This window comes from Nostoc sp. DedQUE08 (assembly GCF_034530895.1).
In the GTDB taxonomy this organism is placed as follows: domain Bacteria; phylum Cyanobacteriota; class Cyanobacteriia; order Cyanobacteriales; family Nostocaceae; genus Nostoc.
In genome coordinates, this window is sequence record NZ_JAVRCD010000066.1 from 1 (window position 1) to 43,727 (window position 43,727).

Genomic DNA, 43,727 nt, shown 5'->3' on the forward strand with positions numbered 1-43,727 from the left:
GGTGGCCAAAAACCAGATCGGCTTAATTATAAGTAATCATCCGAACTTGATATAACCTATCTCAAACTAGCAAACTGCAAACTAGGTCTTCTCCTTAACTTTAACGTCCTCCACCTCAAAGAAGGTATTAAACGCGTAGCCAACAACCTCTAACTCTCCCTCTGACTCTATCTCATCCTCTGCGAACCTCTGCGCTTCCCTCCGCGTTCCTTTGCGTTGAAAAAAAATATCCCCTACCTCCGATTCCAAAAGCAGGGGTTTTATTAAAACTACTTAACAGAAACAGCATCAACATCAATAGTGCTTCCACTAGAGGTAGAACCCTCAGTAGTATTAGGTACTTCAGCACCCACCTCACCCTTACGAGCTTTCCAGCCCTCAATAACTAGTCCAGACACTTCACTAACTAGCAGAGTCAAAAGGAAAACATCATCAATCTGTCCCGCAACTGGTATAAAATCTGGGAGAACATCAAATGGGCTGACCAAATAAACCAACGTTCCTAAAATTACCCACCAACGATATTTGGGGTTACGAAGTACGCTGCGATACCAGGTATAAAGTGATTGGATTGAAAATTTCATATTTTGAACCTCCAGTTATCATTTATTTTGACAAATTATTCTAAAAATTCACGGTGCGAATAACCGTCCTAGTTAGTTGGGAAGATGCTACTAGTAATCTGTCAACAAAGACAAATACAGTATTTGGTGCTGATATCTGCTGCTCTAGCCATAAGAGATATGCCTATATACTGATTTTACTTTATTAAAGATTTTATAAATTGCTCGGTATAGTCTTAAACTTCTGTGCAGATCCCAAGGAATAATCTTCTAATTTAAAATCAGCAAAAGGCTTCTTTTCTAACCTATTCCGTAGAGCCTCGTCAAGAATGACACCTGATGATTCTCTTTTAACACCAATAATTATCACACTTGTTTGATATGTCGTTAAATCCCGATTTGCCTGACAATCACTTCGTTGGAATTGACCCAAATTCAATAAGCGATAAATTTTAACACTTGGTGTATTAATAAATAATTTTTTTACCAAAAGTTGTATTTGTTTAGAACGTTCTAAAGCCACACGTTCTTGAATTAATCTATCACCTTTACAAGAAGCCGTGCCGACAGAGATAATTTCATTGGGAGCTTCCATTATATTCTCTATACCTTCTTGTTCTAAATTCAACTTTAAAAGGTCAACGCTAATAATTTCATCATTGGATTTAAGTTGAAAGTTGCTACCTAAAAGCCATTTATATTTTAGTGATAAAACCGCTATATTAAATTCCGCTATCCTTCCCTGACTATCCTTCCCTTCTTGATAAGAAAAGTAATCGATATTACCTTTTTTTTCTGGATATTGTCTGTAATAAGATGTATCAGGTAAATTTGATTTGCGTGTGGCTAAAGTTACTATACTGAGTAATCCTAATATTACTAATAAAACTGCAAAAAATGTCAATAGCGGCACTTTTTGCGACTGCTGAGTTTGAGGTAATGAATTGCTATTAATATCTACAGTTAAATGCTCAAGTTTAGAAGATTCTAAGATATTACTATTTGTCGGAGTCGTGTCTGTTAATTGAGTTTCTATTTCTTCTAAGGAATGCAAAATTTCTTGAGTACTGGCAGGACGTTTTTCTATATCTGATGCTGTTAGCCAATCAATTAAATTCAATAGTAAGGATGAAATATGGGTCGCATGATTTTGCCAGTGCAACAAATTTTGCTGGACATCATACATCTCCAAAGGATGATATCCTGTCAGCAAAAATACAAAAGTGCGTCCCAAAGCAAAGAAATCTGACTGCGGTACTGCTTGACCATTCATTTGTTCTGGGGCGCTGTAGCCAGATGACATAAGTGCTGTCATCTTGTCGCCATTGCTTAGTTGGTCTTGGTAGGTTTTATTAATTTCATTGGCGGTACCAAAATCAATCAGTACTAGATTCCCCCAACCCTCCTCAAGGGGGGATCTAATCATAATGTTAGATGGCTTAATATCTCGATGTAGGTACTGTTTGCTATGTACTACATCTAAAATTTCTATCAACTGTCTTAACCAGTCTGTGGCTTGTTCTTGCGATATGGGGCTATTTTGCTGTAGCCACTGTTCTAAGTTGTAGCCATCGATTTTTTCCATTGCAATGCAATGCAACACTAAACCATTTCGGGTTTGATACTGGAAGTAACTATCTTCTTTGGGAATTCCAGGATGCTTGAATTGCCCCAACACCGTTATTTCTTGCTGAAATAGTTCTACTGCTTTGGCGTTGCCTGATAAATCCTCTTTGAGTATTTTGATAATTTTGGGGGTATCTTGCTCGTATGCCTCATAAACTTTACTAAAACCTGTTTTGTCATTTAACAAGCACGTCACCCGATAACGCCCTAGCAATTCTAGATGGGAACCACAACTTTGACAAAAACGGTTTTGCTGATTATTCGGGTGATTTGGTTTAGGGCAAACAGGATTGATACAAAGGCTCATGACAGGAGAGTGGGGAGTGGAGGAGCAGGGGAGCAGGGGAGCAGGGGAGCAGGGGGGCAGGGGAGTGGGGAGCAGGGGAGAAATTGCAGTAAGTTTTTTCGCCCCTTTGCACCTCTGCCTCTTATGCCCAATGCCCAATTCCCCATGCCCAATCCTCCTAAACATCGCTCCTATTAATTCTTCTGTTGCTGTATGACTAATCCCGTCTAATAATCATGAGATTTTTTATTTGTGTTCAGCCAAGAAAGCTGCCACAGTTTGGTTAAATGCTTCTGGTTGTGTCAAAAACGGCCAATGATTGCCGGGAACTTGGCAGATACGTAAGTTTTGAAGATAAGTTTTGTAAGGTTGAATTTGCCAATTTTGGCGGTTCAGTCCTTGTTGTGGCTGGACGAATAAAGCAGGAATGTTAAGGGGAATTGTAAAACCAGGCACTTGCATGACTGCCTCAAAAATTCCGTCGCGGGCGGCTATGGTAAATTTGCTGCCCCAACTCCCATCGGGTTTTTGTTCTATTCCTGCTTGGAAGACTTGCTGTTGTAAGGAACTCCATCCTTGATATTGCTTTAATTGCCGTGCTTGTTGTTCGGCTTCTTCGTGGCTGGGAAAAGGCCCCATACTTTTAAGAAAAGGCAAGAAGCGATATAACATTGGGAAAGTTACCCTGAAAAAACTGGGCATTTTCCAGATAAAAATCGGATCGACGAGAATTATACTCCGTACACGCTTTGGGTTTTGTCTTGCCCAGATGACGGCTAATTTACCTGTCCACGAGTGACTTACAATATGGGCAAAAGTCCATCCAAGACTATCCATGAGTGCTTCAAGGTCTGCGATCGCACTCTCAAAGCTATAATCTATCTCTGGTTTACTACTTTGGCCATGTCCGCGCATATCTGGCGCAACTATGTGGTAATCCGCCGCCAAGTAATCTCCTAAACTAGACCACACTAGAGCATGATCGCCTAAGCCATGTAACAGCAGTAAAGGTTCTTGACCTTGATTCCATTCTAAATAAGAAAGTTGGATATCAGGCTTTGATAAAGTTTGACGTACAGCCATCATTGCACATCCAGGCTTAGATAGTTTTGCGTTTATATGGTACTGCGAAAGATGGGGAGCAGCACTTCGGCTACGCTCAGTGACCGAGGAGCAGGGGAGCAGAGGAGGCAGGGGCGCAGGGGAGGATAATTAATGACCAATGACAAATGCCCAATGCCCAATGCCCAATGCCCAATGCCCAATTCAATTGTTATCATTTACCACTTTATGACTCTGAGGATTGTACCAATTGACACGAAATAATGAGGCTAATGAATGCCAAGATCAATAAAAGGATGCCCCAAGGATATTAAAAGTACTATGCCAGAATTACACCAATCAATTGCCCAGCATTATCACGAACGAACTAAATACAACCCTGATACTCTCGCCTCTAAAAACCAGCGATTAGACTGGACTAAACAGCCAGTACCCTTTAAAGAGTACAAAATTGGCTCTACTTTTGATCTCAAACCCTATATCCAAGAAAAAACAGAGGCATTTGCTAATAACCCAGATACTCAGTGGTGGCAAAGACTTTCACGGCTATTGTTTCGTAGTTATGGATTGACAGCAAGAATGCCTTCTATGGGTAGTGCAGTGTATTTACGCGCTGCTCCGAGTGCAGGCGGACTATACCCTGCCGAGGTGTATGTGGTTTCGCGTGGTACATCGTTATTGCCGCCTGGTCTATATAACTACCAGTGTCGAACTCATTCTCTCATGCATTATTGGGAAAGTGATGTTTGGCAAACTTTGCAAGCAGCTTGTTTCTGGCATCCTTCTTTAGAAAATACCCAATTGGCAATTATTGTGACCGCGGTATTCTATCGTTCTGCGTGGCGCTATGAGGATCGGGCTTACCGTCGGATTTTTCTGGATACGGGACATCTGTTGGGTAATATCGAGTTAGCTGGTGCGGTTACTGATTATCGCCCCCATTTAATCGGCGGCTTTGTCGATGAATCGGTTAACGATCTGCTTTATATCGATCCGCAACAAGAAGGTGCGATCGCTGTCTTACCTCTGGCAGACTTATTAGATATTAATCAAAATTTACCATTGGGATGTACTGCTTTACCTTCGGCTACTGAAACCAGTTATCCTCAAATCCCTGATGGCGAACTACTAACATATTTCCATCAACATACCCAGATCCAATCAGGTGTAACTGGTAATCTTAATCTACCAACTATTAAACAAGAAAAATCTTTAGAGGATAAATACAATTTTCCTTTCTGTTTAAAAATTCCCACCACCACTGCACCTATAAACTGGGGACAAAAACTATCAGAACTAGAAACCACTATGTATAAGCGACGCTCTACCCGCGCTTACAATGGTGATGATTTAAGCTTCGATGAATTGAAAAGTTTACTCGATTTCACTTACCAACCGCAAAATTACATCGACCAAAGTTTAGATATTTCTCCAGACTACTTCGATCTAAATTTAATCGAAACATTCATTGCTGTTTGCGGAGTCAAAGGACTGGAGGCGGGTTGTTACTATTACGCGCCCAAAGCCCAAGAATTACGCCAAATCCGGTTTAAAAACTTTCGGCGAGAATTACATTTTCTCTGTTTGGGGCAAGAATTAGGACGGGATGCGGCAGCGGTATTATTTCACACAGCCGATTTGAAAGCTGCGATCGCACAGTATGGCGATCGCGTTTACCGTTACTTACACATGGATGCCGGTCATTTGGGACAACGCCTGAATTTAGCAGCAATGCACCTGAATGTCGGCGTCAGTGGTATCGGTGGATTTTTTGACGACCAAGTAAATGAAGTTTTAGGCATTCCTGCTGATGAAGCTGTTCTATATATCACTACATTGGGACGCCCAAGATAACAATAATCCCAGAGACGATGAGAATCTAGAAAGTTTCTTTTCTGTCCTTTACGTCTCTGTGGAAGCTTACGGGGCTACAACTTGGGCTAGGATGCAAGATAAAAGAAGCCTCATCGCCCTTTGTCCTTGTTGGTAGTACTAGTGATTTTTAGTACTTAGTATAAATAATTCGGCAACTAATTCGTAGGAATCTTTTATATCCATCCATATAATCCAATATAAAAACTGCTATGACGGCGAATAGCCCGTCCAGATTCTTTAATTCCACCAATATATTTTTGGAGACCTATACATTTAATTTAATGTGAGTTCGACGGCTCTAAAAACCCCACTTCCATTCCTCTCCCCCACAGGGAGAGAGGCTTTGAAACCCTAATTTTTTCGTTGTCAACTAAAAATATTTCTGCCCCTCTGTGCCTCGGAGAGGGGTTGGGGAGAGGTTCATCGAACTCACGTTAATTTATGGTTGAGGTCTAAATACCCATCCATGACGTAATTCAGAATTGCGTTAGCGAGTCTGCGTACTCTGTAAGAGTTGCAAGCTACGCTTTTAGCGTCTCGTAGAGAGCGTCATTGCGAATGGGATTTTGGTAAATCCGGGTAATTTAGATTTTAGTCAGTTTTTCCTGAATGAATGTCCTGTTTTGCCTCTCGACTAGCTGTAGATGTGATCAGAAACGGATTATTAGGGAGAATTCTTTGAGCATCGAAAACGACGGTCGCGGCAGTGGCAGGTAATGTTATGGCTTTTGTATTAGTTATAGATAGCGTCGGCGCAGCCCAACCTAGTCATCGCTATAGACTGGTGAAGCTCCGATATTAAGCTGGTGTTATGTTGAATGGGGCAAGAGTGATAAAAAAGGGTTAATGTCTCTTACCTGCTCCCAGATATAGCTCACCCACTTTCGGGTCATTCAACAATTCTTCACCAGGGCCGGAGATCGCATCACGTCCCGATTCTAATACATATCCACGATTAGCCATCTCTAAAGCTTTACGGGCATTTTGTTCAACTAATACGATCCCAGTACCTGCCTGATTAATTTGTTTAATCTGCTCGAACACTTGTGTCACTAAAATCGGCGACAAAGCAGCAGATGGCTCATCTAAAATCAGCAAACCAGGTGACAACATCAAAGCTTTGCCCATCGCTAGCATCTGGCGTTCTCCTCCAGAGAGAGTACCAGCGCGTTGACGACGGCGATCGCTTAATCTCGGAAACATAGTAAATATTTTATCTTTAATTGGTTTCAGGGGAGTGTTAAGCACAAAAGCACCCATCTCCAAATTCTCTTCAACACTTAGAGAAGGGAAAACATTGGCGATTTGCGGTACGTAGCACATTCCTCGTTGGACAATTTGATTGGACTTTAGCCCCACGATATTTTCACCTTTGAAAGTAATTGTGCCTGTGTGGGGGATCAAAAGCCCAAAAATTGCTTTTGCCAAAGTAGATTTACCTGCACCGTTGGGGCCAATCACTGTCACCAATTCTCCTGGTGCAACCTGAAAATTCACACCTTGCAGGATATCTACATCTTTGATGTATCCGGCGCGAACATTTTGAACTTCTAATAAATAGTCATTAGTCATTGGTCATTTGTCATTGGTCATTGGTCAACAGTCAAGTCAAACATAACTATTGACTATTGACTGTTGACTATGGACTATTGTGGGGTTTTTTGCAACTCTGGTCGTTCTTCTGGAAGAATCGCCCCTTCTACAGGGCAAACTTGGAGACAGATGCCACAGTCGATGCAAGTGGCAAAGTCAATCCAGTACCAATCAGTTCCCTTGGTGTTTTTGCCTGGGCCATCATGAATACAAGCTACTGGACAAGCATCTACGCAGTCAGCTACGCCTTCACAGACTTCTGTAACAATTGTATGCGGCATGTTCTCGATTCCCTCTTTTCTGTATCGGCTATTTCTAGCCTAGCAGGGGAGGGGAGGGCAGGGGGGCAGGGGGGCAGGGGAGACAAGGAGACAAGGAGACAAGGGGATAAACAAAACTCCTAACTCCTAACTCCTAACTCTTAACTCTTTAACTCCTAACTCCTAACTCCTAACTCAGCACTCAGCACTCAGCACTCAGCACTCAGCACTCCTAATGCCCCATGCCCAATCCCCCACTCACTTAATGCAATGGTTCTATTTTTGGTGAACCATCAGCTTTGATCCAGGCAATTTGGGCAATGCGGCGATCGCTTGCATATTGGCGAATTGCCTCTGCATCTCTTCCCCCTAAGTCAATTTCTACTCGCACCAAATCAGTAGAATCTCTAAGTTTTTGTGCGTAGACAAAGGCGGCAGCGTTAGCACTAGCTGTCTCTGGTGCTACCAACCAGTCAGTCGCTGGAGTTTCTTGCGGTAATTGCTGGGTAGACAACAGAACTTGGTATAAATCTTCGATACTTAGTCCAAAACCAATTCCGGGAATGTTTTCTCCTTGAGGATGATATAGCCCCAAAAGCTGGTCATAGCGACCACCACGCCCTAAAACTCTGGTTTGGGATTCAGTATCGTTGACAACTTCAAAGACGATACCAGTATAGTAATCTATGGTTTGGATCAGGCTGAGGTCGAGGATTAAGGGAAATTTTTTCTCTGATTCTAGTAATTCTACTAGGGATTTGAGGTTATTCACTGCCTCTCGCTGTTCTTCATCTAAATCCAGACTACTAACTTTTTGCAACACGTCTGCACTTGATCCACGCAAATCCATGATGATTTGGGCGCGATCGCGCAGTTTGTCACTTAGGGGTAAATTATCTATGGTGATGCGGTCAAGATGAGCGATCGCACTGCGAACTCGATCCTGTAAATTAGCAGGAAAGGCACTCAGGAGCGATCGGGTAATTCCCGCTTCACCCAAAATTAAATGCCATCCCTGCAAACCCAGTGCTGCCAAACAATCTGCGACTAACAGCAGCACTTCCGCATTCGCCAACAATCCACCAGCACCTAACAACTCCACCCCAGCTTGATAAAACTCTTGCTGGCGATTATGCCTACTTTCCCAAGTGCGGCGAAACACATTGGCGTTGTAATACAACCGTTGTGGATAAGTCACACCAGCCATTCGAGTCACAACAGTACGAGCAATAGATGCTGTTAATTCTGGGCGTAGCCCCAATTCATCATCTTCGCCGTTTTGTTGTAGTTGAATCACCATTTGACGCTGGATTGCTTCTCCCGCCATCAGGGTATCCATCCGCTCCAAAGTCGAGGTGATAATCCTGTGATATCCCCAGCGATGAAACACCTGCTGTAACCGATCTTCAATCCAGCGTTTTTTCTCCACATCCAAGGGCAATAAATCCCTGGCTCCCGCTGCTGGTTGATACACCATTATTTTTTCTTCCCACCAAACAAACCACCGAACAAACCACTACCAGATTTATCTGGTTGCTTATCTCCATTATTGGGGGATGAAGTCACCTTCTGATCGCTAGGTTGTTGTCCTAAAGCCTTATCTATTTTAGGTTTCCATTGCAGAGCCGTTTCGTCACTGGGATCTAATTTTAGAGCGTTGTCAAAGTGGATTTTTGCCATTTTTAGCTGATTTTGCTTCAAATACACCATTGCAATTAAGCTATGACAGCGACTATTCTTTGGTTCTAGCTTCAGGGCCTCTTGCAACTCTACTTTGGCTGGGGCAAATTGGTTTTTGTCAATCAAAGATTGAGCGCGACGAATATACTGTTCTACAATCAAGTCTTCTTTTGGTGGCGCTGGTGCTGCTGCTGGTGTATTTTTTGGTGTGTTTGGCTGAGGTGTACTTGATTGGACTTTGGGTTGAGCAGGTAGCGGCGCGGCGGATGCTTTACCCGCACTCCGCATTAAATACACTAAATTCAACTCACTAGCTTGGGCAATGACTTGCAGTGCTTGTTCTAAAGAATCATATTGAGTTTGGGCTAGTTTTGCGATCGCAGTTTTATAAAAATGATCGATATTAGCTGCCTCAACTAACTGTTTAGCCAAGTCAGTATTTAGAGTTACCGAAGTCGATTCTTGTACCAGACGCTTGCCAATTTGCGACAAAATTAGAATATATTCAGTGCGAGTGCGATCGCTAGCAAGTTTTTCGTAAGCCGGGTTAACCAGCTTTGATAACAATTCGTTACCGAGATGTTTTTGAGCAGCAGTTTCAGTAAGACTACTGTCTGGATGCAAACGGCGGGCAACTTGGAGATAGCGTTTGCGAATCTCTTTAACATCGGCATCAACTGGAACGCACAGCACTGCGTGATGATCTATGAAATCATATTTAAATAGTCCACGATCTATTTTGAAAGACATATAGAGTTTTTGCACCAAAGGAGCAGTTAGATTGCTTTTAGTGTACCCAAAGTCGTAGGGAAAGCCCCCATCTGCTACACCCAAGCTGACAGTGGCGGAACCCGTAAAAGTTCGCTACTGAGGGAGTCGTGAATATAACTATTTGTGGCAAGAATTCTACCTGACTCAATTTTGACAGTAGTGCCATCGTAGGCGGTGATTTTGCCTCCGGCTTCTTGTACCAAAATTATCCCAGCAGCAATATCCCAAGGAGAAAGTCCCCGTTCCCAGTAACCATCGACACGTCCACAGGCAACATACGCCAAATCTAGCGATGCCGAACCGCTACGTCTAACTCCTTGGGTAAGATGGGTAAGATGAGTAAATTCTGCGTAGTTGTTATCAGAGGTTTCGCGGCGATCGTAGGCAAATCCTGTTACTAGTAAGCTTTTACTCAGTTCAGATGTTACTGAAACCTCGATCGGCTGACGGTTACGCGTTGCTCCTAAGCCAGCAGCAGCACGGAATAGCTCGTTGTGAAATGGGTCATAAATTACACCAACTTGGGGAACGCCATTAATTAACAGCCCGATGGAAACGGCGAAGAATGGGTATTGATGAGCGTAGTTGGTTGTGCCATCAAGAGGATCTATTGCCCAGAGGTACTCATTCTGTTGATTACCTAATTTTCCTGATTCTTCAGCGAGGATCGAGTGCTGGGGAAAGTGGCCACGCAAAATTTCTAAAATCAACTCTTCTGAAGCTTTATCAGCAGCCGTGACTAAATCACCAGGGCGTCCTTTTTCAATAATTGCATCTTCTAACTTACCCAAGTAACCTTGCAAAATAGCACCAGCAGCCAAGGCCGCTTCTGTAGCAATATCTAGAAAAATTTGTAAATTTGTCATTTGTCATTTGTCATTTGTCATTTGTCATTGGGCATGAAGAACAGACAAGGTAGACAAGGAAGAGGGGGGATTGGGAGAGATTTGTTCAATAATTCTCCTTGTCCCCTTGTCCCCTTGTCCCCCACTCTCCCCCTCAGCACTCAGCACTCAGCACTCAGCACTAATTAAAGATTTTGGCGGCGAAACTCGGCGGGAGTGAGGCGCATGGGTTTTTCTGGGTTCCAGATTCCTTGCCCCATGAGTCTAGCCCATTGTTGGGCACGTTCTAAACGCAGGTCATATTTGTGGTTAGGCGATCGCCCTACAAACATTGCATTCCCTTGTTTGACTAATTCTTCATTCAATAACACCTTATTTTTCCACACATAAGCTAGAGTTCGCCCGATTTTGTCTTTTGCTTCTAAATCAAACTCCAGCGTTACCGATTCTTCTACACCACCAATTAGATTCTCTAACTGTTCTTTTGCTGCTTCCCCCCAAGGGCGCTGTCGCAAATCTGGTGCATCAACTCCTACTAACCGCACTTGGGAAATCAAATTTGGTTGTTCAGCCATGCCCAAAACTTCCAAACTTTGCCCACTAACTACCCGCGCTACTTTCACTTGGGCTTCATTGTTTGGCAGCTGGTTCTTGCCTTGGCAACTCACCAAGAGCAATAAACAAGCCAAAATAGCTATTTTTTGCACCCACTCACCAAGACGCACAACCATCAAAAATTCTCCTATGGTCGCTGCATATACCGAGCAGAACCTCTTTCCCCCTGCCCCCTGCCTCCTGCCCCCTGCCTTATTCAATTGTTTATTCCTCATCTAAGGGTAAACCCGCTTTAATTCTTCCCCTAGCAAAATAGCGTCCAAACTGGAGTTCGTAGACTTCATCTTCGTCTTGCGTCTCCACTTCCAAGTCAGAACGGGGGTAACTCACACACAACAAGGCATAACCTTGCTTACGTAAATCTGGTGACAAGCCGATCGCTTCTGGTTGGTAAATTTCTCCTGATAACACTCTCACAGCACAAGCTGTGCAAGCCCCGTTGCGACAGGAAAACGGTAGTTCTACCCCTTGTTTTTCGCCAGTGTGCAGGATGTAGCGGTCTTCTGGCACTTGTAGGGTGTGTGTTTTGCCAGTGGCGCGATCGCGAACTTTTATTGTGTATGTACGGGACATCTGGATTTGCGTTTTGGGATTAGGACTATCAGATTCAATCTAAAATATCTTTCTTATCTTTGCATTTTCTGGGATTTTATAGTAAGATCGTAACCTGTGACACCTGGAGAGGTGGCCGAGTGGTTTAAGGCGCAGACCTGGAAAGTCTGTTTAGGGAAACTTAACGGGGGTTCGAATCCCCCCCTCTCCGTTTTCAAAGCTTAGTCTAAATATATAGTTTGTAATATAGCCAAATATATTTAAAACTAAAAAAATTAAATATGATTTGCAAAAATCTTTACAACATCAATGAATTATCTGTAGAGGCATACAGATGTACGCCCCTAATAGGTATTTCGTGAAATGGTATAACACCAAAAATATTAAATGTTAAGGCACCTCAATGGGAATCAAAGCATTTTCTGGCAAATAGTTGGAAAAACGCCCTTCATCTGCAAGCACCAAAATCAGACGCAGAGGATAATCTGGTGGAACTTGCAAATCTGCCCACGGTACTGCCAACTCTAAACAACTATTTATTGCTACTTGAGCGCGACTGAAACGGGGATGCCATTGATGATTGTCTCCCGCTTCCCGAAACTGAATCGATTGCGTCAGCAAGTTAACTTCTAAAAGATGGTGGAAATGGTAATTAAGTGGGGCTGCATCTGGTACATCTGCCAACGGAATTGGGCTGTTAACCATTGTTTTTTCTGGATAGAACCACAACAAATTCAATTCTGTTGGCAAATCCCGTCCTGGTGCAGCGCCACTTTTAAAGTCTAGCCGCAAATAGAAATTTAAGTGATCTACCCCATACCAAAGTCGCTGGATAACACTGCTGTTATGCATCGTCCCCCGCGCCCCGCCGATTTCTATGCGTCCAGCTTTGTCCCAATCTTGTTCGTCACCCTTACCATCAATGACGGGGTGAATAAACCCTTGTGGGGTGTGGTTTGCTTCTTGTGCTGCATGGATTTCCACTGGTTGCTTGAGATAGGGCGGTATAGGTTCATTTAATGCCTTGTAAATGCCAAACAGATGTTCTCGAAACAACCGATCAAAAATGGCATCCTGATTTGAGGAGTGTCCTGCACCAAACCACCAAAACCAGTCGGAACCCTCTGCGGCATACAATGCTTCCCATGCTTCGGGATTGTTTTCTTCCGTCGCTTCGGGATGACTTGCAAGCATTTTCCTTGCTTCTGTCAAGTAATCCCAAGCACGATTTTTGGCGGGATCGCCGATCCAGGTGGTGAAACTGCCATCTACCCAAGAACCGCTATGTAATTGCCCTCCGGGGATGGTGGCTGTGGCTGGAAATTCTTCTAGAAATTCGGAGACAGTGACGAGTTTGAGGTGGGGTTCATCGCTCAAACTTTGATATAAAGCTTCTAAGAAGGGTTTGCCATCTTGGGAATAAAATTCCCAGCAATTTTCTCCATCTAAGGCGATGGTAACTAGCCAAGGTTGTTCGCTATGACTATCTCTTTGCTTTTTAGCGATCGCTTGCAAATGTCCTACTAAATCGGCTGCTGCCTTTTTTGCAGGCATTGCACCATAAGTAAAACCAATCAAGTCTGATAATCTGTGGTCGCGAAACACAATTGACAAGTCACCCTCGGCGGTTTGCAGGCGATAGGGTCGATACAACAATTCTGGTTGCTCCACATTCCCCGCCCCATCCCGATGAAAAAGGTGTTTCAGCGTCCACCCTAAGATGGCTTCATCTGAGCATATCCACTTATATCCTTGGTTAATAATATCTGGAAGTATTGCTGGACTTACTGATTGTTCTGAAGGCCATAAACCACGAGGTATCTGCCCAAAGCGGTCTTTATATAAGTCCCAAGCTTTCCGCAAGTGGCGGGGGATATCTTCTGCCCATTGAAAGCGTTGCTTCGGTAGTGTCATATTGGGCACAGCTACCCGACCGGAGTTAGTATCAGCTAGTAAGGGTAAAATCGGGTGAGTATAAGGCGTAGTGGTAACTTCTAGCTGCCCCGCTTCCTGCATTTTCCGATGTTGGGGGATAATCCGGCTCAAGATTTCTCGCTGTTTGGAATAAATGCGCTGGCGATCACTTAAAGTAAAATTCCGTCCCTGTTTTAACCAAGCAGCAATTTCCGGGTCATCCCAAAACAGCGGGTCGATCCAAGCCAAATTGTGCCAAGCTAGCAAATCGCCATAATCTGGCAATTCCCAATTTGCTAAACACCAAGCTTGCCCCTTATCCTGCCTTTGCTGGTACAACTCGGCATAGCGGGGATGCGGATCGATCAGGGTATGGTGATTAGCATCAAAAAAGTGTTGGATAATAAATTCGCGCTGTTGCTGGGTAAGTTGCTCATCCGGTGTCAAACTGGCTGTGAGATAAGGGTCAAAAGCAGTACCAGCAATATAATCTTCGAGTTGCAATATCAGCGATGGAACTAAATTTACCGTTTGGTGTAACTTAGGATACCGCTCTAAAAGCAATACTAAATCCAGATAATCTTTAGTTCCATGCAAACGTACCCAGGGAAGACGGTACTGCTGACTCGAAGATAGCGAAACGCCGCTGCCAGGAGATTTGTACAGCGGCTGATGTTGATGCCAGATAAAAGCGATGTAGAGAGGATGGGACATAGAAATAGTTAGGAGTTAAGAATAAGGAGTTAGGAGTTGATTCAAACTCATAACTCCTAACTTCTAACTCCTAACTTTTACACCACTTGCTCAATTTCTGCAATTTCCGGAATCATTTCCTTGAGGCGGCGCTCAATACCCATTCTCAGGGTCATTGCAGAACTGGGGCAAGAACCACACGCACCTTGCAGGCGCAGTTTTACAACAGGCCCATCGAGTTCTACTAGTTCCACATTGCCGCCATCAGACATGAGATAAGGGCGCATTTCATCTAAGACTGTTTCAACGTTGTCAATTGTGAGTTCCATAGTTTAGACCTGCTAAGTTAATGATGGACATTGGGGATGGGGGATTGGGCATGGGGCATGGGGCATTAATGATCTCTGTGCCAGATGCGCGGTTACTCATTAACCATTATCCAAAATTTTATTTTTCAGCTTTGTTAAATCGATCCTAAATCTAATTGCCGCTAGATTGTCAGGTGTCAGTTTTTAATAACTTTTGACTAAACCACTGCTGATTTTAGCAACTTGATATTAGATTAGCTGAACAATTTATCGTGCAAGCCCTCCTACTCTACTTTAGCGGTTAAAGTCCTGAAGAGAACGCCAGGAGGTGACGGATAAGGAAGGTTTTTTCCCAATCCCCATGCCCAATATGGTTATTAAATAATAATTACTAAAAAACTTTCAAGTTTAAAACTCAAAACCCAGTACTGGTAATCTTCCAAATGACTAATGACCAATGACTAACATTCAGCACTACTTGTTGAGTCGCTATCATTAGACGAAACCATGACTGGTTGTTGATATAGTGGCACGGTGAATGTGACTGTTGAGCCAAGTCCTTCGCCCAAACTATAAAAATGTACCTCGCCACCCATAGCCTCCACTAGCTTTTGGGATATTGCCAGTCCCAAACCTGTGCCGCCGTACTGGCGAGTCCGGGAGCCATCCACCTGAGAGAATAATTGAAACAATTTATCTTGTTTATCTAAGGAAACACCAATACCAGTGTCTGCCACACGTACTCTCACCATGCCAGGAAATTGCTGCTCTTGAAAGTTCACCTGAAAATTCGCCTTTTTGAGTACTAAATCAGCGCTGACAGTGACGCCACCCTCATGAGTAAATTTAATGGCATTACCTACCAAATTGAGCATCACTTGTAGCAACCGTTGGTAGTTGCTTTGGACAATGATTTCATCGGAGGTAGCAGGCATTTGCATCTGAAAGCTGAGGTTCCTCATTTCTGCTTGGGGACGCATGAAACCTTCTACATGACTGAATAGCTCATCTAGCTTGACTGGAGCGTAAGCTAGCTCCATTTTACCAGCTTCGATTTTGGCAATGTCCAAAATATCGTTGATGATATTCAGCAGATGTATCGATAAGTGGTGAGCTTCTGCTAAAAACTGATTTTGTTCTTCTGGATCGTCTGCCATCCCTTCCAAAATCAGTTTCAAAAAGCCAATCATACCGTTAAGGGGGGTACGAATTTCATGGGATACATTAGCTAGAAACTCACTTTTGAGGCGGGAAGCTTCTTCGGCTTTTTGACGCGCTATTTCTAATTCTTCATATAAAGTAGCATGAGCGATCGCAGTTCCCAATTGATCTGCTGCTTCTTTTGCCAGTTCTAATTCCGATTCTGTTAATGTGTAGCATTCATCCTGCCAATTCAAGGCAACCAATCCATTAGCTTGGTCTTGATAGCAAGTCGCAACTACTAAAGTTTTCTGCCGCCCAGACTCTTTGTATCCAGCCACTTCCATCGTAACTGGTTCTAGGGTTGCCAAGGCTTGAGCAAAGGCAGGCTCAGAAGCTATATCTATGTCCAAGCCAAGCATTGATTTGAGTTCTGGCTGGCGATACTCAGCCTTCACCTGCACTTTTGAGCTTGAGGGCTGATAAGGACAAATAATGCAGCGTTCTAGCCGCAGTGCTTTCCCCAAACTGTCAACTGTTTGCTGCCAAATAATATCTAAATCTAATGTCCGGCGAATATTTCTGGTAATGCGATTTACCAATTTTTGGTGTTGCTGCGATCGCAAAGCCAACTCTATTTGTGTGGGCGTTTTTGATGCCACGCGCGCTTGTTTTTTGTTGAGTGTCGCTTGTATTAAGCGTCCCATCACTAAAACGGTAGTGGCAGTGGTTCCCAAACTCGGCATAATCGGACTGATCGCTAAGTCCAACTCAAATAATTCTTTCTGATAGCTAAACCAACATTGAAACCTTTCTGGCACCAAACTTGTCAAAATTCGGTGCAATCGTTCCAAATAACTAACCTTATCCACTGGGGCAAAGGTTTGAGTCTGGTTCAGCTCGTCAACTATTTTTTCAGTATTTAACCCCAGGAGTTCGCTGTACTGCCAACAAAAGGTCAGATAGCGCCCTGCCCCATCTTGTGTATAAACTAACTCGGCTCCTAGAGTTGGTAATGAGCCATCAGTCTTACTGGTAATAGATTCCAGATTTTGGGAAAATACATTTGACAATTGGGAATTGGCAGTAATAGTCATTAATTGAGTTGGATAGACAAAGGGTATCCGACCGTAATTTTACTAAAGCCGCTGAAATTTATACATAAATTTTTACAGCTTTTTTGTGTTTGATGGGGTATTTTTTATTGTTCTGAAAACCAGATTGGCAAACTTTACTTTTTTTAACTTGCATTGACAGTTAAATAATGGCAATGGCGTTAATCGTTCCATTCACCGCGAGGAGGAACAGGGGTACGCACAGGCGTACGCGTTAGTTCGTCATCTCTGAGGAGTTCACCCCGTAACCACTGGCGAATCGCCACCTCAATTACTTTACTTGGGTCATTGGTGAGATGCTGAATTTGCTCTAGTAACTCGGAGTCTAGGCGGACAGCAATTTCTACCTTATCGGCTGGTGTATTTTCCGCTTTGGTAGTTTTCTCTCTCATATTCATAGGTTTATATACTCTGAATTCTTTGAATTGGTTTTGTCTAAAGCTTTGTAAAGTAGTTATATTCATTATTTGGGCTAATTCGCTGAAAAATTTTCAAGGGCACAGTTCAATAATTCCCTGAAATAGCACCAAAGTAACAGCTTTAAGTTTTAAATCGCATTTTTCATATAACTGACTAGACAATGGCTTTATAAATTTTGCTGATAAATCAGCGATTACGGGCAATTAGCAGTCGCAATTGCCCACGCTCCCGACACGATCCCTAGATGTACTTATTTACATTTATTGTACGCTCCTAACTGTTGAATACTAGCAGCGACAAATAGACCTTCATAATATTCTTAAATGTCCACCTATTTAGATCGAAAGTTCAAGATGGGGTGAAGAGGGGATTGGGGACTGGGAACTGGGAACTGGGGACTGGGAACTGGGAACTGGGGACTGGGAACTGGGAACTGGGAACTGGGAAATAATTTTTCTACTATCCAATCCCCAGTCCCCAAAACCCAATACCCAATACCCAAAACCCAATACCCAATACCCAATACCCAGTCCCCAGTCCCCAGTCCCCAGTAAAAGCAGCGTCTTGGCAAAGAAAGCATTAAAATACATTAAGTAAATTGCCCTTTTAACTTTGGTTGCTGCTAAGGCAAAGATAGTATATGACTGACGTTCCCGCAGTTCGCATTCGCAATTTTTGTATTATTGCTCACATCGACCACGGGAAATCAACCCTCGCCGATCGCTTGCTACAAGCTACTGGCACTGTTGAAGACCGACAGATGAAGGAACAGTTTCTCGACAATATGGATTTGGAACGGGAGCGCGGCATTACGATTAAGCTGCAAGCTGCCCGGATGAACTACACAGCTAAGGATGGTCAGCAGTATGTGCTGAACTTGATTGATACTCCGGGGCATGTGGATTTCTCTTATGAAGTCTCCCGCTCTCTTGTTGCTTGTGAAGGAGCTCTATTGGTAGTAGATGCGTCCCAAGGTGTGGAAGCGCAAACTTTGGCTAATGTATATTTAGCGTTAGAGAATAACCTGGAAATTATCCCGGTTTTGAATAAAATTGATTTGCCGGGGGCTGAACCAGAACGGGTAATTGGCGAAATTGAAGAAATTATCGGTCTAGATTGCAGTGGGGCGATTCTGGCCTCTGCTAAAGAAGGAATTGGGATTGATGAGATTTTAGAAGCAGTTGTCGAGCGGATACCGCCACCGCCAAATACGATAAATGAACGCTTACGAGCGTTAATTTTTGATAGCTATTACGACAGTTACCGGGGAGTAATTGTGTATTTCCGGGTGATGGATGGCACCGTGAAAAAAGGCGATCGCATCCATTTAATGGCATCGGGTAAAGAATTTGAAATTGATGAGTTAGGCGTTCTTTCTCCGACTCAAAAGCAAGTTGATGAACTGCACGCTGGGGAAGTAGGCTATTTGGGAGCGGCAATTAAAGCTGTAGCTGATGCACGGGTAGGAGACACAATTACCCTTAGTAAGGCGAAAGCGGAAGCACCCTTACCAGGTTACGCAGAAGCGAACCCGATGGTTTTTTGTGGGATGTTCCCCATTGATGCCGATCAATTTGAAGATTTGCGGGAAGCCTTGGAAAAGCTGGAACTCAACGATGCAGCGCTGCATTACGAACCAGAAACTTCGAGCGCGATGGGGTTTGGTTTCCGTTGCGGGTTCTTGGGTTTGCTGCACATGGAAATTGTCCAAGAACGTCTAGAGCGGGAGTATAACCTGGATTTAATCATTACAGCCCCCTCGGTGGTTTATAAGGTGATTACCATCAAGGGTGAGGAACTGTACATCGATAATCCTAGCCGTTTACCTTCTCCCAACGATCGCGAAAGAATTGAAGAACCCTACGTCCAAGTAGAGATGATTACCCCGGAAACTTATGTTGGCACCTTAATGGAGTTGTCACAAAATCGTCGGGGCATCTTCAAAGATATGAAATATCTCGCCCAAGGACGAACCACCCTTACTTATGAGCTACCTTTGGCGGAAGTTGTAACTGACTTTTTTGACCAGATGAAATCGCGATCGCGCGGTTACGCTAGTATGGAATATCACATTATTGGCTACCGTGAAAATCCTCTGGTGAAGTTGGATATCATGATTAACGGCGATCCTGTGGATTCCTTGGCGATGATTGTCCACCGCGATAAAGCTTACAACGTCGGGCGGGCAATGGCGGAAAAACTCAAGGAACTAATTCCCCGCCATCAATTCAAAGTGCCAATTCAGGCATCTATTGGCAGTAAAGTTATTGCCAGCGAACATATCCCCGCTTTGCGGAAAGACGTGCTAGCCAAATGCTACGGTGGTGACATCAGTCGCAAGAAAAAACTTTTGCAGAAGCAAGCAAAAGGTAAAAAGCGGATGAAATCTGTAGGTACTGTAGATGTACCCCAGGAAGCCTTTATGGCAGTACTGCGCTTGGATCAAAGCTAATTTAAGAGTGTTTATTCAAAAACAATTGGCTGCTTGCGCCTACATCTCAACCGGAAAAAACATACAGCAGAATTCAGGAGAAAAATACCCTCAATACGCTTCGGTTAAAGGGGAAAGGGTAAAGGGGAAAGGTTTTGAATACATCCTTTACCCGCAAACCCATTCCCCAGACCACAAAGAAAGTGAAAAATTCCAGCATCTTTTCAGAAATAGTGGTAACTTGCTGTTGGTATATTTTCTAAGGTAGTGGTAAATATATAGTGATAGCAGAAACTGAAACCCTTGCTAGATAAGGACTGACAAGAGAAAAATCACTACTTTTATACCACTACCCAAAATATCATGAGTCGCAAGCAGGCCCAAGAAAAACTCTCTGAGGCAGAGCGAAAATATCGCACTCTAGTAGAACAAATTCCGGGCGTTGTATATATCTCACCGATTAATACCACTGCAAATGAAGCCTATATTAGTCCGCAACTGCAACAATTATTGGGCATTGCTCCCGAAGATTGGAATTCTGGTTTATTCAATAGTTGGTTAGATTACACTCATCCAAACGATCGCGATCGCCTTTGGCAAGCTGTAAACACTACAATCGCTACCGGAGAGCCTTTGAGGATTGAGTATCGGATGATTAGGCGCGATGGCAGAACAATTTGGGTACGAAACCAAGCCAATCTCGTTTTTTGTGCCGATGGACAAACTCAGCTACTTCAGGGTTTAGTATTGGATATTAGCGATGTCTATGACGAGCTTTGTTTACGCAAACAAGCACAAGAGAGCGAAGAACTTTATCGTACCATCCTCGAAGACCAAACAGAATTGATTGCTAGAGGCTTACCAGATGGCACTTTTACCTTTATCAATGAAGCTTACTGTCGATTTTTTGGACTAGAGCGAGACAAAGTTATCGGTCAGCACTACAAACCTGTTGTGTTTGAGGAAGACCAAGAACGTGTTTTTAGTCTGGTAAATTCCATTAGCTTAGAAAATCCCGTTATCACCATTGAAAATCGCGTTGTAGCTTGCCAAGGAGTGCGGTGGACGCAGTGGATTGTTCGAGGGATATTTGATGACCAAGGTGCGATTGTAGAACTTCAATCTGTTGGACGAGATATTACCGATCGCAAACTGGTAGAACAAGCTTTAAGTGAAAATGAACAAAAATTCCGGGCGATTTTCAATCAAACCATTCAGTTTATCGGATTGCTTCAGCCGAATGGAATTGTATTAGAAGCCAACCAAACAGCACTAGACTTTGCTGGGATTAATCGAGAAGAAGTAGTTGGCAAGCCTTTTTGGGAAGCAAAGTGGTGGACAATTTCTCTAAATACTCAAGAGCAATTAAAAACTGCGATCGCCGCTGCTGCTAATGGTGAATCTATCCGTTATGAAGTTGAGATTTTAGGTCGAGATCGTCAAGCGATCGCGATTGATTTCTCACTGCGTCCTATACTCGATCGAACCGGGCATATTACCCTACTGATCTTTGAAGGACGAGATATTACTGAATATAAAGTCGCGCTTCAGGAACGCCACAAAGCTGAAGAGGCATTGCGCTCCAGTCAAGACTTTCTGCAAAAGGTTGCTAATACCATACCGCATATTTTGTATTTGTTTGACCTCTTACAAGGAACAAGTATCTATCTTAATCAGAAAAGTGTGGCTATTTTAGGCTACTCTCCAGAAGAATTTTGTAACGCAGATCCGCAGTGGCTAATGAATTGCTTTCATCCAGACGATCGATACCTCTGCTATGACATACCGAATCGCTTTGTCAACCTGAACGACAATGAAGTACTTTCCACTGAATACCGATTCCGACACAAAAATGGAGAGTGGCGTTGGCTAAATACACGAGAAGTCGTATTTGCCAGAGATGCTAACGGCACTCCAACGCAGATTCTTGGCTCGGTAGAAGACATCAGCACTCGTAAAGAAGCTGAAGTGATGTTGCGACAGCAAGCAGAGGGAGAACGGTTAATTACTGAAGTCACTCAACAGATTCGGCAATCACTGAATTTGGAGGAGGTTCTGAATACAACAGTAAATAGTATTCGCCAGTGTTTAGGTTCAGATTCCGTAGCTATCTATCAGTTACAATCTGACGGAAGTGGGAATTTTGCAGCAAAATCAGTGGGTGATGACTATCCTCAGAGATTAGAACTGACAATGCATCCATTTTCCCTCAAACAAGATTTTAGCGACTATTACCAAGGATTACCTAAAGTTTTCCATAACATTCAGGAATCTAATTTTTCAGCCGAGGTTTTTGAGTTATTACAACTCTATCAAGTTAAAGCGGCTATAATAGTGCCGATTTTAAATGAAGAGCATCTGTGGGGTTTACTCATTGTTCACCAGTGTATCGCACCTCGTTATTGGCAAGCGTTTGAAGTTAATTTGTTGCAGCAATTGGCTAGTCAAGTAGCGATCGCAATTCATCAATCAGTACTTTACCAGCAAGTGCAAGCTGCCAATGAAGAATTACAAAGATTAGCTACTCTAGATGGCTTGACTCAAATAGCCAATCGCCGCCGATTCGATCAATATCTGGAATCTGAGTGGCAGCGACTCAGACGCGAGCAACTTTCACTGTCTTTAATTTTGTTAGATGTCGATTTTTTTAAACTCTACAATGACACTTATGGTCATTTAGGAGGGGATGATTGTTTGCGACAATTAGCAAGTGCCCTCAAAAATATTGTTAAGCGTCCAGCCGATTTAGTCGCTCGTTACGGTGGAGAAGAATTTGCTATCATTTTGCCTAATACAGAGATTCAAGGAGCAATCTATGTAGCTCAAACTATTCGACAAGCAGTGCGCGACTTAGCCATTCCCCATGCTCAGTCTCGCGTGTGCGATCGTGTTACCGTTAGTCTAGGTGTTGTGAGCATTGTGCCAAATGCTGAAATTTCGCCGCCAGACTTGATTAATGCAGCAGACAAGGCACTTTATGTAGCCAAACAGCAAGGACGCGATCGAGTTCATGCCGTTTGCGTCGTTACCCCTTCTTGACAAGTGAGTTCCGAAGGGGAGGCTCAATTGTTCTGATTACGAATTATTACTATACCTTGCTTTCTCTCCTTAGCCTACACAGTTGATAAGCTTTAACAAAATCACTGTTAAAAAATCTAAAAATTTTAGTAAAAGTACTCACTGCATTCGCCAGACTTGTATTTTTAGGTAAATGTAGTTTGTTAGATATTTATAAAGTGTTGGGGAGTCTAGTAGATGAAGATACTGGTACTGAGTTGGGAGTTTCCACCAAGGATTATTGGGGGAATTGCGCGACATGTGGCGGAGTTGTACCCGGAACTGGTAAAGCTAGGACATGAAATTCACCTGATTACAGCTGAGTTTGGTCACGCATCGATGTATGAGGTTGTTGAAGGAGTAAAGATACATCGAGTGCCAGTGGCATACAGTAACGACTTTTTCCACTGGGTAGTGAATCTCAACTTGAGTATGGGAGATCACGGTGGTAAATTGATTTTAGAAGAAGGGCCCTTTGATTTAATTCATGCCCATGATTGGTTAGTCGGAGATGCGGCGATCGCTCTCAAGCATAATTTTAAAATACCACTAATTGCCACAATTCATGCTACTGAATACGGACGATACAACGGTATTTACACAGAGATTCAAGGTTATATAAATGGCAAAGAAACCTTGCTAGCTTACAATGCTTGGCGGATTATTGTTTGTAGCGAATATATGCGCCAAGAAGTAGAACGAGCGCTCTACACTCCTTGGGATAAAATCGATGTCATTTATAACGGTATCCGAGCCGAAAAGAAACAGCATCATACAGATTTTCATGCTCTGGATTTTCGCCGCCAATTTGCCGCAGACGAAGAGAAAATAGTTTACTACCTCGGTCGTATGACCTACGAAAAAGGTATACCTATATTACTTAATGCCGCACCCAAAATCCTTTCAGAAATGGGAGGTAACGTGAAATTTGTGATCGTTGGTGGTGGCAATACCGACCACCTCAAGCGCCAAGCCTGGGATTTGGGAATTTGGCATCATTGCTATTTTACCGGTTTTCTCTCGGATGAATACTTAGATAAATTTCAAACTGTCGCCGACTGTGCGGTTTTTCCGAGTCTTTACGAACCCTTTGGAATTGTAGCTTTAGAAAGCTTTGCTTCTCGTGTACCTGTAGTAGTTTCTGATACGGGTGGTTTTCCAGAAGTGGTGCAACATACCAAAACAGGCATTGTCACTTGGGTGAACAATCCCGATTCTTTAGCTTGGGGAATTTTGGAAGTGCTGAAAAATCCAGGTTATCGTCAATGGCTGGTGGATAATGCTTATGAGGATTTAGAGCGCCGCTTTAGCTGGCCGAAACTCGCCAAGCAAACTGAGCAAGTATATCAGCAAGTTGTGCAAGAGCGATCGCAAATATCGTGGTAAGATAGCTCCCCGATTTCTTTAAGAAGTTGGGGAGCTAAAATTTTATTTGAACTTGCATAAATCCTTAATCAACCTTTGATAAGTTTATAGCTGGTACTGCTGCAATTTCTGGAGTAGTGCAAATTTAATCTGGTTTTAGATATTACAGCATAGTTCAAGTTGGTAAGGTACACAAGCTAAATCTGTTACTCAGGTATAAAGCATGTTTTACTCCTGAACTATGCTGTATTTTTGGAATTCCGAAATCAGTAATATCATGTCCGCTTGATTGCTTATTAAACTCGAAGAACCCCACCCCGCCAAAGCTGTGCTTTGTCTCCCCTTCCCGCAGGCGGGGAGGGGTTGGGGGTGGGGTTCTTTTATTATGGGTAATTTGGCGGACATGATATAACACGAGAAAAAGCTAATTCATCAAGGATGACTATATGAAACTGCTTCCTTTGGATAAACTAGGAGCTAGAGAAGCCAACGGTATTGTTGATTTTGGACTATTTCTGCCTTGGGTTTCTCAAAAGGATGGAAATCGGCTAATAATTAAAATTATCCACGAGAAAGATCAATTTATCCAAGATATTCAGCCGTTAGAATTTGAACTCAAGCATTCTATCGACTCAGAGTATGGTGATTATTGGTCAACTCAAATAGATATCAAAACTCAATCAAAACCCAGTGCCAAATCTGCATGGGGAGAACCGGGTAGATATGTTTACCGCTATTGCTTACAAAATCCCAATCAGGGAGAAATAGATTGGATTATTGACCCTTTTGCCAGAGAATTTGGTGTAGGTAAATTATCCGCTTTCACACTTGGCTATCAACAATATGAGTGGAGCCAGAAGGAAAAAACTTGGAAAACTCCAAACTTAAAAGATATTGTTCTCTACGAATTGATGATTGATGAATTCGGGGGCAATATTGATGGAACAATTGAAAAACTCGGCTATTTAGCAGATTTGGGAGTTAACTGTCTCGAAATCATGCCACTCTCCAATGTAGCCTTAACAGTAGATTGGGGTTTTTTACCAATTGGCTATTTTGGTGTAGATGAGCGATTTGGTAAAAGAAAAGATTTACAAAGTTTAATTGATGCGGCACATCAAAACAACATTGCTGTAATTGTAGATGCCGTTTATGGTCATACTGGTGATAGTTTTCCATACTCTTATGTTTACAGAAAACTAGGGTATCGTGAGAATCCTTTTATGGGGACATTTGCTAAAGATTATTTTGGCGAAAGCACAGACTATAATCGCAAGTTTACCCAAGACTTTTTCTATACAGTCAACTATCACTGGCTAGATGTTTATCATGTTGATGGCTTTCGCTATGACTGCGTACCCAATTACTGGGATGGTTCTACAGGAGTTGGTTACGCTAACTTAGTTTTTAACACTTACAAAACAGTCAAAGAAAAGAGACAAGCTGGCGAGTATTGGCAGAGATTCTTTAACAATGACACGATCAACTTGATTCAGTGTGCTGAACAATTAGAAGGACCAAAGGAGATTCTCGAACAAACTTATACCAACTCTACTTGGCAAAATGAAACTTTTGGTGCAGCTGAAAGTGTAGCTCAGGGAAATAAAGGTGATTTAGCTAATCTTGGCTTTAAACTTGGTCTGGATGGCTATCCTTCAGAGATTACAAACAATGGTGACAAAATTGCTAAAACAGCACTGCAATATCTAGAAAATCATGACCACTCCCGCTTTGTTTGTAACTTTGGTACGATCGCCCGCGATAATGATTTATTAAAAGAAGGTAATCGTGACTTATGGTATAAAGTCCAGCCTTACCTAATTGGGATTTTCACTGGTAAAGGGATTCCGTTATTGTGGCAAGGTCAGGAATTTGGTGAAAACTATTTCCTGCCAGAACAAGGTTTTGGTAGAGTGATGTTGCTTCGACCTGTACGATGGGATTATTTTTATGACCCCATTGGTAAGAGCGTACTTTCCTTAGTACGTAAGTTGATTAAACTGCGTAGTCAGCAACCGCAGTTTACGGAAGGCGACCATTTCTTTTACAACGATTATGACCGCTATCATTCCAAAAATGTGCTGCTATTCTCGCGCAAACATGGTAACAAGTTTAGCCTAGTAGCACTTAACTTTAGCGATCGCGATCAAAATGTACCCTTCTGGTTCCCAATTGCTGGCAATTATCAAGAAGAACTAAATGGTGAAAACAATTTAATCGGGGTTCCCAGTTATTCAGAATATTGGGTAACTATTCCCAGTAACTACGGAAGGATCTGGACAGTGACAACCAATACCTAATCTATTATTAGGTTTCATCTGGCCAGAATTAAACGCTACAAGCAATGTAGAGATTTTTGCACAGTAACGCAGAGAATTAACGATCGCTCTGCGTTATTTTGCGTTAACAAACAGTACAAGACCTGTACGCTGGAAATTCTACCCGATCTAGTGCCACAGTTAAGCTAGTGCGCGTCTAAATTGCACATTTTTCGTTAAGACTGTCCTAAGTCAATTGGTGATTCACAACAACTGATAAATGACAAGTGACAAAGGACAAATTTCACGAATAAATAAGCAATTAAAATGCGTCACAGCCTAGCAATAATTGCAGTTTGCTCTAGAAGTTTAGTATGACAAAGGCATTCCCAAGCATAGCAAGGCGCTTGAAAAGTACAGGAATCAAGTTGTTGAAGATGGGAACCTTCCTAATAAACCGTTTTATTGAAAGCTGGAGACGCTTTTTCCTGGGTGATACTGTTGATGTTCGCCCCTCCACCTCTGGCTCCTTTGATGTCCGTCCCTCCTTAGCGGGCCCAGTCCTGAGTTTGGGTGGGGGAGGCCCCGATGTCGATGATGCTATCCAGTGGATGATTAACCAAGTTAGGGGAGGTAATAACTCCAGCACTAAAGTTAATGTTATAGTTCTCCGCACTAATGGTAATCACGATTACAATCAGCTAATTTATGCCATGAAGGGCGTAAATTTTGTGGAAACTCTTCTGGTTAGGGATAGACAAGAGGCAAACAAAGCTGAGATTTATGAAAAAATCCGAAATGCTGATGTAGTTTTCTTTGCTGGCGGGGATCAATGTCAATATATCCGCAACTGGAAAGATACCAAGCTTGAGGCTGCTGTTAAGTCAGTTTATCTTAAGGGGGGTGGTATTGGTGGCACTAGTGCAGGTGCAATGATCCAAAGCGATTGTGTCTATGATGCTTGCGCTTCTTCCGAAAAAGGCATTGAAACTAGAGACGCACTCGAAGATCCCTACCGAGACATTACTTTTACTTACAATTTTTTCAATTGGAGTAATTTGAAGGGAACTATTGTAGATACACACTTTGACAGACGGGAAAGAATGGGTCGAATTATGACTTTCATTGCCCGTCAAATTAAGGATGGTGTATCTAGCAGTGTTTTAGGTATAGCGGTTAGTGAAAGTACATCGGTTCTTGTGGATAAAAACGGTTTGGTGAAAGTTATGGGTAGGGGTGCGGCATACTTTGTACTTGGCAATCATCTGCCAGAAGTATGCGAACCCCGAAAGCCTTTGACCTTTTCCAATTACAAAATTTGGAAAGTCCGCAGTGGCGACACCTTCAACTTAAGAAATAGACCAACTTCTGGGTACTATCTCAGGAGTGTCAAAAGGGGACGGATTGATTCAAATCCCTATTGAGTGGGAGGGCTGATTCAGCCTATTTCAAACAGGATTTGTCAAAATGGTTAGCGAGAAAATTGTAAGTAAGCTGTTACGCATTTAATTTGTATATTTACTCGTGAGAGTTGTCATTGGTCATTGGTCATTAGTCATTTGTATTTCAAAGGACAGATGACCAATTGACTTAGGACAGTCTGAATGCAAAAATGTACAATCTAGACGCGCATCAATTTAAGCGTGAGAGTTGTCATTGGTCATTTTCCTTTTTCTCTTTAACCGAACTGTATTGCCCCAACCCTTCCCCGATGCTTTGGACAGGGAAGGGTTTGCCTTAGCAAATGCAGGGTAGAGTTCTTTATTTTTGATTTATGCAAGAGGTCTAATTTTTAATTGTTATAACTCTTAATTTTTACTACATTCTAATTTTGAAAATAGCTTCCAGGAGCTTTTAGCTGACTTGTGTCAGAGAGGATTAAATAAAAGTAATTTTAGAAAATAATGTGACAGAACCTGAGCTTCGATTTTGCTCGGCTCAACCTAGCATATATAAGATTTTGAAAGTAATTTCGGGCAATATTTAGGCGCTGATAGGTTGTTCAGATTCAATTAACTGATTATTCGGTACATCAAATCTAATAGTACTAGCTGCCCAGTCTTTAAAATCAGGTGCTAGCCAGACTAGCTTACGCAGAATTTCATCATTGACCCACAACACCAAGGGAAACTGAAACTGTTTCCGAAACTCATCTCGCATGATATTGGTACTAATAATCAGTTGGTTAATTGCCACTACAGATTCTAAGCCTCGTACCATCAAAGCTTCGGGTTGAGTAGTACCAATTTCACTTGTAATAGCTGTGTATAATTTGTCATCAGTAGGGGAAAGCAAAATTTCGTGGATATCTGCTGATGAAAATTCTGTTAGCAAATTCAACACTTGCTGCTGCTTTTGAACACAGTTACAACAAGCCAATAACAGTGAAAACTGTCCGCCAGAAACCATCATCGCCCTTGCCAGTCTCTTAGTAGCTGCTGTGCTGCTAACTGTGCCGTTTTCTGAATTGGTTAAGCCGATCATGAAAAACACCCTTCTTTTGATTTTCAAGCATATTCAGTGATTCTACCCTATTAATTTTTATCCAAAAGTGTTAATTGGGTAACTTTGATGACTTTTTTCTGTAATATTAAGCATTATATAACGAACAAGCAGATGGTGCATTATCTCATGTTCACAATTTAGGGAGAATGTAAAGAGAATATCAACACAAGGTCTGCAACAGGGGACATACGAAGAATTAACAATTGCATTATCACTGGATTTTCATAAATTTTTGCATCTGCTAACAATTAAGTATTTTTTAATTTATAGTAAAACAAAATACTCAGTAAAAGTCTAACAGTAAATGTTAGCAAGTGGCAAAAGTTATAACAGTTTTCAAATGCACCCCTACTTAAACATTAGGTTTTCCATGTCACCCTTCTTTTGCGATCGCCCTATAACTTTGCTTCACGCTAACACCAGTTATCAACAGCAGTAAACCCCCTACAGCAAGAGTTAACCGCGTCACAATGTCTTTTAAATCAGCCATTTGGGGAGGGATATTGAGTCGGGAGTAGTAAAATAGTCTCAACACAAGATGCAGAAATCTTGTTGCATTAAAGCTAACTCATCCGTTTGATAGAACTGTAGATTGAAGATGTCGCTCCGTTAGTGGAGGACAGGGAATATTTAGCTTTCTAAGATCGATTTAGAACATCTGAACTATACCAACAAGTTTAAAATTTGCTCAATTGCTACATTTTTTGAAGTTGATAGCCAATAACAAACGTACTGTAAATATTTATTTAATTTTTTGGAAACCAATTAGGAATATTTAGGAATATTACATCATGCTATTTAAAAATCGGAGGTTTGCAGGTCAAGTTTTGGCTCAAGAGTTAACCGCTTATGCTAATGACCCAGATGTTGTGGTATTAGGGCTACCAAGGGGTGGTGTACCCATTGCTTTTGAAGTTGCCAAAACCTTAAATGCTCCCTTAGATGTTTTAGTGGTACGTAAATTGGGTGTGCCCGATCGAGAAGAACTAGCGATGGGAGCGATCGCTTCTGGTGGTGTGCGGATAGTCAATAAACATATTATCAACTTGGTGAAGATATCCGATGAAGTAATTGCCAAGGTGGCGCTACAAGAAGAACGGGAGTTAGAGCGGCGGGAACGGCTTTATCGCCAAAATCGCCCGTTAAGAGATTTGAAAGGACGCACAGTCATTTTGGTAGATGATGGTTTAGCAACGGGTGCAACGATGTGGGCTGCTGTTGTAACTGTACGAAAACAGCAACCTGCTCAGATTGCGATCGCTGTGCCTGTGGCTGCACCTGAAACTTGCCAAGAGTTAGAAACTGAAGTTGACGAAATTGTTTGCATCTCCAGACCCAACCCTTTCCAGAGCGTTGGCCTTTGGTACGAAAGCTTTCCTCAAACGACTGATGAAGAAGTCTGCGACTTACTCGCAAAAGCGGCAAAGAACGGTGAAGCAATACCTCTTGGTATGTAGAGAAAGATTAAGTTTATGAGATAGTCTCAACTCCCGAATTGAAGTTTTAACGGGACAGAAATCAAATGGCGTGATGATAGCGGTTCGGATTAGTGATGTTGCCGATACAAAAACGTCGATCGAGTATACAAACTAGTTGATATGGTTAAATAATGCTGAGTTCATCTAAAACAGCACCCGATGTTTCACGAGCCATACTCAATAATCCCCAGGAATAAATATGTCTGAGATTCAAAACAAAGTGGTAATCATCACCGGAGCCAGCAGTGGGTTAGGTGAGGCAACTGCGAAGCGACTTGCTGCTAGTGGAGCTAAACTGATGCTGGCTGCCAGACGCGAAGATCGGCTAAAAGATTTGGTTGGAGCGATCGCTAAATCAGGAGGAACTGCAACCTATCAAGTAACGGATGTCGCAGATAGCGCCCAAGTGGAAGCTTTAGCCAAGGAAACTTTGAGTACATACAGCCGGATTGACGTGCTAATCAATAATGCCGGATTGATGCCGCTTTCTGCCCTCGACCAAGTAAAGGTGGACGAGTGGGAGCGGATGATCGATATCAACATTAAAGGCGTTCTTTATGGAATTGCTGCCGTGTTGCCGATTATGCGTCAGCAAAAGTCTGGTCACGTCATTAACCTATCATCAGTGGCCGGACATAAAGTGTTTCCGGGAGCGGCCGTCTACTGTGCCACTAAGTACGCAGTGCGGGCGATTTCTGAGGGGCTGCGGCTAGAGTCAAATGGTGAAATCCGTTCGACTAATATCTCACCAGGAGCCGTTGCCACTGAACTGGGTAACACGATTACCGATAAAGACGCAGCAGCGGGAATTAACCACCTTTATGAAATCGCCATTGATGCAGATGCCATTGCCCGTGTGATCGCATACGCCATAGAGCAACCCAGTGATGTTGATGTGAATGAAATCATCATCCGTCCGACACGTCAAGAACTTTAAATTTAGGCTCACAGAGCAAGCATTCGGCTCAGATAGCCAGACGATATCTTGAACACGCGAGTGAATGTACAATCTTACTAAAAAAAACTCTGTGTACCTCTGCGCTTTCCTTAGCGTCGCTTTGCGTTTAAAAACGTAACTATTTTAGGCAAAGCTGTATAAATTATCAGTGTCAGATTAATAAATCCAGTTTTGCTTAGTCTGTAAACTGTAGTGGCGTGGCAAGGCTAAAATGTTGTATTATCACTTTCTTGTGGGATGGGCTTCTAGCCCGTCCGGTGCAGGCAAGATGCCCACACCACAAGAAAATTTATTGCAACATTTCAGCCTTGCCACGCCAGTAGGCTTTATCACCTATGCTCTCTAAATCTGCAATGGGCATGAGTAGCTGTGTAGGGAACCCAAATGCACCCAAGCATCGATTTCACCTCGGCAAAATCGGGGCAGCGCCTTCGATTGTGTCAAATAAATTGGTTCAATGCCACTAAAATCAAGTCCGACTTTTGCTTGCGATCGCACAAGCACATAATGGGCGTTTGAGCCTTTGTCAAAAGCGAGCTTTTTACTCTTTAGGTCGGCCAGCGTCGGAATCAGCGAATCTTCCGCTACTAGAATCTCTTCACCTTTGGAAGCAGTATAGTTCACTATACATATTTATTTTGGTATTAATAAAACGTCGATACATGACAGATATATAATTGATTAAACTTTGTTTTTGAGCAAATAAATATGAGTAATTTTGACCATTCTCAGCATCGAAAAGATTATCTTATTTTATTAGTAATTTGGGTGATAGCATTAGCTATAGATAGAGCTTGGTTTTTATTAGATAACTCAATTCCAGCCTTCGATCAAAGCGCACATTTAGCTACAGCATTACATCATTATAAAGTTTTTCAAAACTTCAATATCTTCTCAGGGAATTGGTGGTTATCTCTGTGGCAATTAACTCCAAGTTATCGCGCTCCTTTTGTATATATTTGCACTGTCCCATTTTTGATATTGTTCGGCCGTGGATATGACCAAGCAAGTTTGGTCAACTTATTGTATACTGCGATGATTATATTTTCAGTATATTATTTAGGTAATTTTTTATTTGAAAATCGAAAAATTAGCATAACTGCCAGTATATTTTGTGTATTATTTCCTATTTTAGGAATTATTCGGACAGATTATTTATTAGATTATGGTTTGACAGCAATTGTTACAGTAACTTTTACAGTCCTGACAATTTGGAAAGATAGTTATATTAGGTTTTGGTCATGGGTGTTAACTATCCTTTTGGGCGTTGGAATAGGTTTAATTTTGTTGGCTAAACCTACAGGTTTTATTTTTATTTTAGTTCCTAGTATTTGGGTATTAATTAGTTTTATTAGAAAACGTAGATTTATCAAACTAATTCAAGCTTGCTTATCTTTGATAATAGCTTGGTTAATTTGTAGTTTTTGGTATGGCTTAAATTGGTTAACAATTATTACATCGGCATTAAATGCTAACCAAGTTGGAAAAAGGGAGGGCGATCCTTCTGCCACAACTATTGCTGGATGGCTATACTATCCACAAATGATCCCAGAAAGCGTTGGTTTCCCAATATTATGTGCGAGTATTGGCATTTTATTGGTTTATCTGATTAAATATAAATTTACTACTAATTCAATTTCAGCGAATCTCCATAAATCGGCTCGAATTTGGTTATTAGTTACCTTAATTAGTAGCTATATAATTTGTTCTTTGGGTACAAATAAAGACATTAGATTTATTCTGCCATGCTTTCCGATAATTAGTTTGATATTGGCGGATTTATTCAATTTATTTGACAATATATATTTTGATAGACTGAGATTAGCCACTTTAGTGTTAAGTTGCATAGTTTTACTAAACAATTTGTTTCCATTGCCCCTAATTCAAGCATGGGGTGGTAGACATTTACCTAATAATGATGCTCAAGAATATCCTTTAGACAAACTTATACATAAAATCACCGAAACCAATTTATATTTAAGGTCGAATTTAGGGGTAATTCCTGTTTCTACACCGCAGATAAATGAGTATACTTTAAATTATTTTGGAGCATTAGCAGATTTTCGCGTATCTGGCAGAAAATTAACAACCAAATTATCTCAGATAGAGCAAGATTTACAATATTTTTGTTGGTATATTACTAGAGATAATGAACCATATAGACCTGGAGAAAGTGGAGAGACTAAAAAGAAATTAAAATCTTTAGTCGAATCTTCTCCTGATTTGAAATTACAGGGCGATTGGATATTACCTCATGGAGATAAAATGCGTTTATATAACTGCAAAAATCCTCCTGTAACTGTTGAAAAAATCAATAATAGCGAGTCTGCAATTAGTTTAGAAAAAGTTGTGATTTCTCAGCAATTAATTTTAGAGCAAAACAATCCTGTAACCTATGAAATAACGGGTTCATGGCATGATTTGCAAAATGGAATATTACTGTTAAAATGGCAAAATGACCAATCATCCTGGTATCACGATCATGCCATTGGTTTAGGTAATTTATACTGTGGGATCAAATGTCATCCTGAAGGAACTTTCCGGGTGAAAGAAGCTTTAGCTACATTTATTCCGAAAACACTACCACTAGGAAAATATCAGCTATCAGCACTATATTTAGATAGAATAAACAACAAAACCACATCTTTAAATATTCCAGATATTACTGTAAATGTGACAGATGTAGGAACAGTAGAAAAATCGCCAGCTTTAGATTTAGTTACCCGAACTTCACAACTAGCACAAGAGTTACAACAGGGTAAATTAAATAATATCTTTGTGCAGATAGGTCATTTCAATCAATACGATCCCACTCAGGATTATTTAAAACAAATTGATTTCGCGGCTAATTATTATCTGCAAACAGAGCCAAATAATTTAAATTGGCGTTACACTTTAGTTTTATCACAACTTTTACAGCGTCAAGTCCCAGAATTAATCCAAAATTTAAAAGAATTAACTAAATATGATGCTCAAAATCCTTACACATGGATTTATTTAGCTTTTGTTTATTTATATAATTTTCAACCTACACAAGCTGAACCAAAATTAGCGATCGCAGAACAATTAAAACCAGATATACCAGAATTAAAAACTTTAAAAACTGTAACAAATATTATGAAATTTTTGCCACTACAATGGTTTGCTACCAAGGAATAAAAGAAATTCAGATAAAAAGCATTATTGGGATGCAAGTAGCTGTAGTTAAAAATTGACTATTATCAAGACATATAAATAACTTTAGTTACTGATTGTAAAAATATAAATAAATATTTACAATAAAACAAAAAAAGTAAAATAATGTCAACGAATTTGATAGAAAAAACATATTAAATCTGTCCAAAAGTAGAGATAATTTTTAGAAGACGAAAACAATACAAACCATTTACTTGGATAAGGTTTGATGTCGAGAAACTGTTCCAACTTCAGGGGAGAATTCAGCACGTGAAGGCTCCGGTGTTATAAACCTGAAGAGTAAATAAAAGGGACTGGGTATGGAAAAGAGGCATCGGGGCAGGGTGCAAAAGGGAAAATTCTCCCTTGCTCCCTGCCCCCTGCTCCCTTGCCTCTTCCCCGGTTCCCGATACATAGAGAAAAAGTTAAGCGCGAGGACATAGATTTAGTATGGCTAATAGCAGTGCAATCACCGCAGCACGACACTTGAGTGAAAAGTTACCTTCACCGCTCAAACGTTTAGCAGATTTGGCTTATAACTACTGGTGGAGTTGGAGTGGCGATCGCATCTCCCTATTCCAAAGCATCGATCCCCAAGAATGGGAACGCTGTGGGCATAATCCAGTCGCAATTTTAGAGTCGGCAACTTATGAGCGTTTGACGCAATTAGCAGAAGACCCATTTTATTTAAAGCAGATATCCGCCCTCGCACGTGAGTTTGACCAATACATCAACCAGCAAGATACTTGGGTTAGTCGAGTTGCACCGCAAGTATCCAGAGAGCATCCTATTGCTTACTTTTGCGCCGAATTTGGCATCCATGAATCTCTACCCGTCTACTCTGGCGGCTTAGGAATTCTCGCCGGGGATCACTTAAAATCATCATCAGATTTGGGTGTGCCGTTGGTTGGTGTTGGCTTGTTGTACCGCCAAGGTTATTTTCGGCAACGCTTGAACCGCCAAGGTTGGCAAGAAGATTATTATATTGACAACCCCTTTGACCACATGCCCTTGGAGTTAATTAAAAATGAGCAAGGGGAATCGGTGACTATCGAGTTACAAGTTCGCCAACGGGTTGTAAAAGTGCAAATCTGGCGAGTGCAAGTTGGGCGAGTCACCTTATATTTATTAGATAGCGATCGCCACGATAACGATCCCATTGACCGTTGGCTAACGGGACACCTATACGGCGGTAACTTGGAAACCCGCATCGCCCAAGAAGTCGTTTTGGGAATTGGCGGTGTTCGCGCCCTACACGCCTTGGGAATTGAACCTTCTGTCTATCACCTCAATGAAGGACACGCTGCATTTTGCACCTTAGAAGTTGCGCGGGTAGAAATTGAACGGACTGGTAAATCTTTCTACGACATCGAAGCCAAGGTGCGCAACAGTTGTGTATTCACCACCCATACCCCCGTTCCCGCCGGTCATGATGTCTTCTCGCCCGATTTAATCGACTCCTTCTTTGCCAGCTATTGGCCGCAATTGCGACTTTCGCGGGAACAATTTTTGTCATTGGGTGCAAGGCGATTGGGCGATCCTTGGGAACCCTTTGGGATGACCGTTTTAGCATTGCGGATGTCTCGTGCTTGTAATGGCGTGAGTGAATTGCACGGTCAAGTTTCCCGTAAAATGTGGACAGTTCTCTATCCGCAGCGATCCGAAGATAAGGTACCAATTGGTTACATTACCAATGGCGTTCATGCACCCACTTGGACTGCACCCTTGTTAGGTGACTTATATGAGGAATATTTGGGAGAAGACTGGAAAAATCGCGCCGTCGATCCCAAGATGTGGGCTAAAGTTGACGAGATTCCCGATGAGGAATTGTGGTCGCGGCATCTCATTCTTAAAGAAAGATTGATTGCCTTCACCCGTTATAAGGTAAAGAAATCACGGGAGTTGCGTGGCGAAAATCATCAACTCATTCAAGCAACCGAAAAATTACTCGATCTCAATGTCTTGACCATTGGATTTGCCAGACGCTTCAGCCCTTATAAACGCGGCGATCTGATTTTGCGCGATGCCGAACGCGCACTGAAGATTTTTGGTAATGCTCAACGTCCAGTACAAATTATCTTTGCAGGTAAAGCCCACCCAGCTGATGAAGAAGGTAAGCGGATTATCCAACGCTTGATGGAGTGGTGTCACAATTCCGGGATTATCAACCGAGTTGCCTTTATTGAAGATTACGACATTTACACTGGTCAAAAATTGGTGCAAGGCGTGGATGTTTGGTTAAATAATCCCCGTCGTCCCTTGGAAGCGTCTGGTACGAGTGGGCAAAAAGTCTGTTTTAACGGCGGTCTGAATTGCAGCGTTTTGGATGGCTGGTGGTGCGAAGGCTACCAAACAGGGCCCGATGGTAAAGGAATTAACGGTTGGGCAATTGGTGAAGATGCTCATACTAGCGATCAAGAATTGCAAGATGGGATTGATTCGCGATCGCTTTATCAGCTGTTAGAAGAAGAAATCGTTCCTCTATACTATGACCAAGATGCCCAAGGCATTCCCCATCGTTGGGTGCAGATGATGAAAACGTCCATTAAGACGAATGCGCCGTTATTCAACACCGACAGGATGATTGCCGACTACGTTTCACAGGTGTATGTTCCAGAGATTTCTAAGAGTGTGGAACCGATTTTAGCTAAAGTACTGCTTTAGAGCATTTTTACTTTCCTGGTTAAATAGGGGGCGGGTTTTCTGCCCCTTTTTTTGCTCTTATATCATGTCCGCTTGATTGCTTATTAAACCCGAAGAACCCCACCCCGCCAAAGCTGCACTTTGTCTCCCCTCCCCGCAAGCCTACGGTGTACACACAAGTTATCGAATTACTACCAGTTCTCGAATTACCCCACCCTAACCCTCCCCTTGTAAAGGGGAGGGAACCGGATTTTTCTTGTTTCCCCCCTTTACAAGGGGGGACTAAGGGGGGTAATTCGACTTGTGTGTACACCGTAGCCCCGCAAGCGAGGAGGGGTTGGGGGTGGGGTGTAATGACTGTGGTTAGTATAACTAATTATGCGGACATGATATTAGTATCGCTTGCGATAAGATCGAGAATAAATTCATGCTGTGTTTATGGCAACCCAACTCAGCCAAGCCAAATCACCAATAGAACTGGTAATCTCTTGGGAAGCCTTACCCAAAGATTTTCAACTAGAGGATGAACCAGTGGAGAATACCGGTCAGCCGCTTTTAGCTGGTGCTTTGCGTGAAAGCCTAGAAATCAGTGGATTCATCCAACCCCAGATGTTGATAGCTTCAAACTTTGGTCTTTGTGCGACAGTCAACGAGCAATTTATTGCCAAAGCACCAGACTGGGTTTATGTGCCATCGGTTAATAAAATGGTGGCTAACCGCAAAAGTTATACACCCAATTTAGAAGGAGATATTCCGGCGATCGCTATCGAATTTTTATCCGATACTGAAGGTGGAGAATATTCAGTCAAGCGAACTTATCCACCAGGAAAATGGTTTTTCTACGAGCAAATTTTGCAGATTCCCATCTACGTGATTTTTGAACCTTATGGCGGTTTATTAGAATATTATCAACTGGAAAATAAGCGCTATGAGTTAAAGCAACCTGACGAAAATGGTCGTCATTGGATTGATGTAATGGGCTTATTTTTAGGAACTTGGCAAGGAACAAAAGAAGGTCGCACTGGTTATTGGTTGCGCTGGTGGGATCGAGATGGTAATTTGTTACTGTGGGCTGTAGAACAAATTGAACAAGAACGCCAACGCGCCGAACAAGAACGCCAACGCGCCGAACAAGAACGTCAGCAAAAAGAACGACTGATTACTTATTTGCAATCTCAGGGAATTGATCCGAATAACTTGCCCCCGCTTGAGTAGAGGCAATTCATGAATTGTTCTTACAATCATTATCTGATTGTGTAAAACTAACTAGTTTGCGATAACAATCCTGAATCATTCCTAAAAAACAATATCCCCGAAAAATTTTCCGAAGTCGGGGATCTATGAATTGCAGTTTTCAAAAATAAAATAGGATTGCTATAGAAATCCTATTTTATTATCTGAATGGATACTCATCACTCTGGGAATATCTTTTTGAGTTGAGAAATATAATTGAAGTTGGTTATTTTCCAATCTTCCCATGCATTTTGAATAGCTTCTTTTTGTTCTTGAGTTAACTGCCAAGAAAGTGGAGGATTAATTTTACCACGAGGAAATTTAATAGGAATATGCATAATTTCTATTCCTTTTTGGCAAGATTTATCTTTTAAAAATTGCTGCACTTTTTCCGGCTCATCATGCTTGTAGCCGCATTTATACTTGTCTGTCAAAAGTTCTATCCCTCTTGTGTCACTTTCCGGGTATTCTGAATAAAAGAATAAAAAAAGAAAACCCTGAAAGATAAGTAGGGCAATGGATGTAGAATTACAAATCCTCAAGCATTTGGCGAGAGACGCTCACCCAACAGTTGCGATCGTAGATGAATATTGTGCAGAGTATAAAGACCTGTTTAAAGAAGTAAGAAATTATGAGTGCTTCAAATATTTACATCTGGGGATAATGTCACCAATCAAAAGAAAATCGTTACCAGAGATAGCGAAAGCCGTAAGTATAAACTCTGCACAGTCATTACATCATTTTTTAGCTAATTCAGGTTGGTCAGTAGAGGAATTAAAACAACGAAGATTAAATAAACTAAAAAAAGCATTGGATGGCAATGCAATTACAGTAGTAATAGATGAAACAGGAGATAGGAAAAAAGGTAAAAAGACTGATTATGTAGCCAGGCAATATTTAGGGAGTGTCGGAAAAGTCGATAATGGAATAGTTTCAGTCAATGCTTATGGACTTTACTCTAATATAACTTTTCCTTTAAGTGTAAAAATATTCAAACCAAAAGGGACGCTAAAAGAAGAAGATAAATACAAAACTAAAATAGAGTTAGCATCAGAAATTATTACAGAGCTAATTGAATCAGGCTTTACTATTGAATTAGTACTAGCGGATAGTTTATATGGTGAAAGCAGCCAATTTATTAGAAAACTAGCTGAATACAAATTAGATTATGTCGTAGCGATAAGAAATAATCATGGAGTCTGGTTGCCAGCAGGACAGAGCGTTAGGGCGAATAAGTGGTGTAAATTTGAGAGAACATTTAGCAATCAGAAATCAGAAATCAGAAATTAGATACATTAGGGAAATAGTTTATGGTAAAAAAAGAGCAGGAGCTTCAAATCTCCCTTTTTTTTGGCGAGGTTTCAAGATAAAATAACCTAAGCCATAAACAATTAATAGAAAAATTGAAAATACTGTTATTGCAGCAATTCCATAAGATAAATCACCATTGGCATCTACATAACCCCTTTGTATTCTTTCTGGTAAAAAATAAATTATTTTTAATAAAGCCTGTTTTAAAAACTGGTTATGTTCAAAAAAATACTTGTTAAAGTAATTAGTTATTAGCAATAAAGCTCCCGCAATAATGCCAAATATAATTCCCCAACCTTCCCAGCTACGATCTGCTTCTTGTATTTCTTTTTTAGAAAGCTGAGTCGCCTTGATGCCAATTGGAAGACTTAAGATAATAGCGATTAAATATTGGAGAAATACTGGAATTACTTGCTGCTGAGGTACATCAAAACGAAGATGGGAATTATACAAGATGATATCGAAAACTTGTATCGTAGCCAGTCCTGCTAAAACTGCACCTCCAATAACTAAAACCAATTGATTATTAGCGCGAAGTACAAATAAGTTTTTTAAAATTGCTGATAAACCAGAATTCACTGAAATTGTTGGCAAGAATAATAGCAATAAACCAACAATTATAGGTACTCGCAAAAAGAAAATATATTGCAATACACTGTAGAAATTTTGTAGCATTAAACTCAAGAATGCTAGTCCCAACCACAAGACAATGCCGTTAAAAACCTGTTGTTTTTTGTTCATAACAAATCTCTGTAAATATACAAAAATTTAATTTTTTTTGTTCATATTGGCTTATATCTTGTACTCAGCTTTCAGATAAATGAAGATTGAAGAATAATTCAGGAGTCACAATGGGCTAAACGCCCCGCTACCGCTAACAGGAGCGGAGCCGGAGACGCTCCACCTTTGCTCATTCCGGTGAGAATGAAGACGCTTGTGGACTCGCTCTAAAAGCAAGATATAAGCCAATAAAGTTTGATACACAAGAAGATATCAAAATTCCGCAAAAGGGATTATAAAGTTATATTTATACCAATTCTCTAAAATCTGGGAACAGATTCAAACCCTGAAACTCAGATCTTACCTGACTTTCTTAATTACGAATTCCGAATTGGTATTAGTTAAGTATTAAAAAGTGCTAAATATGTATTGATACCAGAGTCTAAAAAATATAAAACATAAGCAGATTTTATCACCCAAGTAAATAATGCAAGTTGGAGCGGTTATACTTTTGGGCTAATTGATAAGTATAGGTTAATTGCCTGGATTCGTTTACGAAATATATAGCTTTCCAGGCTATTTACCTGATTTTAATCTTCAAGCATTTCCAACAATTGCGTCTCGCTTAACTGCGTAATTCCCAAGGAAATTGCTTTGTCTAACTTGGAACCGGCATCTTCTCCTAAAACTAAATAATCGGTTTTTTTACTCACTGAATCAGTTACTTTTCCCCCAGCTTTTTGAATCAAAGCCTTTGCTTCATCTCGCTTTAAGGTTGGCAATGTACCTGTAATTACAAAAGTTTTACCTGCAAATTTTTGATTACCATCCCCAACTATTTTTGTTTCCTCAGTAGCAGTTAATTGCAATCCTTCTGCTTGTAAGCGTTCTATCAACCTTTGGTTAGCATCAATCCGAAACCACTGATACACAGATTGGGCAATTTCAGCACCAATACCATAAATGCCTTCAATATCTGATTGCTTTGCTGCCGCTAACTGCTCTACAGTAAAATATTTCTGAGTCAACAATTGAGCATTGACACTGCCAACATGACGGATGCCTAAACCATACAATACCCTTGACCAAGGTTGATTTTTTGACTGGGCGATCGCATCCACTAATTTCTCTGCCGACTTTTTCCCCATCCTTTCTAATTCACATAATTTCTCTGCTGTCAACTCATATAAATCGGCAACACAATCCACCAAACCTTTATCAACGAGTTGATACACTAGCTTTTCGCCCATACCTTTAATATCCAAGGCATCACGACTTACCCAATGTTCAATGGAACCTTTGAGAATCGCCGCACAGGAAGCATTGACGCATCGAGTCACCGCCTCACCCAATTCTCGCACCACCAATTGGCCGCAGACTGGACAATGGGTGGGCATAAGGAAGGGTTCGGTGTCAGCGGGACGGAGTTCTTTGATTACCCTCAGCACTTCTGGAATGATTTCCCCAGCTTTGCGGACAATCACAGTATCGCCAATGCGGATATCTAATTGAGCAATGCGATCGCTATTATGTAAAGTGGCGCGGGAAACTGTTGTTCCCGCCAGCTGCACAGGGCGCATCTCTGCTAATGGCGTTAACGCCCCCGTTCTCCCTACATTTACAGCAATATTTTCCACACGCGTAGGTGCTTCTTCGGCTGGATACTTTAAGGCTACTGCCCACCGGGGGAATTTCTGCGTAAATCCTAGCTGTTCTTGAAGTTTAAAAGAATTCAGCTTTACTACTACCCCATCAGTCATGTAAGGTAAATTCAGCCGTTCCGTATCCCAGTATTCGTAATATTTTGCCACTTCTGCGATCGAAGCACAGAGTTTGTGTTTGGGGTTGACTCGAAAACCCATCTTTTCCAACAACTCCAACGCTTCCCATTGGGTATTAGCAATACTGGTGTCATCCCTACCAGGAATGTGCAAGGTGTAGCCAAAGAAATCTAGGCGCCGTTTAGCCACAATGCGGGAATCTAGTTGCCTGAGTGTACCAGCTGCGGCATTGCGGGGATTAGCAAATAATTGCTCGCTGGCTTTTTGCCTTTCCTCGTTGATTTGTTTAAATACTTCCAACGGCAAAAATGCTTCACCTCGCACTTCCACTCTTTCGAGAATTTCTAACCCTTCAAAATTCAAACGTAAGGGAATTGAGCGAATTGTTCGCACATTTTGGGTAATATCTTCACCCGTTACCCCATCACCCCTAGTTGTCCCTCTAACTAGAATGCCATTTTGGTAAGTAAGAGCCAAAGCAGAACCATCAATTTTAAGTTCAGTGACATATTCCACTGCATCTATTTTCGGTACTTGTCGCCGCCAACGCTGATCCCATGCTTGCAACTCATCAATATTGAATGCATTCTCCAGACTATACAAGGGGATATTGTGCCGCACCGAGGTAAACTGTGTTGCCGGTCTCTCACCAACCCGTTGAGTCGGACTATCGGGTGCTGTCAATTCTGGATATTGAGTTTCTAATTGTTGCAATTCTCGATATAGCTGGTCATAGACTGCATCCTCCATGATTGGAGCATCTAGGACGTAATAAGCATAGCTTGCTTGTTGCAATAACTGGCGCAATTCTTCTGTGCGCTTTACTTCAGGCTTAATCTGTGTCATAAAATTATAAAATATCTAAGACAAGGCTAACAAATCATACATTTGTACTATACAAAATTTTGGCTTTTGAGCCATATCCCCCGCTACCTAATACTTGTATAGGGCGATCGCATCGCAAACTTCAGTAGGAAGCTTCCCCTGAGTACTAAGTATAATTCCACAGGTAAATAATTGAGAGCGATCGCGAGTTAATAAATCGCTATATAAAAGAATGTAGAGCCGTAGCATTGCTCACAAGTGTCAACTTAAGCTGAAAGCCTTTTCAAATCTCGTTTCCAGCCTCTGGGCTGAAAATGCACTTCAATTGCGGCTCTGCCTCTAATATCATGTCCGGTTAATTAGTTATAATTTCCGTCATCTATGCAGAAACCGGAAAACCCTCTTTCCCCCTGCCCCCTGCCCCCTGCGTTCTTAATGATAAGTCTTTCACCGGACATGATATAAGACAGCATTCCCAGTCTGAGCAGGGGAACGAGACAACGAGACAATACATAAAAGCTGGTTTTAGGCAGGCTTTCACGTTAAGTTGACACTTATGAGCAATGCTACGGCTCTACAAAGGTAATAACGCATATTTAATTTCACCAGAGTCTATTAGCTCGACTTTATCCATTTTTAATTCAATCAAGCAGCGTAAACAGCAATATCT

Annotated in this window: 32 protein-coding genes, 1 tRNA gene and 2 pseudogenes; 15 read left to right on the top strand and 20 right to left on the bottom strand. The window is 41.7% G+C overall.

All coding sequences use genetic code 11. The features are described from left to right. Nucleotides 1–51 precede the first annotated feature (51 nt). Nucleotides 52–153, top strand: a pseudogene (locus RMY64_RS30550) (GxxExxY protein); the annotation flags it as partial. Between the two features lie 116 nt (nt 154–269). On the opposite strand, the gene RMY64_RS30555 reads toward RMY64_RS30550, so the two are convergent. The 3 genes from RMY64_RS30555 to RMY64_RS30565 all read right to left on the bottom strand — a co-directional run bounded on the left by RMY64_RS30555 (nt 270) and on the right by RMY64_RS30565 (nt 3,558). Next, a complete protein-coding gene (locus tag RMY64_RS30555; RefSeq protein ID WP_322682550.1) occupies nt 270–584 on the bottom strand; it encodes a YkvA family protein in 315 nt (104 codons plus the stop codon). 193 nt (nt 585–777) lie between these two features. After that, a complete protein-coding gene (locus RMY64_RS30560) occupies nt 778–2,496 on the bottom strand; it encodes a serine/threonine-protein kinase (protein ID WP_322701979.1) in 1,719 nt (572 codons plus the stop codon). Between the two features lie 225 nt (nt 2,497–2,721). Beyond that, complete coding sequence (locus tag RMY64_RS30565; protein WP_322702001.1) at nt 2,722–3,558, bottom strand: alpha/beta hydrolase; 837 nt, start codon at nt 3,556–3,558, stop codon at nt 2,722–2,724. A 300-nt stretch (nt 3,559–3,858) separates the two neighbouring features. On the opposite strand from RMY64_RS30565, the gene RMY64_RS30570 reads away from it, so the two are divergent. After that, nucleotides 3,859–5,391: a SagB/ThcOx family dehydrogenase gene (locus RMY64_RS30570; RefSeq protein WP_322688200.1), complete on the top strand. Its 1,533-nt coding sequence runs from the start codon at nt 3,859–3,861 to the stop codon at nt 5,389–5,391. Nucleotides 5,392–6,255: 864 nt separating this feature from the next. Here RMY64_RS30570 and RMY64_RS30580 read toward each other — a convergent pair. The 7 genes from RMY64_RS30580 to RMY64_RS30610 form a co-directional block, all read right to left on the bottom strand. Next, a complete protein-coding gene (locus tag RMY64_RS30580) occupies nt 6,256–6,984 on the bottom strand; it encodes an ABC transporter ATP-binding protein (RefSeq protein ID WP_322701980.1) in 729 nt (242 codons plus the stop codon). A gap of 74 nt (nt 6,985–7,058) precedes the next feature. Beyond that, nucleotides 7,059–7,286 (bottom strand): ferredoxin family protein, encoded by a 228-nt coding sequence (locus RMY64_RS30585; RefSeq protein ID WP_322660386.1) that lies wholly within the window; start codon nt 7,284–7,286, stop codon nt 7,059–7,061. A 241-nt stretch (nt 7,287–7,527) separates the two neighbouring features. Beyond that, nucleotides 7,528–8,742: an ATP phosphoribosyltransferase regulatory subunit gene (locus RMY64_RS30590; protein ID WP_322701981.1), complete on the bottom strand. Its 1,215-nt coding sequence runs from the start codon at nt 8,740–8,742 to the stop codon at nt 7,528–7,530. Then, nucleotides 8,742–9,695 carry a J domain-containing protein gene (locus RMY64_RS30595; protein WP_322701982.1) on the bottom strand — a complete coding sequence of 318 codons (954 nt, stop codon included), beginning with the start codon at nt 9,693–9,695 and terminating at the stop codon, nt 8,742–8,744. The genes RMY64_RS30590 and RMY64_RS30595 overlap by 1 nt, the downstream gene beginning before the upstream one ends. Nucleotides 9,696–9,769: 74 nt before the next feature. Beyond that, complete coding sequence (locus RMY64_RS30600; RefSeq protein WP_322701983.1) at nt 9,770–10,582, bottom strand: inositol monophosphatase family protein; 813 nt, start codon at nt 10,580–10,582, stop codon at nt 9,770–9,772. Between the two features lie 164 nt (nt 10,583–10,746). Continuing rightward, nucleotides 10,747–11,292 carry a thermonuclease family protein gene (locus tag RMY64_RS30605; RefSeq protein ID WP_322682545.1) on the bottom strand — a complete coding sequence of 182 codons (546 nt, stop codon included), beginning with the start codon at nt 11,290–11,292 and terminating at the stop codon, nt 10,747–10,749. Between the two features lie 88 nt (nt 11,293–11,380). Further along, complete coding sequence (locus RMY64_RS30610; RefSeq protein WP_322701984.1) at nt 11,381–11,749, bottom strand: 2Fe-2S iron-sulfur cluster-binding protein; 369 nt, start codon at nt 11,747–11,749, stop codon at nt 11,381–11,383. 105 nt (nt 11,750–11,854) lie between these two features. On the opposite strand from RMY64_RS30610, the gene RMY64_RS30615 reads away from it, so the two are divergent. Further along, nucleotides 11,855–11,939: transfer RNA gene (locus RMY64_RS30615), tRNA-Ser, on the top strand. Nucleotides 11,940–12,118: 179 nt separating this feature from the next. On the opposite strand, the gene RMY64_RS30620 is transcribed toward RMY64_RS30615, so the two are convergent. From RMY64_RS30620 to RMY64_RS30635, 4 genes are all read right to left on the bottom strand, one after another. Then, nucleotides 12,119–14,356: a glycoside hydrolase gene (locus RMY64_RS30620; protein WP_322701985.1), complete on the bottom strand. Its 2,238-nt coding sequence runs from the start codon at nt 14,354–14,356 to the stop codon at nt 12,119–12,121. 77 nt (nt 14,357–14,433) lie between these two features. Further along, on the bottom strand, nt 14,434–14,664 hold the full coding sequence (locus tag RMY64_RS30625) for a NifU family protein (RefSeq protein WP_012408256.1): 231 nt from the start codon (nt 14,662–14,664) through the stop codon (nt 14,434–14,436). 440 nt (nt 14,665–15,104) lie between these two features. Beyond that, nucleotides 15,105–16,880 carry a sensor histidine kinase gene (locus tag RMY64_RS30630; RefSeq protein ID WP_322701986.1) on the bottom strand — a complete coding sequence of 592 codons (1,776 nt, stop codon included), beginning with the start codon at nt 16,878–16,880 and terminating at the stop codon, nt 15,105–15,107. Nucleotides 16,881–17,059: 179 nt separating this feature from the next. Then, the gene (locus RMY64_RS30635; RefSeq protein WP_094353260.1) at nt 17,060–17,296 is read right to left on the bottom strand and encodes a hypothetical protein; all 237 of its coding nucleotides are present in this window, start codon (nt 17,294–17,296) and stop codon (nt 17,060–17,062) included. Between the two features lie 662 nt (nt 17,297–17,958). Between RMY64_RS30635 and lepA the strand changes: the two genes are divergently transcribed. From lepA to RMY64_RS30660, 5 genes are all read left to right on the top strand, one after another. Then, nucleotides 17,959–19,770: a translation elongation factor 4 gene (lepA, locus tag RMY64_RS30640; protein ID WP_322669522.1), complete on the top strand. Its 1,812-nt coding sequence runs from the start codon at nt 17,959–17,961 to the stop codon at nt 19,768–19,770. A gap of 342 nt (nt 19,771–20,112) precedes the next feature. Then, nucleotides 20,113–22,788 carry a PAS domain S-box protein gene (locus tag RMY64_RS30645; protein ID WP_322701987.1) on the top strand — a complete coding sequence of 892 codons (2,676 nt, stop codon included), beginning with the start codon at nt 20,113–20,115 and terminating at the stop codon, nt 22,786–22,788. A gap of 216 nt (nt 22,789–23,004) precedes the next feature. Next, complete coding sequence (locus tag RMY64_RS30650; RefSeq protein ID WP_322701988.1) at nt 23,005–24,192, top strand: glycosyltransferase family 4 protein; 1,188 nt, start codon at nt 23,005–23,007, stop codon at nt 24,190–24,192. A gap of 425 nt (nt 24,193–24,617) precedes the next feature. Beyond that, on the top strand, nt 24,618–26,471 hold the full coding sequence (locus RMY64_RS30655; RefSeq protein WP_322701989.1) for an alpha-amylase family glycosyl hydrolase: 1,854 nt from the start codon (nt 24,618–24,620) through the stop codon (nt 26,469–26,471). Nucleotides 26,472–26,803: 332 nt separating this feature from the next. Next, nucleotides 26,804–27,853, top strand: a complete 1,050-nt coding sequence (locus RMY64_RS30660; RefSeq protein WP_322701990.1) for a cyanophycinase — start codon at nt 26,804–26,806, stop codon at nt 27,851–27,853. A gap of 559 nt (nt 27,854–28,412) precedes the next feature. On the opposite strand, the gene RMY64_RS30665 is transcribed toward RMY64_RS30660, so the two are convergent. After that, nucleotides 28,413–28,913, bottom strand: a complete 501-nt coding sequence (locus RMY64_RS30665; protein ID WP_322669527.1) for a hypothetical protein — start codon at nt 28,911–28,913, stop codon at nt 28,413–28,415. An 812-nt stretch (nt 28,914–29,725) separates the two neighbouring features. Between RMY64_RS30665 and RMY64_RS30670 the strand changes: the two genes are divergently transcribed. The 3 genes from RMY64_RS30670 (at nt 29,726) to RMY64_RS30680 (ending at nt 31,716) form a co-directional block, all read left to right on the top strand. Next, complete coding sequence (locus tag RMY64_RS30670; protein ID WP_322701991.1) at nt 29,726–30,391, top strand: phosphoribosyltransferase; 666 nt, start codon at nt 29,726–29,728, stop codon at nt 30,389–30,391. A 220-nt stretch (nt 30,392–30,611) separates the two neighbouring features. After that, nucleotides 30,612–31,349 (top strand): SDR family oxidoreductase, encoded by a 738-nt coding sequence (locus RMY64_RS30675; protein ID WP_322701992.1) that lies wholly within the window; start codon nt 30,612–30,614, stop codon nt 31,347–31,349. A gap of 232 nt (nt 31,350–31,581) precedes the next feature. Continuing rightward, nucleotides 31,582–31,716 carry a hypothetical protein gene (locus RMY64_RS30680; RefSeq protein ID WP_322701993.1) on the top strand — a complete coding sequence of 45 codons (135 nt, stop codon included), beginning with the start codon at nt 31,582–31,584 and terminating at the stop codon, nt 31,714–31,716. Here RMY64_RS30680 and RMY64_RS30685 read toward each other — a convergent pair. Beyond that, the gene (locus tag RMY64_RS30685; protein WP_322701994.1) at nt 31,713–31,994 is read right to left on the bottom strand and encodes an ABC transporter substrate-binding protein; all 282 of its coding nucleotides are present in this window, start codon (nt 31,992–31,994) and stop codon (nt 31,713–31,715) included. The genes RMY64_RS30680 and RMY64_RS30685 overlap by 4 nt on opposite strands. Nucleotides 31,995–32,078: 84 nt before the next feature. Here RMY64_RS30685 and RMY64_RS30690 point away from each other — a divergent pair, with 84 nt between their 5' ends. From RMY64_RS30690 to RMY64_RS30700, 3 genes are all read left to right on the top strand, one after another. Further along, nucleotides 32,079–34,529, top strand: coding sequence for a hypothetical protein (locus RMY64_RS30690; RefSeq protein WP_322701995.1), 2,451 nt, complete (start codon nt 32,079–32,081; stop codon nt 34,527–34,529). Between the two features lie 465 nt (nt 34,530–34,994). Further along, nucleotides 34,995–37,208: an alpha-glucan family phosphorylase gene (glgP, locus tag RMY64_RS30695; RefSeq protein WP_322701996.1), complete on the top strand. Its 2,214-nt coding sequence runs from the start codon at nt 34,995–34,997 to the stop codon at nt 37,206–37,208. Nucleotides 37,209–37,625: 417 nt separating this feature from the next. Then, on the top strand, nt 37,626–38,402 hold the full coding sequence (locus tag RMY64_RS30700) for a Uma2 family endonuclease (protein ID WP_322701997.1): 777 nt from the start codon (nt 37,626–37,628) through the stop codon (nt 38,400–38,402). Nucleotides 38,403–38,599: 197 nt separating this feature from the next. Here the strand turns inward: RMY64_RS30700 and RMY64_RS30705 are convergent, their stop codons facing one another. Beyond that, a complete protein-coding gene (locus RMY64_RS30705) occupies nt 38,600–38,854 on the bottom strand; it encodes a hypothetical protein (protein WP_322669534.1) in 255 nt (84 codons plus the stop codon). A gap of 82 nt (nt 38,855–38,936) precedes the next feature. Between RMY64_RS30705 and RMY64_RS30710 the strand changes: the two are divergent. Further along, a pseudogene (locus tag RMY64_RS30710) lies at nt 38,937–39,744 on the top strand (IS701 family transposase); the annotation flags it as partial. Here the strand turns inward: RMY64_RS30710 and RMY64_RS30715 are convergent. The 3 genes from RMY64_RS30715 to RMY64_RS30725 all read right to left on the bottom strand — a co-directional run bounded on the left by RMY64_RS30715 (nt 39,729) and on the right by RMY64_RS30725 (nt 43,306). Beyond that, a complete protein-coding gene (locus tag RMY64_RS30715) occupies nt 39,729–40,472 on the bottom strand; it encodes a hypothetical protein (RefSeq protein WP_322701998.1) in 744 nt (247 codons plus the stop codon). The pseudogene RMY64_RS30710 and the gene RMY64_RS30715 sit on opposite strands and share 16 nt — an antisense overlap. Nucleotides 40,473–41,041: 569 nt before the next feature. Next, nucleotides 41,042–43,078 (bottom strand): NAD-dependent DNA ligase LigA, encoded by a 2,037-nt coding sequence (gene ligA, locus RMY64_RS30720; protein ID WP_322701999.1) that lies wholly within the window; start codon nt 43,076–43,078, stop codon nt 41,042–41,044. An 87-nt stretch (nt 43,079–43,165) separates the two neighbouring features. Next, nucleotides 43,166–43,306 carry a hypothetical protein gene (locus tag RMY64_RS30725; RefSeq protein WP_322702000.1) on the bottom strand — a complete coding sequence of 47 codons (141 nt, stop codon included), beginning with the start codon at nt 43,304–43,306 and terminating at the stop codon, nt 43,166–43,168. Nucleotides 43,307–43,727: the final 421 nt, after the last annotated feature.

Bases quoted from the DNA above. Each gene is read 5' to 3' on its own strand.
- RMY64_RS30690 (WP_322701995.1), top strand. From the start codon at position 32,079: ATGAGTAATTTTGACCATTCTCAGCATCGAAAAGATTATCTTATTTTA.
- ligA (WP_322701999.1), bottom strand. From the start codon at position 43,078: ATGACACAGATTAAGCCTGAAGTAAAGCGCACAGAAGAATTGCGCCAG.
- RMY64_RS30595 (WP_322701982.1), bottom strand. From the start codon at position 9,695: ATGTCTTTCAAAATAGATCGTGGACTATTTAAATATGATTTCATAGAT.
- RMY64_RS30660 (WP_322701990.1), top strand. From the start codon at position 26,804: ATGACAAAGGCATTCCCAAGCATAGCAAGGCGCTTGAAAAGTACAGGA.
- RMY64_RS30605 (WP_322682545.1), bottom strand. From the start codon at position 11,292: ATGGTTGTGCGTCTTGGTGAGTGGGTGCAAAAAATAGCTATTTTGGCT.
- RMY64_RS30670 (WP_322701991.1), top strand. From the start codon at position 29,726: ATGCTATTTAAAAATCGGAGGTTTGCAGGTCAAGTTTTGGCTCAAGAG.
- lepA (WP_322669522.1), top strand. From the start codon at position 17,959: ATGACTGACGTTCCCGCAGTTCGCATTCGCAATTTTTGTATTATTGCT.
- RMY64_RS30680 (WP_322701993.1), top strand. From the start codon at position 31,582: ATGTTGTATTATCACTTTCTTGTGGGATGGGCTTCTAGCCCGTCCGGT.
- RMY64_RS30620 (WP_322701985.1), bottom strand. From the start codon at position 14,356: ATGTCCCATCCTCTCTACATCGCTTTTATCTGGCATCAACATCAGCCG.
- RMY64_RS30630 (WP_322701986.1), bottom strand. From the start codon at position 16,880: ATGACTATTACTGCCAATTCCCAATTGTCAAATGTATTTTCCCAAAAT.
- glgP (WP_322701996.1), top strand. From the start codon at position 34,995: ATGGCTAATAGCAGTGCAATCACCGCAGCACGACACTTGAGTGAAAAG.
- RMY64_RS30610 (WP_322701984.1), bottom strand. From the start codon at position 11,749: ATGTCCCGTACATACACAATAAAAGTTCGCGATCGCGCCACTGGCAAA.
- RMY64_RS30635 (WP_094353260.1), bottom strand. From the start codon at position 17,296: ATGAATATGAGAGAGAAAACTACCAAAGCGGAAAATACACCAGCCGAT.
- RMY64_RS30700 (WP_322701997.1), top strand. From the start codon at position 37,626: ATGGCAACCCAACTCAGCCAAGCCAAATCACCAATAGAACTGGTAATC.
- RMY64_RS30650 (WP_322701988.1), top strand. From the start codon at position 23,005: ATGAAGATACTGGTACTGAGTTGGGAGTTTCCACCAAGGATTATTGGG.
- RMY64_RS30625 (WP_012408256.1), bottom strand. From the start codon at position 14,664: ATGGAACTCACAATTGACAACGTTGAAACAGTCTTAGATGAAATGCGC.
- RMY64_RS30570 (WP_322688200.1), top strand. From the start codon at position 3,859: ATGCCAGAATTACACCAATCAATTGCCCAGCATTATCACGAACGAACT.
- RMY64_RS30600 (WP_322701983.1), bottom strand. From the start codon at position 10,582: ATGACAAATTTACAAATTTTTCTAGATATTGCTACAGAAGCGGCCTTG.
- RMY64_RS30555 (WP_322682550.1), bottom strand. From the start codon at position 584: ATGAAATTTTCAATCCAATCACTTTATACCTGGTATCGCAGCGTACTT.
- RMY64_RS30585 (WP_322660386.1), bottom strand. From the start codon at position 7,286: ATGCCGCATACAATTGTTACAGAAGTCTGTGAAGGCGTAGCTGACTGC.
- RMY64_RS30655 (WP_322701989.1), top strand. From the start codon at position 24,618: ATGAAACTGCTTCCTTTGGATAAACTAGGAGCTAGAGAAGCCAACGGT.
- RMY64_RS30565 (WP_322702001.1), bottom strand. From the start codon at position 3,558: ATGGCTGTACGTCAAACTTTATCAAAGCCTGATATCCAACTTTCTTAT.
- RMY64_RS30725 (WP_322702000.1), bottom strand. From the start codon at position 43,306: ATGCTACGGCTCTACATTCTTTTATATAGCGATTTATTAACTCGCGAT.
- RMY64_RS30665 (WP_322669527.1), bottom strand. From the start codon at position 28,913: ATGATCGGCTTAACCAATTCAGAAAACGGCACAGTTAGCAGCACAGCA.
- RMY64_RS30675 (WP_322701992.1), top strand. From the start codon at position 30,612: ATGTCTGAGATTCAAAACAAAGTGGTAATCATCACCGGAGCCAGCAGT.
- RMY64_RS30715 (WP_322701998.1), bottom strand. From the start codon at position 40,472: ATGAACAAAAAACAACAGGTTTTTAACGGCATTGTCTTGTGGTTGGGA.
- RMY64_RS30645 (WP_322701987.1), top strand. From the start codon at position 20,113: ATGAGTCGCAAGCAGGCCCAAGAAAAACTCTCTGAGGCAGAGCGAAAA.
- RMY64_RS30560 (WP_322701979.1), bottom strand. From the start codon at position 2,496: ATGAGCCTTTGTATCAATCCTGTTTGCCCTAAACCAAATCACCCGAAT.
- RMY64_RS30580 (WP_322701980.1), bottom strand. From the start codon at position 6,984: ATGACTAATGACTATTTATTAGAAGTTCAAAATGTTCGCGCCGGATAC.
- RMY64_RS30590 (WP_322701981.1), bottom strand. From the start codon at position 8,742: ATGGTGTATCAACCAGCAGCGGGAGCCAGGGATTTATTGCCCTTGGAT.